The sequence below is a fragment of the Pseudomonas sp. XK-1 genome, assembly GCF_038069885.1.
Lineage (GTDB): Bacteria > Pseudomonadota > Gammaproteobacteria > Pseudomonadales > Pseudomonadaceae > Aquipseudomonas.
Genome location: NZ_JBBPES010000009.1, coordinates 114294 through 170685 on the forward strand (window position 1 = coordinate 114294; position 56392 = coordinate 170685).

Below are 56392 nucleotides of genomic sequence, written 5' to 3' on the forward strand. Positions count from 1 at the left end.
GGCGCGGTGGGCAGCATTGCCGGGCAGATCGCCAAGCTCAAGGGCTGTCGCGTGGTCGGCATCGCGGGCGGCGCGGACAAGTGCAAGTTTCTGATCGACGAGCTGGGCTTCGACGGGGCCATCGACTACAAGAACGAAGAGGTGATCGCCGGTCTCAAGCGCGAGTGCCCGAAAGGCGTGGACGTGTATTTCGACAACGTCGGCGGCGACATTCTCGATGCCGTGCTCACCCGCCTGGCCTTCAAGGCACGGGTGATCATCTGCGGCGCAATCAGCCAGTACAACAACAAGCAGGCGGTCAAGGGCCCGGCCAACTACCTCAACCTGCTGGTCAACAGTGCACGCATGGAAGGCATGGTGGTGATGACCTATGCCCCGCGCTTCGCCGAAGCGGCTGCGGAGATGGGCCGCTGGCTGGCCAGCGGCCAGCTGAAGTCCAAGGAAGATATCGTCGAAGGCCTGGAGACCTTCCCGGAAACCCTGCTCAAGCTGTTCAGCGGCGAGAACTTCGGCAAGTTGGTGCTTAAGGTCGAGTAGCGCCACAGCCTAACCGAATCGTAGGATGGGTTAGCCACCAAAAGAGTGACCCGGCAAGACTGCATAAACCGGAGTGGCGTAACCCATCATGGCAGCATGGGTATCGCTTCGCTCAACCCATCCTACGTCGACTTAAGGTCGAGTCCATGCCCGCAATAAGGTATCGCCGGTTAAAAACATCGCGGGCATGGCGGAGTGCCGCCCAGCCGCCTATAAGTGTCAGGCGGCCACAGCCTCAGGCGCTTCCTTCCTTATCGGCCGCCAGCGGCGCAGCAGCAGATACAGGGTCGGAATCACGAACAGGGTGAAGAAGGTGCCGACAAGCAGGCCACCGACGATTACCAGGCCGATCTGCTGACGGCTTTCCGCCCCCGCACCGCTGGCGATCGCCAGGGGCAAGGAGCCCAGTACCATGGCCCCGGTGGTCATCAGGATCGGTCGCAGACGCTGAACCGATGCGTCTATCACCGCATCGCGCAGTTCATGGCCCTGACGCAGCAGCACGTTGGCGAACTCGACGATCAGGATGCCATGCTTGGTGATCAGGCCAATCAGGGTTACCAGGCCGATCTGCGAGTAGATATTCAGGGTGCCACCGAACAGGGTCAGGGCCAGCAAGGCCCCGGCCATCGACAAGGGCACGCTGAACAGGATGATCAGCGGGTCGCTGAAGCTCTCGAACTGCGCCGCCAGCACCAGGAAGATAAAGGCCAGGGCCAGGGCGAAGATCAGCCCGATACCGGCGCTGGACTCCTTGAAGTCCCGCGAGGTGCCGGTGTAGTCGTACTGGGTCTCGGCCGGAAACACCCCGCGCGCGGTGCTTTCCAGGTGCGCCAGGGCTTCGCCCAGGGTGTAGCCGGAGCCGACGTTGGCGCTCACGGTCACCGCCCGCAGCTGGTTGAAGTGATTGAGTTCGCGCGGGGCCACGGTCTCGCGCACCTCGATCAGGTTGGACAGCTGCACCATGCCGCCGTCGCGGCCGCGCACATAGACGCGGTCGAGGTCCTGCGGGTTGCTGCGGTCGACGCCCTGCAACTGCACCATCACGTCGTACTGCTCGCCGTTCTGCTTGAAGCGCGTCACCTGGCGGCTGCCGAACAGGCTTTCGAGGCTGCGGCCGATGGTCGCCACGTCGCTGCCGACCGCCACCGCCTGTTCGCGGTTGATTGTCACCTTGAGCTGCGGCGCATTGAGCTTGAGGTCGCTGTCCAGGCTCTCCAGTCCGGGATAGTCGCGCAGCTGGCCTAGCAACTCATCGACATAGCCCTGCAGCTCGGCGTACTCCATGGACGAACGAATCACGAAATTGACCGGTTGGTTGCGCGCACTCTGCCCCAGCGGCGGACGGTTGACCGGGAAGGCGCGCACCCCGGCGATATCCTGCAGCTTGGGCAGCAGCTCGTTGCGGATCTCGAACTGGCTGCGGCTGCGCTCGCCCCAGTCCTCCAGTTTCATAAAGGAAATGCCCTGGGCCACCGTGGGGAAGCCGGCGATGACCATGTAGCGGTTGGTTTCCGGAATGCTGTCGTAGGCCGCCTCGATCTGCCGCGCATAGCGGCCGGTATAGTCGATGGTGGCCCCGTCCGGGCCATTGAATACGCCGATAATGGTGCCGGTGTCCTCGGTGGGAGCCAGCTCGGACTTGAGCCCGGAGAACAGCAGCGCACAGGCCAGCAGAGTCCCCAGCAGCACCGTGATCACCAGCCACCAGGCGCTCAGCACCCGGGCCAGCAAATGCTTGTAGCTGTAGGTCAGGCCGTTGAGAAAGTCTTCGATCAGGTTGTACAGGCGGTTGTGCCGCTCGCCGGCCTGGTGCGGTTTGAGCAGCAGCGCGCACATCATCGGGGTCAGGGTCAGGGCGACGAAACCCGAGACCAGCACCGCGCCGGCCAGGGTCCAGGCGAACTCGGTGAACAGCTTGCCGGTGGTGCCCTGCATAAAGCCGATGGGGGCGAATACCGCGGCCAGGGTCAGGGTCATGGCGATCACCGCGAAGGCGATCTCGCGGCTGCCCTTGAGCGCCGCCTGCACCGGGGCCATGCCGTCTTCGATATGCCGGTGGATGTTCTCCAGCATGACGATGGCGTCATCCACCACCAGGCCGATCGCCAGCACCATGGCCAGCAGGGTCAGGGTGTTGATGGTGAAGCCCATCAGGCTCATCAGGGCGAAGGCACCGATCAGCGACACCGGGATGGTCACCAGCGGAATCAGGGTGGCGCGCATCGAACGAAGGAAGATGAAGATGATCAGGATGACCAGCGCCACCGCCTCCCAGATGGTAATAAACACGTTGTCGATCGACTCGCGGATAAACAGCGAGCTGTCGTTGGCCACCTGCATATGCATGCCTTCCGGCAGCAGCGCCAGTACGTCGGGCATGGCCGCGGCCAGGCCGTCGGAGATATCCAGCGGGTTGGCAGTGGCCTGCTTGATCATGCCCATGGACACGGCCGGCTGCCCCTTGTAGCGGACGATGCTGCGCTCGTCGCGAGCGGCAATTTCCGCATAACCAACATCCGCCAGACGCAGCAGGTAACCCTGGGAGTCGTCAAGAATCAGCTGATTGAACTGCTCCGGGGTGTTCAGGTCGGTTTCCGACAGTACGGTGAATTCGCGCTGCTGCGACTCGATGCGCCCGGCGGGAATCTCCACATTCTGCCGGCGCAGGGCATCTTCCACGTCCTGCACGGTAAGGTTGTGCGCGGCGAGCTTTTCCGGGTCGAGCCAGATGCGCATGGCGAAGGTACGCCCGCCACGCACCTGCACCTCGGAGACCCCGGGGATGGTCTGCAGTCGGTCCTTGATCACCCGCTCCAGCACGTCGGTGATCGCCATGGCGCTGTAGCGCTCGCTGTAGAACGCCAGCCAGATCACCGGCTGGGCGTCGGCCTCGACTTTCTGCACGATGGGTTCGCTGATTTCATCCGGCAGCAGACCACGCACCCGGCCCAGGCGGTCGCGCACATCGTTGGCCGCTTCGTCACTGTTGGAGCCCAGCCTGAACTGGGCGGTGATCTGGGTGTTTTCCGAGCGACTGATGGAACTGACGAAGTCCAGCCCCTCGATGCCGGACAACACATCCTCGATCGGCTGGGCGACCTGGGACTCCATGATCTCCGGGCTGGCCCCGGGATAGCTGACGTTGACCGTGACGATGGGTACATCGATATTCGGGTATTCGCGCACGCTCAGGCGGTCGTAGGCCATCAGCCCGAGCAACACCACGATCAGCGACAGCACGGTGGCGAATACCGGTCGGCGGATACAGATATCCGACAGGGTCATGGTGCGGGCTCCACCACCTTGATCCTCACCGGCAGGCCCTCGCGTACCTTCTGCCAGCCGGCGCTGATCAATACTTCACCGCCGACCAGACCTTCGCGCACCTCGACCTTGCCGTCAAAGCGCTTGCCCAGCTTGACCTCGCGCAGCTCGACCTTGTCGTCCACCACCAGGTTGACCAGCAAGCGCTCGCCCATCGGCATCACCGCTTCTTCCGGGATCACCAGGGCCTCGGGGCGCTCGGCGAGAATCACCGTGACCTTGACGAACTGGCCGGGGCTCAGACGGCCCTCGGCATTATCGATATGGGCGCGAATCGCCTGGCTGCGCCCGGCTTCGTCCAGGCGGGGGTTGATGGCGAAGATCTCGCCGGCAAAACGCTCGCCGGGGTAGGCGTCCAGGCCGATTTCGATGGGCTGGCCGAGACGGATCTGGCTGACGGCCTTTTGCGGAATGCGGAACTCCACCTTGAGCGGATCGAGCACCTCCAGGTTGACGATATCCTGACCTTCGCTGAGGTAATCGCCGGGGCTGACATGGCGCAGGCCCAAGACCCCGGTATGGGGTGCAAGAATCCGCGTCTTGTCCAGGCGCGCCTGGGACAGCGCCAGGGTCGCGCGGGCTGCCTGCTGCTGGGCGCTGGCTTCATCCAGGGCCTGGGCGTTGCTGGCTCCGCGCTTGAACAGCATCTGCGCACGCTGGAAGTTGCTTTCCGCCAGGTTCAGGTTGGCCCTGGCCTGGGCCAGTTCGGCGCGGGCGATGGCATCGTCCAGGCTGACCAGCAGGGTACCAGCCTCGACGCTCTGCCCTTCGCGAAAATGCAGGGTGGCCAGGCGACCGGCGATTTCCGGGCGGATCATCACCGATTCGTCCGAACGCAGGGAGCCGAAGGTGATCAGCTCGTCACGCACCAGGGTTTTCTCTGCCTGTACCACTTCCACCAGGGGGCCCTGATTGGCCACGACCGGCGCAGCAGCCACGACGAGCAGCCACAAGGCCGAACAGAAAAACGCCTGCGGACGGGAAAACATATACAACCCCTATTGTTTTGTAGCGGCCGAGTCTAACGGCCAGGCCGCGGCACTCTGCCGTTAAAAAATGTTTCCCTTTGTTTTAGGTGTCGCATGCAGCCCTCCCCCGAAGAGGGTGCCTGCTGTTACTGACGCATCCCGCGGCCGCTGACCAGCAGGCGGATGCACACGCCATACAGCAGCGCAGTAGCGACCAGCATAAAACCGATGGCCACGCCGATACGGATATCGGACACCCCGAGAATGCCATAGCGGAAGGCATTGACCATATGCAGCACCGGGTTGGCCAGGGACACCGTCTGCCAGAACGGCGGCAGCAGGGTGATCGAGTAGAACACCCCGCCCAGGTAGGTCAGCGGCGTCAGCACGAAGGTCGGGATAATCGAAATATCGTCGAAGTTGCGCGCGAACACCGCGTTGATAAAGCCGCCCAGGGAGAAGATGGTCGCGGTCAGCAACACCACCAGCACCGTCACACCCAGGTGATGCACCTGCAGCTTGGTGAAGAACAGCGACAGCAAGGTGACGATAAAACCCACCGCCAGGCCGCGCAGCACACCGCCGATCACATAACCGGTAAGGATGATATGCGGCGACACCGGCGAGACCATCAGCTCCTCGATGGAGCGCTGGAACTTGCTGCCGAAGAAACTCGACACCACGTTGCCGTAGGAGTTGGTGATCACCGACATCATGATCAGCCCCGGCACGATGTACTCCATGTAGGTGAAGCCACCCATGTCGCCGATCTGGCTGCCGATCAGATTGCCGAAGATCACGAAGTACAGAACCATGGTGATCGCCGGCGGCAGCAGGGTCTGCGGCCAGATGCGGGTAAAGCGGCGGATTTCGCGGTAAACGATGGTACGCAGCGCCACCATGTTGGCGGTGAATTCGGAGTTCAGATAAGCCGTGCTCATACCGCCACCTTCGCCAGATTCTTCTCGACCAGGGAGACGAACAGTTCCTCCAGGCGGTTGGTTTTATTGCGCAAGCTAAGCACCTCGACATTCTGCAGAGCCAGCTGACGGAACAGCTCGGTAATGCCCTGAGCCTTGTCCACCTGCACTTCCAGGGTATGCCCGTCGAGCAACTGCGCCGGGTAGCCAATCAACTGCGGCGCAACCAGCAGCGATTCCTTGAGGTCGAGCAGAAAGGTTTCCACATGCAGGGTCTTCAACAGCGTCTTCATGCTGGTGTTTTCGACGATTCGGCCGTGGTCGATGATGCCGATATTGCGGCACAGCTGTTCGGCCTCTTCCAGATAGTGGGTGGTCAAGATAATGGTGATGCCCTGCTGATTCAGCTCGGTGAGAAAGCTCCACATCGAGCGACGCAGTTCGATATCGACCCCGGCGGTAGGCTCATCCAGGATCAACAGGCGCGGCTGATGCACCAGGGCACGGGCGATCATCAGGCGGCGTTTCATGCCGCCGGACAGCTCGCGCGACGGCACATTGTGCTTGCCCCACAGGCCGAGCTGATTGAGGTACTGCTCGGCGCGCGCCTTGGCGATTTTTGCCGGGATACCGTAATAACCGGCCTGGGTCACGACGATGTCGAAGGCCTTCTCGAACTGGTTGAAATTGAACTCCTGGGGCACCACGCCGAGGCAGCGCTTGAGCGCCGAGGGTTGTGTGTCCAGGTCATGGCCGAACACGTTGACGGTGCCGCTGGTCTTGGTCACCAGGGTGGAGAGAATGCCGATGGTGGTGGATTTGCCGGCACCGTTGGGGCCGAGCAAGGCGAAGAAATCGCCTTCGGCCACGTCCAGGTCGATGCCGTGCAGCGCCTGGAAGCCGTTGCCATAGGTCTTGGTCAACTGGCGAATGGACAGAGCGGTACTCATAAAAATGCGCGCACCTGATCAGGTAGAAAGAAATTCAAGAGGGCTGCGCCACACAGCGCGAAGTGGCCCAAGTCTAGCGCCTGGAACAGCTCCACAGCAGCCTGCTTGCGGAAAAACTGCTGCGCCCAAAGCCGGGCAGCAGCCTACCAGCGCCCGACGCAGAATAAACCCGGCAGTTTCCGATGGTGCTTATCAGCCCCGTCGATATATAGACCGGAACCGGCTGATGTATCGACCGACGCCGAGGGATTTCGGCGAACTCCATAAGCGCAGGGTGGTCACTATCGAGGAAGCGGCCGGGCATAAGGTGTTCACGTATCAGGCACCCCGCAGGACTGTGGCTAGAGTCCAGGGGGCTGATCGTGCCCATGTCACGACGATTCGGCCAAGCTCACCGCGCTTGTCGTCACCCTCGGCGGCTAAGCTTGTTAAGGTGTAATCGGCACCTTGCCATCACGGAGGATTCTCATGCTCGTTATCTGGTTACTCGTTCTGGTCCTTGGCGTGGCCTATCTGGCCCACCGCCGCACGCCGCCCTGGACCGCCCTCGGTGTAACAGCCGGCTACCTGCTGCTGATGGGCATTTTCAGTCATGCCCCCGTCTGGCTGATGGCCGTGTTCTGGCTGGTCCTGCTGGCCGTGGCACTGCCCCTGGCCCTGCCAGAGCAGCGCCGCAGCCTGTTCAGCGCCCCGCTGTTCGCCTGGTTCAAGCGCGTGCTGCCGCCGATGTCGGCCACCGAACGTGACGCCATCGAGGCTGGCACCGTGTGGTGGGATGGCGAGCTGTTCAGCGGCCGCCCAGACTGGGACACCCTGCTCGCCTACCCCAAGGCGCAACTGACCGAGGAAGAACAAGCCTTTATCGACGGCCCAACTGAAGCCCTCTGCGCCATGGTCAGTGACTGGCAAATCGGCCAACAGATGGACCTGCCCGCCGAGGCCTGGGCACATATCAAAGAACACGGTTTCTTCGCCCTGATCATCCCCAAGCAATACGGCGGCAAGGGCTTTTCCGCCTACGCCCACTCCCAGGTAGCGATGAAGCTGGCCACCCGCTCCGGCGACCTGGCCTCCACCGTGATGGTACCCAACTCCCTGGGCCCGGCCGAACTGCTGCTGCACTACGGCACAGACGCCCAGCGCGATCATTACCTGCCGCGCCTGGCCCGCGGTGAAGACATCCCCTGCTTCGCCCTCACCGGCCCTCTGGCCGGCTCCGACGCGGGTGCCATGCCGGATACCGGGATCATCTGCAAAGGCCAGTGGCAAGGCGAGGAAGTTATCGGCCTGCGTCTGAACTGGGAAAAGCGCTATATCACCCTCGGCCCGGTCGCCACCCTGCTCGGCCTGGCCTTCAAGGCCTACGACCCCGAGCACCTGCTGGGCGAAGAAGAAGACCTGGGCATCAGCCTGGCCCTGGTACCCACCGAAACGCCCGGGGTGGAGATCGGCCGTCGCCATCTGCCCCTCGGTGCGGCCTTTATGAACGGCCCCAACTCCGGCAAGGATGTGTTTATCCCGTTGGATTACCTGATCGGCGGTCAGGAGATGCTCGGCAAGGGCTGGATGATGTTGATGAACTGCCTGTCCGTGGGCCGCTCCATCTCCCTGCCGGCAGTCGGTACCGGTGCCGCCAAGTTCACCAGCCTGACCACCGGCCAGTACAGCCAGATCCGCGAGCAGTTCAACGTACCGCTGGCCGCCTTCGAGGGCATTCAGGAAGCCCTGGCGCGGATCGGCGGCAACGCCTGGCTGATGGACAGTGCACGCATCCTCACTGCCAACGCAGTGGACCTGGGCGAAAAACCCTCGGTGCTCTCGGCCATCCTCAAGTACCACCTGACCGAGCGTGGCCGCGAATGCATCAGCCACGCCATGGATGTGCACGGCGGCAAGGGCATCGTCATGGGCCCCAACAACTACCTGGCCCGCTCCTGGCAGGGTGCGCCGATCTTTATCACCGTGGAGGGGGCCAATATCCTTTCGCGCAACCTGATGATCTTTGGTCAGGGCGCAATTCGCTGCCATCCCTATGTGCTCAAGGAAATGGCCCTGGCCGGTCGCGAAGACCAGGACCAGGCGCTGCAGGAGTTCGACTCACTGCTGCTGCAGCATATCGGCTTCGCGGTCAGCAACGCCGCCAGCAGCCTGGTGCTCAGCCTCGGCCTGGGCGTCTTCAGCCAGGTACCGGGGGACCGCATCAGCCGCCCCTACTTCCGCGCCCTCAATCGCCTGGCCGCGGCCTTCGCCCTGCTCGCCGACACCAGCATGATGTTGCTGGGCGGCGAACTGAAACGCCGCGAGCGCCTGTCCGCACGCCTGGGCGATGTTCTCAGCCACCTGTATCTGGCCTCGGCGGCGCTCAAGCGCTACCACGACCTGGGCTACCCGGAACATTCCCAGCCCATGCTGCGCTGGGCCGTGGAAGAAAGCCTGGGCAAGGCCGAACAGGCGCTGGAAGAACTGCTCGGCAACTTCCCCAACAAACTGCTTGGCTGCGCCCTGCGCGTGTTGGTCCTGCCCTTCGGCCGTCGCCATAAAGGCCCCTGCGACGAACTGGACGCGCAGATGGCCGAAATCATCGGCCGCAACAGCGGCGACCCGGCCCTGGAAGAGCTGCTCGAAGGTTGCTACCGCCCGCAAGCCGAACAGGACCCGGTGGGTGCCCTGCAATACGCCATGAACCTGCTGCGCGAAGCACAACCGCTGCAGAAAAAGCTGCACAAGGCGGTCAAGGCGGACCAGGTGCAGGCACTGCCAGGGCAAAGCCTGATCGAGGCCGCGGTCAGCGCCGGGGTATTGAGCGACGAGGAAGGCCACGCGCTGCAGCAGGCCGAGGCCGCGCGCCGAGTGGTGATCGATGTCGACGACTTCGCCAAGGAGGAATTGACGTTGGGGGCAGGGAAAGTCCGCTAGGCAGGCAGACAGGACAGCGGGCGACGCGAGCCTTATACTTGCGCGCCCGTTTTACCTACAGGATTGCCCCATGGCCAACGCCCACATCGACCACCACCTCGCCCTGCTCAACCACTTGCGCACCATTCTGGTGGCCCTTGGCGAAGCCGAGCAGATTCTCGATGACAGCCATGCCATGTACCTGGAGCGCTACGACGAATTGCTCAGCGACCTGCCGAGCGATCCGGAAGCCAGCCTCTACCTGGGCCAGGACCTGATCAGCCAGATCTTCCAGCGTTACCCGCAAATCGCCCACCTGGTACCCCGCGACCTGCTGTGGTTCTTCGGCGGCGACTGCCTGCATTTTATGCCCGACGAAGAAATCGAGATGTACCAGACCCTCGAAGAACGCCGTTTCTACGCCCAGGAGAACGACGAACCCTTCGACTGGAATCAGGAAAAGCAGTTGCTGGCGATGCCCGCCCAGGGCAGCAAGCACTAAGAACCTGTTTACGATCTGCTGCGCGTCGGCCCTACTGCGTTAAAAACAGGCTCGGAATGCTCATTTACAGACGTAAACTCCGCTTCCTCGCCTGTTTTTGCCTTGTAGGACTCTAGCTCGCAAGATCGAAAACACGTCCTAGCACCCGAACCAAATAACAAAAAGCCCGCACGGCATCTACCGGCGGGCTTCTTTATGTGATGCAAAAACTGCAGATACAAAAACGCCGCTCAGTGAGCGGCGTTTTTGTTTATATGGAGCGGGAAACGAGACTCGAACTCGCGACCCCGACCTTGGCAAGGTCGTGCTCTACCAACTGAGCTATTCCCGCAATACAGCCTGTATCTACAACAAAAATGGCGTCCCCTAGGGGACTCGAACCCCTGTTACCGCCGTGAAAGGGCGGTGTCCTAGGCCACTAGACGAAGGGGACCTTGGAACTTGTCGGCCATCTGCCGAAGCAGATGCCCTTAATCTGGAGCGGGAAACGAGACTCGAACTCGCGACCCCGACCTTGGCAAGGTCGTGCTCTACCAACTGAGCTATTCCCGCTTTATAACAACCCACTTCTTTAAGAAGTGGCGTCCCCTAGGGGACTCGAACCCCTGTTACCGCCGTGAAAGGGCGGTGTCCTAGGCCACTAGACGAAGGGGACACTGCCCGGAATATATGCCACTTTATTCCGGCTTTCGCAGGTTAGGCCCTAAGGCATTGCGCTACGAAGTGGCGCGCATTCTATGGAGCCTTGCAGTAGCCGTCAACCTCTCTATAAAAAATTTTATAAATCAACGACTTCAACCCTGAATATGATGCCGCTCTATCAGCCTCAAGGCTAACGCACTACACTCGAACGAAAATCGGTGTTCGAGAGGCTGTACCCATGTCCCCACTCGTGATTACCATAATGATTGTCGCCGGCATCGCCTTATTGATGGCCATTGCTTACATCAATCATATGGTCGAGAACAACAAGCTGGAAAAGGCCCGCCTCAAGGCCGACCTCAGTGATCGCCTGCGGCGCAGCCAGGACCTGGCGGAAACCCTGCCCGGCCAGCTGATGACCCCCGCCCTGAAACTCCTGCTCAGCCGCCTGCAACTGCATTTCGGCGAACGCCTACTGCCGCTGGACAAGAACAACAGCGGACTCAAGGCGCGCATCGACGAGCTGCGCAAACTGATCGCCCTCGGCGAATCGATACCGGTCAACAACCCGCCGCAACAGATCCTTTCCGAGGCCAAGGCCAAGGAAATCCGCTACCAGCTGGAAAACCTCCACGGTCAGATGACCCGTTCGGCTCAGGAAGGCCTGCTACCGGCCAACGAAGCCAAGCACTGGCTGAAAGAGATCCGCCATATGTTGACCCAGGTGCATATCGAGTTCTTCGGCAACCTCGGCCAGCAGGCGCTGCAGCAAGGTCAGCCAGGCCAGGCACGCCTGGCCTTCGAGCGCGGCGCGCAATACCTGCGCAAACAGAATGATCCCGCCCGCTACCAGCACGAGTTGAAGACATTCGAGGAGCAACTGGCCCGCGCCAATGCCATGGTGCTGGACAAGACCCAGCCCTCCACCGATGAAGCCAGCGAGCTGAACCAGGGTCTTGAGTCCCTGGAAAGCGAAGCAGACTGGAAGAAAAAGAACATCTACGACTGAGGTCGCCCGCCGCTCAACTGAAGACGAGACCCGCCATGAGCCTGACGCTTTACGGTGCCCCGCTGTCGCCCTATGTGCGCAAGGTGCGGCTGCTGCTGGACGAAAAATCCCTGGACTATCAGCTGGAGATTATCCTGCCCTTCGCTCAACCGGACTGGTACCGCGAACTCAGCCCCCTGGGGCGGATCCCGGCGCTCAAGGATGGCGATTTCAGCCTCGCCGACTCCAGCGTGATCTGCCAGTACATCGAGGACAAGTACCCGCAGCTACCGCCACTGCTCGGGCAGACTGCCGAACAACGCGCCAGGGTGCGCTGGCTGGAGAAATACGCCGACTATGAGCTGGGGCCTCTGTGCACCTTCACCCTGTTTCGCAACCGCGCCCTGAAACCCAGCATGGGCCAGCCCTGCGACGAGCAGGCGGTACAAAAAGCCCTCAGCGAGAAACTGCCGGCGCACTTCGACTACCTTGAGCAAAGCCTGGGCAACGCCGAGTTCCTGGTCGGCGACAGCCTGACCCTGGCCGACCTGGCACTGGCCTGCCAGCTGATCAATATGGAACACGGCGACGTGCAACTGGACGCCCAGCGCTGGCCCAACCTGGCCGCCTTCCATGAGCGGATCAAGGCGCGGCCATCGCTGCAGAAGGTCCTCCCTGGCGAGCTGCGCACCCTGGCCAAGATGGCTGGCAAGGCCTGAGCCCCGGGTTCAACAGTCCGTCAATTGCAGAAAGATTTCGGCCAACCGCTCGATAGCGGCCTGATCCTGCAGCGAAAAGCGTGCCGGCCTGGGGCTGTCCAGGTCGAGTACACCGATCAGCCGACCGTCCTTGACCAGTGGCAGCACCAGCTCGCTGGCGGTGGCACTGTCACAGGCGATATGCCCGGCAAAGGCATGCACGTCCTCGACCCGCTGGCTCTGCCGGGTGGCCGCCGCCACGCCACACACCCCACGGCCGAAGGGAATCCGCACGCAGGCCACCCGCCCCTGAAAGGGTCCCAGCACCAGCTCTTCGCCCCGGGCCAGGTAGAAGCCGGCCCAGTTCAGATCAGCCAGCTCCTGAAACAGGAACGCGGAAAACTGCGCGGCATTGGCAATAAAGTCGCGCTCATCGGCCAGTAGCGCCTGCAGTTGGGCGAACAATAACGGGTAGCCATCGAGCCCCCGACCACTCTGCTGCAGATCAATCATCGTCTTGACTCAGCAGTTGCAGGCCGACCCAGTCCCGGGCGAACTGATAGGCGCAGCGGCCATTGCGATTTCCGCGCCCCAACGCCCAGCGTATCGCGGCCTTTTCCAGGGCCTCGCTCCACTCCCAGCGCAGCCCGGCCTGGGCCGCGTGCACCTCGACCCAGTGGCGCACCACGGCGAGAAAGTGATCCTGGGTAAAGGGATAGAAGGACAGCCACAGACCGAAGCGATCGGACAGGGCAATCTTGTCTTCCACCGCCTCATTGGGATGCAGCTCGCCATCGACACGCTGCCAGTTTTGGTTGTCGCTTTCCTTCTCCGGCAACAAATGACGACGGTTGGAGGTCGCGTACAGCAGGACATTGTCCGGCGCTCGCTCCAGGGAGCCATCGAGCACGGTTTTCAGCATGCGGTAGTCGCCCTCGCCGGACTCGAACGAGAGGTCATCGCAGAACAGCACGAAGCGCTGCGGCAATCCCGCCAGCTGCTCGACCACCCGCGGCAGGTCGGCCAGATGATCGCGCTCGATCTCGATCAGGCGCAGCCCCGCCGCCGCCTGTTCGGCCAGCAGCGCCCGCACCAGGGACGACTTGCCCGTACCACGCGCGCCCCAGAGCAGCGCGTGGTTGGCCGGCAGGCCACGGATAAATTGCCGGGTATTGCGCGCCAGTTGCTCGCACTGACGATCCACGCCGATCAGATCACTCAGGCGCAGGTCGAGACTGACCGCAAGCGGTTGCAGGTAACCGCCGCGCCCTTCACGCTGCCAGCGGGCCGCCAGGCTCTGCTGCCAGTCGATTGCACTGCGCTGCACCGGCAACCAGGGCTCGAGCCTGAGCATCAGCTGCTCGGCCCCCTGTAAAAAAGTGCTCAAACGGGAATCCACGACACACTCCAGAATATTCAGGGCCGCCCGGGGGCTGCCGTCAGGTAAAACAGATGGGCTATGCTTGGCAGGCGACTCACACGAGAACACCAGCCATATGGATATAGCGTTAACCCAACGCCTGTCATTCAAGCAGGCCGGCCTGACCGTGTTGGTGGCGTTTATCCTCGGCACAGTGCTCAGCGTGCTGCAGGTCGGCATCGATTATGCCAGCGAAGATGCCTCCATCGATCGCGAGATTAATGCGCTGCTGGAGATCAGCCACAACCCGGCCGCACGGATCGCCTACAACATCGACGCCGAACTGGCTCAGGAACTGGTGCTGGGTCTGCTGCGCTCGCCGGCGGTCATCAGTGCCGAGATCATCGACAACAACCAGCTGACCCTGGCCACGGTCAACCGCCCGGCCATGCAAAGCCGCTACCGGGTGCTCAGCGACTTCATGTTCGGCCCACGCCGGCACTTCGAGACCGCCCTGTTCGTCAGCCACTCGCCCAGCGAGGCCCTAGGCAGCCTGAGCCTGGAAGTGGACACCTATGCCTTCGGCAGCCACTTCCTGCGCCGCTCGCTGCTCACCCTGCTGACCGGCTTCGCCCGCAGCCTGCTGCTCTCGCTGATCCTGCTGGTGATGTTCTATTTCATGCTGACCAAACCGCTGACCGGTTTTATCAGCGCCCTCAGCGAGCGCGACCTGCGCAGCCCCAAGACCAGCAAATTGCCCTACCCGCCCAACCACGAACGCGACGAAATCGGCGTACTGGTCGACGTAACCAACCGCCAGCTGAGCAGCATCGCCAGCGAGATCGAACAGCGGCAACAGGCCGAAAGCCGCCTGACCCAGTACCTGGCGCAACTGGAAGACGTGGTGTCGGCGCGCACCGCCGAACTGGAAGCCACCAATACTCGCCTGCTCGACTCCAACCGCGAGCTCGAACAGGCCCGGCGCACCGCCCTGGACATGGCCCAGGCGCGCTCGGCCTTTCTGGCCAATATGAGCCATGAAATCCGCACCCCACTCAACGGCCTGCTGGGCATGCTCGCCCTGTCCCTGGATGGCCCGCTGAACAATGAGCAGCGCCAGCAACTGTCGATCGCCCATGACTCCGGCAAGGTGCTGGTGGAATTGCTCAACGACATCCTTGACCTGTCGAAATTCGAGGCCGGCCAGCTCGAACTGGAAAGCATTCCCTTCGACCTCGCCAGCCTGGTCGAGGACACCGCCAACCTGCTCTCGCAGAATGCTGCACCCGGGGTCGAACTGACCTGCCTGATCGATCCGCAACTGCCCACCCTGCTCCTGGGCGACCCGACCCGGGTGCGCCAGATCGTCAGCAACCTGCTGTCCAACGCCCTCAAGTTCACCCGTTTCGGTCGCGTCGATATTCGCGTCAGCGCGCACTCCGAGGGGGTGCGAATCGTCGTTCGGGACACCGGCATCGGTATCGCCGAGGAAGCTCAGACGCGGATTTTCCACCCCTTCGCCCAGGCCGGTGTCGGCATCACCCGGCAGTTCGGCGGCACCGGCCTGGGCCTGGCCCTCACCCGCCGGCTCTGCGAAGCCATGAACGGGCAATTGAGCCTGGAGACCAGGGAAGGCTTCGGCAGCCAGTTCTGCATGGACCTGCCACTGCCCACCCAGGCCAGCGCCCAGCAACTCCCCCATCTGACCGGCCGCGCTCTGGTGGTCAGCCCGGCCAGCTCGGGCCTCAGCGAACAACTGGCGAGCCTGCTGCCGGCCTGGGGGCTGAGTTATGTGCACCTGGATCCCGACGCCAAACTGGACGGCCACCCCGCCGACCTGCTGATCAGCGACTGTCCGCAGTGCCTGCAACAACTGCGCACGACGTATCACCAGCCCATCCTGCTGGTCAGCGCCTACGGCAACTTTCTCTCCGCAACCCAGGTCCAGGCCCTGGCCCCCATCGAACAGCTGGCCCGTCCCCTGGCCCGCCAGGCCTTGCTGCAGGCGTTACGACGCAGTCTGGGGCAACACGAGCCGAGGGCGATACAACCACAGGCCGAGCCGGAAAACAGCCGTCAGGCACGGGTGCTGCTGGTGGAAGACAATCCGGTCAACCAGCTGGTGGCCAAGGGCATGCTCGGCAAGCTGGGCTGCGAAGTATTGCTGGCCAATCACGGCGGCGAGGCCCTGGCGGTGCTGGAGAAGCAGCAGGTCGACCTGGTGCTGATGGACTGCAATATGCCGGTCATGGACGGCTATGAAACCACCCGCCATATCCGTCAGCACCCCGAGCACCAGCAGTTACCGATCATCGCCTTGACCGCCAACGCGCTCTCCGACGAACGCGAGCGCTGCCGCGCAGCCGGCATGAACGACTACCTGGCCAAGCCCTTCCGCAAGGAAGAACTGGCCGCCCTGCTCGATCAGTGGCTGACTGCCAGGGTCAATTGAGGCTTTGTTGCGCGCCGTCCTGTGGCGTCAACGCGCCACAAGCTGATCGAGCAGCACAGCCACCTGACCGCGCAGCGCCGCCAGGGCTTGGGCATCGACCCCGCGCTCACAGAGCAGCTGCTCCTTAAGCGGCATCACCCGTTCGCGCAAGGCGCAACCGGCTGCGGTCAGCCCCAGGTGCATCTCCCGCTCATCGCTGGCCGAACGCCGGCGCAGCAGCAACCCCTGGGCCTCCAGGCGCTTGAGCAGGGGCGTCAGGGTGCCGGAGTCGAGCAGCAGGCGCTCGCCCAGGGCCTTCACCGTGGGTTGCGCGGGCGGTTGTTGCTGCCATTCCCATAGCACCAGCATGGCCAGGTACTGCGGATAGGTCAGACCGAGCTGATCGAGCATCGGCTTGTAGGCACGGATCACCGCCCGCGAGGCGGCGTAAAGCTTGAAGCACAGCTGGTTGTCCAGCTGCAGCCCTTCATCCGCGTGCAAGCTGGCCTGGGTCATTTCAGCAGCGCTTCGATCTCGGCAGTCAGATCTTCAGGCTTGGTGGTCGGGGCGAAACGCTTGATCACCTCACCGTCGGCGCTGAGCAGAAACTTGGTGAAGTTCCACTTGATGCCCTGGCTGCCGAGCAGGCCCGGGGCGCTTTTCTTCAGATTGACGAACAGCGGGTGGGCATCGCTGCCATTCACATCAACCTTCTTGAACAGCGGGAAACTCACGCCGAAGTTCAGCTCGCAGAACTCGCTGATCGCACCCTCGTCACCCGGCTCCTGCTTGCCGAACTGGTTGCAGGGGAAACCCAGCACCACCAGACCCTGGTCCTTGTACTGCTGCCAGACGTTTTCCAGCCCCTTGTACTGCGGGGTGAAACCGCACTTGCTGGCGGTATTGACCACCAGCACGGCCTTGCCGCCGAAATCGGCCAGGGTCTTCTGCTCGCCCTTGATGGTGGTAACCGGAATATCGAAGAGTGCGTTGCTCATGCTGGTCATCCTGATAAGTGGGAGTACCCGTAAAATAGCGAGCAATTAAATTGCATGCAATTTAATTGCAGCAAGATAAGGCCTGCTGATGCAGGCCTATGCAATGGCCTTAAGCCTTAGGTATTAGCTTGAGCGATGCCGAGTTGATGCAATAACGCAGCCCCGTCGGTGCCGGCCCATCGGGGAATACATGGCCCAGATGCGCATCACACTTGGCGCATTTGACTTCGATGCGATGCATGCCGTGATTGAAGTCATCCACACTGGTGATGGCCTCGCTGCTGACCGGCTGGAAGTAGCTCGGCCAGCCGCTGCCGGAGTCGTACTTGGCATCCGAGTCGAACAGCTCGGCCTGGCAGCAGGCGCAGTGGTAAATACCCGGCACCTTGCTGTCGTGGTACTGACCGGTAAAGGCGCGCTCGGTGCCGCCCAGGCGACAGACATGAAACTGCTCCTCGGAAAGCTCTTCGCGCCAGGCTTCCAGGGGTTTTTCCAGCTTGTCCACAGACAGGTCTCCTCTACATGAAAAAATCGCCGGGAGCGTTTTTGCGCGCAAGCCCCGAAGGGGTAAAGCACATGGATGTGCTGAGCACAAAAAAGCCCGACCAGTACCTTTGCCAAGGTCGGACTGCCACGTATCATTCGACCCCAGTCTGTCACCGGCGTTACACCCTGCCAAGGCTTGCCAGTTCGAGTCTTTTGCAAGGTAATTCAGCGGCGTTTCACCATTCGGGATTCCTTACATGCAGTTCAGCAAATCGAACAAGCTGGCCAACGTCTGCTACGACATTCGCGGGCCGGTGCTCAAGCACGCCAAACGCCTGGAAGAGGAAGGTCATCGCATCCTCAAACTGAATATCGGCAACCCGGCACCGTTCGGTTTTGAAGCCCCCGAGGAAATCCTTCAGGACGTGATCCGCAACCTGCCCACCGCCCAGGGCTATAGCGACTCCAAAGGCCTGTTCAGCGCGCGTAAGGCAGTCATGCAGTACTACCAGCAAAAGCAGGTAGAAGGCGTTGGTATCGAGGATATCTATCTCGGCAATGGCGTCTCTGAGCTGATCGTGATGGCCATGCAGGCGCTGCTCAACAACGGCGACGAAGTATTGATCCCGGCACCGGACTACCCGCTGTGGACTGCTGCAGTCGCCCTGTCTGGCGGCAAGCCGGTGCATTACCTGTGCGACGAGCAGGCCGGCTGGTTCCCCGATATCGCCGATATGCGCGCCAAGATCACCCCGAACACCAAGGCCCTGGTGCTGATCAACCCGAACAACCCCACCGGCGCGGTGTATTCCAGAGAAGTGCTGATGGACATCGTCGAACTGGCACGCCAGCACAACCTGGTGCTGTTCTCCGACGAGATCTACGACAAGATCCTCTACGACGAAGCCCAGCATATCTCAACCGCCTCCCTGGCCCCGGACGTGCTCTGCCTGACCTTCAACGGCCTGTCCAAGTCCTACCGCGTGGCCGGCTTCCGCTCCGGCTGGGTGGCGATTTCCGGGCCCAAGCACCGTGCGCAGAGCTATATCGAAGGCATCGATATCCTCGCCAACATGCGCCTGTGCGCCAACGTGCCGAGTCAGCACGCGATCCAGACCGCACTGGGCGGCTACCAGAGCATCAATGACCTGGTGCTGCCCAACGGCCGCCTGCTCGAGCAGCGCAACCGCACCTGGGAGCTGCTCAACGACATTCCCGGGGTCAGCTGCGTCAAGCCCATGGGCGCGCTGTACGCCTTCCCGAAGATCGACCCCAAGGTCTGCCCGATCCATAACGACGAGAAATTCGTTCTCGATCTGCTGCTCTCGGAGAAACTGCTGATCGTCCAGGGCACCGCCTTCAACTGGCCATGGCCGGATCACTTCCGCGTGGTCACCCTGCCGCGGGTGGATGAGCTGGAAATGGCCATAGGCCGTATCGGCAGCTTCCTCAAGACCTACCAACAGTAAGCGGAGAACGCCATGAGCCAGGGCAAACGCTACCTGCTGACCGGAGCCAGTTCCGGCATCGGTGCCGCCCTGGCCCGCGAGCTGGCGGCCAGGGGTTACGACCTGGCCCTGGCCGCGCGCCGCGAAGACAGCCTGCACCTGCTGGCCGCCGAGCTGCAGGCGCGCTTTAAGCGCAAGGTGGTGGTCCTGCCGCTGGATGTGACCGACTACGCCGCCTGCCAGGACGCCGTGGGCCTGACCGCCAACCTGCTCGGCGGGCTTGACGGAATGATCGCCAACGCCGGCATCGCCCTGACCGGCAAAGCTGGGGGCGGCCACTTCAAGCGCGCCCAACTGACCCTGGAAACCAACCTGATCGGTGCGATTGCTTGCCTCGATGCCGCCTGCGCGCTGTTTCGCCAACAAGGTCACGGCCACCTGGTCGCCGTCGCCTCGGTGGCCGGCAAACGCGGCCTGCCCCATACAGCGGCCTATTCGGCGAGCAAGGCCGGCTTGATCAGCTATATGGAAGCCACCCGCGCCGAACTGCTGGGCAAGAACATCGACACCACCCTGCTGCTGCCGGGCTTTATCGATACGCCACTGAACAGCGATATGGCTAGCCGACCTTTCCTGATTGACGTGGAACGCGGCGCGGCGCTGATCGCCCGGCATATCGACAAACGCGCCGCCAGCGCCTATGTCCCGGGCTGGCCCTGGGCCCTGCTGGGCCGCCTGCTGCCCTATCTGCCCACCTCGATGATTGGCAAATTCTGATGGACCTGCAGATCGACGAATTCTACAAGGACGCGGCCGCCGGCCTGCTGAGCCTTTACCAGGTATTTCCACGCAAGGCGGCACTGTATGTCGAAGACCTGATCGGCCGCGAGGAGCCGGACGAGTTCGGCCTGCCCACACCCCGCCACCAAAGCTGCCTGGGTGCCCTGCTGTGGCTGGCCGAGGAAGGCTATATCCGCTTCGACTCGACCATCGGCTACGACGCCCTGGACCAGGCGGTGCTCAGCGAAAAGGGCTTTCTGCGCCTGACCCGCGCCGTACCCCATGCCCTGCGCGAAGGGGAAGCCTTGCCGCCCAGCGTGCGCCGCGTGCACGCCACCCTGGCCTTCCAGCTGCGCGAGGCACTGAGCCAGCGCCACGGCGAACGCATCTCGCGCCTCAGTCGACTGCTGTTCGAGAGCAGCCTGAACGGCGCAAGCGACATAGTTTGAAATAGTCGCCAGGTTGAAGTGCCGGGGGGTGCGCCCTTATATAGCCGGCATAACCAAGAGTGGTTGTTGAAAACCAGGCGACGCCGCCGAAACAGGGCTTTCAGCGACCAGACAGATCTTTCCCGTGAGGAGTCTCAATACACCATGATGCGCATTATGCTGTTCCTGGCCACCAACATGGCGGTGTTGATAATCGCCAGCATCACCCTGAAGTTGCTCGGGGTGGACCGCTTTACCGGTCAGAACTATGGCAGCCTGCTGGTTTTCTGTGCCGTGTTCGGTTTCGCCGGTTCGCTGATTTCGCTGCTGCTGTCCAAGTGGATGGCGAAGATGAGCACCAAAACCGAAATCATCACCCAGCCACGCACCCGTCACGAACAGTGGCTGCTGCAGACCGTGGAAGAACTGTCCCGCGAAGCCGGGATCAAGATGCCGGAAGTGGGTATCTTCCCGGCCTATGAGTCCAACGCCTTCGCCACCGGCTGGAACAAGAACGACGCCCTGGTAGCCGTCAGCCAGGGCCTGCTGGAGCGTTTCTCGCCCGACGAAGTGCGCGCCGTGCTGGCCCACGAAATCGGCCACGTGGCCAATGGCGACATGGTCACCCTGGCGCTGATTCAAGGCGTGGTGAACACCTTCGTGATGTTCTTCGCGCGGATCTTCGGCAATTTCGTCGACAAGGTGATCCTGAAAAACGAAGACGGCCCGGGCATCGGCTACTTCGTGGCGACCATCTTCGCCGAGCTTGTTCTGGGGATACTGGCCAGCATCATCGTCATGTGGTTCTCGCGTAAGCGCGAATTCAAGGCCGACGAGGCCGGTGCCCGCCTGGCTGGCACTGGCGCGATGATCGCCGCCTTGCAGCGCCTGCGCGCCGAGCAGGAAGTACCAGTGACCATGCCCAACAGCCTGACCGCCTTCGGCATCAACGGCGGCCTGAAAGGCGGCCTGGCAGGCTTGCTGATGACCCACCCGCCACTGGAAGTGCGCATCGAAGCCCTGCGTCAGCGCGGCTAAGTACAGCGGAAACGCAAAGGGCGACTTTTTAGTCGCCCTTTTTTATGGCTATGTACCAATTCCGTGTGGCATGTGCCGTTTGGGTAGGGTGCGCCTTGCGGGCAACAAAAGCCCCCTTAACTGAACCGAGCTTTTTCTATCCGCGAGTTACTGCTTGCGCAGGCGGTATACCCGCTCATCCAGGCGTTGCAGACCGCGCTGGAGAAAACGCCAGTTCTGCCCCAGCACATCACTGCACTCCAGCGTTTCAACCTGCCAGGTGTCAGCCAGGCGCTGCTGCACTTCATCATCGGACACGGCAAAGGGCGGCCCATCCATTTGCGCCTGCTCGTAGTCCAGGGTCACCAGCAGGCCCTGGCAATCCGGCGGCAGTAGGGCCGCGAGGTGCGCGACATAGCGTGCACGCATCTCCGGCGGCAGTGCAATCAGCGCCGCGCGGTCATACAGGCCCTGGCACTCGGCGACCTGCTCGGGTGTCAGCGCAAAGAAATCGCCGCAATAGATCTCCAGCGCATCACAGCGATAGACCCTGAAGCCGCCCTCCTCGGTGATCACCGGCTCTAGCTGGTGCTCGGCGAAAAAATCCTCCACCGCCTTCTGCGCCAGCTCGACCCCGCACACCCGATAACCCTGGCCGGCCAGCCAGAGCATATCCAGGCTCTTGCCGCACAAAGGCACCAGCACCCGCGAGCCTTGCGCCAGACCCAGGTCGGGCCAATAGCGCTGCAGGTAGGGATTGACCTCGGACAAATGAAAACCTATTTCGCTGCGCGCCCAGCGCGCCTGCCAGAATTCCGCGTGCATATCGACTCCGAGAAAGATTCAGCGGCCAATCCTGCCGGAAAGCGCCGAGCAAGACCAATCGACCATTGGCCATGAGAAGAAACAATCTACCTAACCGATTAATAAACCCGGATATTTGCGCTTTTATGGCCGTATTGACTGATAGATTATGAATGCACTCGATCAGGAGAACGCCATGTTACCCAGCCTGTTTATCTCCCACGGCTCCCCCATGCTGGCCCTGCAACCCGGTGCCAGCGGCCCCGCCCTCGCCCGCCTGGCCAGCCAACTGCCCAGACCCCGCGCCATTGTGGTGGTTTCTGCGCACTGGGAAAGCCGCGAGCTGCGGGTCGGCAGCGCCGCCAAACCAGATACCTGGCATGACTTCCGGGGCTTTCCGGCCGAACTCTACCGGGTGCAATACCCCGCCCCCGGCGAACCGCAACTGGCCGGCGAGATTGTGAACCTACTGACCCAAGCCGGCCTGCCGGCGCGGCTCGACGCCGAGCGGCCACTGGATCACGGTGCCTGGGTGCCCCTGACCCTGATGTACCCACAAGCCGATATTCCCGTGGTGCAGGTCTCGCTGCCCAGCCAGCAAGGCCCGGCGTTGCAACGCAAGGTCGGCCAGGCCCTGGCCGGCCTGCGCGCCCAGGGCGTGCTGTTGGTTGGCTCAGGCAGCATCACCCACAACCTCGGTGAGCTGGACTGGCAAGCAGCGCCGGAGCAGATCGAGCCCTGGGCCCAGGCATTCCGCGACTGGGTGGTGGACAAACTGACCGCGCAGGACAACGCCGCGCTGCAGGACTACCGCCGGCAAGCACCCCATGCGGTGCGCAACCACCCCAGCGATGAACACCTGCTGCCGCTGTTCTTCGCCGAGGCCGCAGGCGGCCAGTTCAAAGTCGAGCACAGCGGCTTTACCCTAGGCGCGCTGGGGATGGATATTTACAGTTTCAGCTGAGTCGCCTCAGCCCTTATCGCGGACAAGTCCGCGCCTACCTGGTTTGCCTACAGCCCTACAGGTAAGCCGGACGGGCAAGCGCTACGGCGCAAAACTCAACACATAAAAAAGCCCCGCACTAGGCGGGGCTCCTTTATTCAGCGAAGAATCAATCTTCGCGATAACGACGCAGCTTCAGCGGCTTGCCACCGACGCGGGTGTCTTTCAGCTTGGTCAGCAGACGCTCGAGGCCTTCTTCCGGCAGCTCGACCAGGCTGAAGCTCTCGCGCACCTGGATGCGGCCGATGGCTTCACGGACCAGGCCGCCTTCGTTGAGGATCGCGCCCAGCAGGTTCTTCGCGGCGATGCCGTCGCGAGCGCCCAGAGCGGTACGGCAGCGGGCACGGCCTTCGGCCAATGGCACCGGCGCACGACGCTCACGGCTGCCGTCGCGATCAGGACGCTCAGAGCGATCACTGCGCTCGCTACGTTCACGCGGGCCACTGCTGTTTGGTACCAGGGGCTGGTCACGCTCGACTTCAGCCAGGGTCAGAGCCTGGCCATTGGTGGCCTTGCGCAGCAAAGCTGCGGCCAGGGCACGTGGGCTGCAACCGATGTCGGCAGTCAGACGGTCTAGCAGCTCACCGTGGCTGGCTTCGGCATCAGCAACCAGCGGAGCCAGGCTGTTGGTGAGTTTCTTGATGCGCGCATCGAGAACCTGCTTGGCGTCTGGCAGCTTGACTTCGCCAACTTTCTGCCCAGTCACACGCTCGATCACTTGCAGCATGCGGCGCTCACGCGGCGTCACCAGCAGCAGGGCACGACCGGTACGACCGGCACGGCCAGTACGGCCGATGCGGTGTACGTAGGATTCCGGATCGTAGGGCATGTCCACGTTCATCACGTGGGTGATGCGCGGTACGTCGAGGCCGCGAGCGGCAACGTCGGTAGCGATCACGATGTCCAGACGGCCATCTTTCAGCGAGTCGATCACGCGCTCACGCTGGTTCTGCGCGATATCACCGTTCAGTGCAGCAGCCTTGTAGCCCTTGGCTTCCAGCGCGGCGGCCAGGTCCAGGGTGGCTTGCTTGGTGCGGACGAAACCGATCAGCGCGTCGAACTCTTCGACTTCCAGCAGACGCAGTACCGCAGCGTGCTTCTGGTCGGCGTGAACCATCAGATGCACCTGCTCGATGGCAGTTACGGTCTGGGTTTTGGTTTCGATCTTGACGTGCTTGGGGTCACGCAGGTGTTTTTCAGCAATGGTGCGGATCGAGTGCGGCAGCGTGGCGGAGAACAGCACGCTCTGACGGCTTTCCGGCATGGCTTTGAAGATGACTTCGAGGTCATCCATAAAACCCAGCTTGAGCATCTCGTCGGCTTCGTCGAGAACCAGGTGCTGAATGGTCGACAGCACTTTCTCGTCACGACGCAGGTGGTCAACCAGGCGACCTGGAGTGGCCACAACAATCTGTGCGCCATTGCGAATAGCCTTGAGCTGCGGGCCCATCGGCGCACCACCGTAAACGGCGATAACACTGACGCCCGGCATTTGCTTGGCGTAGGTTTCAAAAGCGGTGGCAACCTGCAGCGCCAGCTCACGAGTCGGAGCCAGGATCAGCGCTTGTGGCTGACGCTTGGCCGGGTCGATGCGGCTGAGGATTGGCAGGGCGAAGGCAGCGGTTTTACCGGTACCGGTCTGCGCCTGGCCGATCATGTCGTGGCCGGCGAGGATTACTGGAATCGCTTGAATCTGAATAGCCGAAGGCTCTTCATAGCCAGTGGCAATTACAGCAGCGAGAACATTGGGGTGTAGATCGAGAGCGGCGAAGCCGCCGATTTCCTGGGTCATGGGTCTGCCTCTAGTGCATCCGCAAAGACCCATGTTCCAAAGCTGCGCATGCCGTGTAAGACCCGAAAGTCACCCTGGCAGCCATGTCGGCGGGGATTTGCGAAAACGTGTGATAAATGAATCGTCAAGGATAGTCCGCAAAACGGACTAACTGCCAAAGTTAACCTTCGGGCGAGTTGTACTACCTGAACGTGGCCAAGAATTGACCGGCGCGCACTATACCGGAAAACCTGGCCGATGTGCCTGCTTTTCCGCACACAGACCTTAAATAAAGCAGAAATAACGCCTATAGCGTGCCATACGGTCATGCTCTGATAGCCTGCAGCTGCCATGCTGTAACGGCTTCAGCCCCAGTTTACTAACCTGCGCACAAGGACTCCCCGCCATGACCCAAAGCACCAGCGGCCGCGTCAGCCGTGAAAAACGCGGCCAGATCATGTTGATCGGCCTGGACCGAGCGAGCAAACGCAATGCCTTCGATATGCCCATGCTCGACGACATGTGCCTGGCCTACGGAGAGTTCGAGCGTGACAGCGAGGCGCGGGTGGCGCTGGTATTTGCCCATGGTGAGCACTTTACCGCCGGGCTGGACCTGGCCAATGTAGCGGCGCAGTTCGCCGCCGGCTGGAAGATACCGGACGGCGGCTGCGACCCCTGGGGCGTATTCGGCGGGCCACGAGTGAGCAAACCGGTGATCGTCGCCGCGCAAGGCTACTGCTACACCATCGGCATTGAGCTGATGCTGGCCTCGGATATCAACCTGTGCGCCAGCAATACCCGCTTCGCCCAGATGGAAGTGCAGCGCGGCATCTTCCCCTTCGGCGGTGCCACTTTGCGCATGCATCAGACCGCTGGCTGGGGCAATGCCATGCGCTGGCTGCTGACTGGCGATGAGTTCGATGCTCACGAAGCCTATCGCCTGGGCCTTATTCAGGAAGTTGTCGCCAGCGAAGAGTTGCTGCCCAAGGCGCTATGGCTCGCCGAACGCATTGCCGCCCAAGCACCACTGGGCGTCGAGGCCACCCTGGCTTCGGCGCGCCAGGCCGTGGTCGAAGGCCCGACAGCCGCAGCCGCGAACCTGCACCCCACCGTCACCCGGCTGATGGCTAGCGAGGATGCCCAGGAAGGCGTCAAAGCGATGCTGGAACGCCGCCCGGGCGACTTTAAGGGGCGCTGAAGAACGCGGAACAGCCCAACCCGTAGGGTGCGCCGTGCGCACCAGGATCTTCTGGCCTGCGCCGCTGCGCACGGCGCACCCTACCGGACCGGCACCTGCTTAGGTCGCCGGGCGCAGCGCCTGTATCAACGACCGCAATGAATACCCCAGCTGCGGGGCCAGCAGCTCGTCGCGGCGCAACAACTCGTCCTGGTCGAGCTGCTGGTCAAGATCCGCCGGCACCAGCAACACCACGTTGCCCTCCTTAACCGGGCACTCCCAATAATGCCGATGGTAGAGGCCGCGCAGCAGCGGTGCGCCAAGCGGTTTGCCGTCGTTGCCGGCCCACTGGTTGATAATCAACCAGCCGCCAGGGTTGAGCTGCTTCTGGCAGTTTTCCAGAAAGCGCCAGGCCAGGTGCCCGGTCGCCGGGCCGTGATCGGTATAAAGGTCGACAAACAGCAGATCGGTCTTTTCCGCGCTTTCCAGCAGTTCCAGGGCATCGCCGATGCGGATGGTCAGGCGCGGGTCATCGACCAGGCCCATATGCTCCATGGCCAAGCGCGGCACATCGGCGCGCAGCTCAATCACCTCGACATCTTCCAGCGGCAGAAACCGTAGGCAGGCCTGGGTCAGGTTGCCGGCACCGAGGCCGAGAAACAGCGAGCTTTCCGGGTGCTCATGGCACAAGGCACCGAGCAGCATGGCGCGGGTATAGTCATACTCCAGCCAGCTGGGGTCCGGCATATAGACGCAGCTCTGCTCGATCGCTTCGCCGAACTCGAGAAAGCGATAAGCACCCATTTCGACTACCTGGATCACCCCGAAGGCATCGTGCACTTCGGCGATCAACAGCGGGTCCGGCATCTGACCGACCGGGGGTAAACCTGGCATCCACCACTCTCCACCATGACATCCCCGACCATTTCGGCCAGGGGAAAGGCGCTAATTGTCATTGAGGCACCCTCCCCTGGTCACGCGATAATTTGCCGCAGTCGGGAGCGCCGAGTTCGTCGCTATGCGGCTACAACAATAAAAACAAATATCGAGGTTTGCCATGTACGCCATTATCGGTGCCGGCCCCATGGGGCTGTGTACAGCACGTCAACTGCACAAGCACGGCATCGACTTTGTCGGTTTCGAACTGCACGCGGATGTCGGCGGCCTGTGGGACATCGACAACCCGCACAGCACCATGTACGACTCGGCGCACCTGATTTCCTCCAAGGGCACCACCCAGTTCAGCGAATTCCCGATGCGCGCCGAGGTGGCTCCCTACCCGCATCACAGTGAAATGCGCCGCTACTTCCGCGACTACGCCGAGCACTTCGGCCTGTATGCGCATTACCAATTCAATACCCGTGTGGTGGCAATCCAGCGTCTGGACAAAGGCTGGAAGCTGGTCAGCGAGCAGGACGGCGTGCAGCGCGAATGGCTGGTCGACGGCGTGCTGATGGCCAACGGCACCCTGCACGCGCCCAATCGGCCGGCGCTGCCTGGAGAATTCACTGGCGAGCTGATGCACTCCAGCGACTACCGCTCGGCGGCGGTGTTCGACGGCAAGCGCGTACTGGTGATCGGCTGCGGCAACTCCGCCTGCGATATCGCCGTAGACGCCGTCCACCGCGCCGCCTCGGTGGATCTGTCGGTGCGCCGCGGCTATTACTTCCTGCCCAAATTCACCCTGGGCCGCCCCACTGACACCCTCGGCGGCGCGATCAAACTGCCGCGCCCGCTCAAGCAATTTCTCGACGGCCTGCTTGTGCGCGCGCTGGTCGGCAAACCGTCGCAGTACGGCCTGCCCGACCCGGATTACAAACTCTACGAATCACACCCGGTGATGAACTCACTGGTGCTGCATTACCTCGGCCATGGCGATATCAAGGCGCGCCGCGATGTGGCCAAGGTCGATGGCCTGCAAGTGACTTTCAGCGATGGCGAACAGGCCGAGTACGACCTGATTCTGCAAGGCACCGGCTACAAGCTCGACTACCCCTTTATCGACCGCGCGCACCTCAACTGGCCGAGTAGCGCCGGCGCGCCGCAGTTGTACCTCAACGTGTTCCACCCCGAGTACGACGACCTGTTTATGCTGGGCATGGTCGAAGCCTCCGGCCTCGGCTGGCAGGGCCGTGACGAGCAGGCCGAGCTGGTAGCGCTGTATATCAAGAGCCTGCAGGCTGGCAGCCAGGCGGCCAAGGACTTCCAGGCACTCAAGCGCGAACGGGCGAGCATGCGCCTGGACGGTGGCTACCAATACCTGCAACTGGAACGCATGGCCTACTACGTGCACAAGGACAGCTATCGTCAGAGCATCGCGCAGCACAGCAACAACCTGCGCGCCGGCCTAGCGGCACTGCCCACTGCCACCAGCCGCACAATTGAAGGAAGCCCGTGATGGAGCCGGTGAATATCCAGTTCGACCCCAGCAGCCTGGTGCTGATCAACATCATCCTCGCCGTGATGATGTTCGGTGTCTCGCTGGACCTGCGCCTGGATGACTTCAAACGCATCGTCCGCGAGCCCAAGGCACCGATGATTGGTCTGCTGGCACAGTTTATTCTGCTGCCGGCACTGACCTGCCTGGCCTGCTGGGCGCTGCGCATCGAGCCGATGCTGGCCCTGGGCATGATGCTGGTGGCGGCCTGCCCCGGCGGCAGCTTCTCCAACATCATGACCTGGATGGCCCGTGGCAACGTCGCGGTATCGGTGAGCATGACCGCCGTGTCCAGTCTCGCCGCCAGCGTGCTGACGCCACTGAACTTCGGCTTTTACGCCTGGCTCAACCCGCTGACCCGCCCGCTGCTGACTGAAATCGCCCTGGAACCGGTCAGCCTGCTGCTTCTGGTATTGCTGGTACTCGGCCTGCCGCTGATCGCCGGCATGTGGATCGGCCGGCGCTTTCCCAGCCTGTCCCTCAGGGTGGAAAAACCGCTGCGCATCTTTGCCCTGCTGGTGATGCTGGCCTTCGTGACCCTGGCCTTCAGCCGCAACCTCGACCAGTTCATCACCCATTTCCATCTGTTCTTCTGGCTGGTGGTGGCGCACAACGCCCTGGCCTTGGCGGTAGGCTACGGCTGCGCGCGGCTATCCGGGCTGCCGGCAGCGGATCGCCGGGCGATCACCCTGGAGGTGGGCATTCAGAACTCGGCCCTGGGCCTGGTGATCATCTTTACCTTCTTCCCCCAGGCCAGCGGCATGCTGCTGATCGCCGCGTTCTGGGGCTGCTGGCACCTGGTCAGCGGCCTGACCCTGGCGTTTATCTGGTCGCGTCGACCACCCGCAAGCCTGCCGCTAATACCTGCGGTTCTAGCCAGCGCGGGAGAAAAATAATGCACAGCATATTGATCACCGGGGCCGCCAGTGGCCTCGGCTGGCAGCTTGCGCGCGCCTATCACGGGCAAGGCTGCAACCTGCTGCTCACCGATATCAATGCTGACGGCCTGAGCGCGCGGGTAAATGAGCTGGGCGCAGAGCGGGTAATCGGCCTGGCCGGCGATATCACCGACCCGCATCTGCATCAGCAATTGCTGCAAACCTGCAGCGAGCGCTTCGGCGGCCTCGATGTGCTGATCAATAACGCCGGCATCACCCACCGCTCGCCCGCCATGCAGACAGACCCGGTGGTGCTGCGCAAAGTCATGGCCGTGGATTATCAGGCTCCCGTGGAACTGACCCTGAGCGCCCTGCCGCTGCTGCGCCAGAGCGGTGGGCAGATTATCGCCATCGGCTCCATGGCCGGCTGGATGCCGGTGCTGGGCCGCGCCGGTTATTGCGCCGCGAAAAGCGCCCTCGGCCAGTTCTTCGAGGTTTTTCGCGCCGAGGCCGCTCGCGATGGCATCGGCATGCTGCTGGTGTACCCGAGCTTTCTCGATACACCCATCGAGCAGAACGCCCTCGGCGGCGACGGCAAGCAGGCACAACACGGTCGCTCGACCGTTGGCCATATACGCGGTGCCGACTGGATGGCCGCGCAGATTCTCCAGGCGCAGAGGCAAGGCCGCGAACGGCTGTTTCCCGACCGCGGCAGCTGGTTGGCCAGCCTGCTCTGGCGCATCACTCCCGGGTTTTATTACCGCAAGATGAGCGCACGTTTCGCCGCGGAGATGGGCTGATGGACATTATTTGGTTAACGCTGGCCGGCTTTATCCTGCTGGCTTACACCCTGGAGGCGATCACCGGTTTCGGCAGCATCGTCATCGCCCTATCTCTGGGTGCCTTGCTGCTACCCATCGACCAGCTGCTGCCGGTTCTGGTGCCGCTGAATATCTGCATGACCGGCTACCTGGTCTGGCGGCATCGACAGATGATCGACCGCCCACTGCTGCTGAGCATGATCCTGCCAGGTATGGTCGTCGGCACCCTGATCGGCTACGCCCTGCTGCCCTGGCTGAACGCCGCCCTGGCCAAGCGCCTGTTTGGCGCACTGGTGCTGTGGTTCGCCGCCCGCGAGCTATGGCGTTTGCGTCACGCTGCAGTGCAACCCGTGCGGCCCCTGTGGCTTAGCCGCCTGCTTAGCCTGTGCGCGGGCATCAGCCATGGCCTGTTTGCCTCCGGCGGGCCGCTGCTGGTACTCGCCCTGGCCGGCACCCAGCTGGACAAGGCGCGCCTGCGCGCCACCCTGGTCACTGTGTGGTTCAGCCTCAACAGCCTGCTGACGGTGGCCTTTCTGCTCGACGGCCGTTTGCTGCCCGCCCTGCCACAAGTGCTCAGCTATGCGCCCTTGCTGCTGATCGGCGTATGGCTAGGCGAGCGTTTGCATCGGCGTTTTAACGAGCAGCATTTCCGCATCGCCATCTACCTGTTGCTGCTGGTCACCGGCGGCCTGCTACTGGTAGCAGGCCACTAAAAGTGTTGGCGAGGCCGCAGGTTTAAAACCCACCATCGCCTGAGCCGTGCGTCACCATGCAGCGGCTCTATCGCGCCTATCGGCTTGAAGCGCCGGGCTTATCGGTTACCATGCCCGCTCGCCCGAATTGTCAGAAGCCGAGAACCGCAATGTCGCAACCCTGGAGCCCCGAAAGCTGGAGAGCCAAGCCCATCCAGCAGCAACCGCAGTACCCGGATGCCGCCCACCTGGGCAGAGTCGAGCAGACCCTGGCCGGCTATCCGCCGCTGGTATTTGCCGGCGAGGCCCGCGAACTGCGCCGCCAGTTTGCCGAGGTGACCCAGGGCCGCGCCTTCTTGCTGCAGGGCGGCGATTGCGCCGAGAGCTTCGCCGAGTTTTCCGCCGCAAAAATCCGCGACACCTTCAAGGTGCTGCTGCAGATGGCCATCGTCATGACCTTCGCCGCTGGTTGCCCGGTGGTCAAGGTCGGGCGTATGGCCGGCCAGTTCGCCAAACCACGCTCGGCCAATGACGAAACCATCGACGGCGTGACCCTGCCCGCCTACCGCGGCGATATCGTCAATGGCATCGGCTTCGACTCTGCCAGCCGCGTGCCGGACCCGGAGCGCCTGCTGCAGGCCTACCACCAGTCCACCGCTTCGCTCAACCTGCTGCGTGCCTTCGCCCAGGGCGGTTTTGCCGACCTGCATCAGGTGCACCAGTGGAACCTGGACTTTATCGCCAACTCGGCCCTGGCCGAGAAGTACAGCCACCTGGCCAACCGCATCGACGAAACCCTGGCCTTTATGCGTGCCTGCGGCATGGACGGCTCCTCGCAAGTGCGCGAGACCAGCTTCTTCACCGCCCATGAAGCCCTGTTGCTCAACTACGAGCAGGCCTTCGTACGTCGCGACAGCCTGACCGGCGGCGACTACGCCTGCTCGGCCCATATGCTGTGGATCGGCGACCGCACCCGCCAGCTGGATGGGGCCCATGTCGAATTCCTGCGCGGTGTCGGCAACCCGATCGGGGTCAAGGTCGGCCCGAGCATGGACCCCGACGAGCTGATCCGCCTGATCGACATCCTCAACCCGGACAACGACCCGGGTCGCCTCAACCTGATCGTGCGCATGGGCGCGGACAAGGTCGAAGCCCATATGCCGCGCCTGGTGCGCAAGGTCCAGGGCGAAGGTCGTCAGGTGCTGTGGAGTTCCGACCCGATGCACGGCAACACCATCAAGGCCTCCACCGGTTACAAGACCCGCGACTTTGCGCAGATCCTCGCCGAAGTGAAGCGATTCTTCGCCGTACACCAGGCCGAAGGCAGTTACGCCGGCGGCATCCATATCGAGATGACCGGGCAGAACGTCACCGAATGCATCGGCGGCGCGCGGCCGGTGACCGAGGACAGCCTGTCGGACCGCTACCACACCCACTGCGATCCGCGAATGAACGCCGACCAGTCCCTGGAACTGGCCTTCCTGATCGCCGAAACCCTCAAGCAGGTGCGGCGCTAGCTGCTGTTCGCGGGCATGGCCCGCTCCTGCAACCGAGATACCGCGCAGGAGCGGGGTCATATGCCCGCGAGCAATCCTCGAACCGCTGAGGCGCTCACGCATGCACCACCGACCTGCTGCCGCTGCCGCGCTTAGCGCGACAACAACACCCGGCGGCCGCACCTTTTGACGCCAGGCAGTGAGGCAAGCGAGGCCCACCACCAAGCGCTTCTGACAAACCGCCCCAGGCGCGATATGGTGAAGCCTACATGGAGGAATGAATCATGCCTTGGTACATCTGGTTACTGCTGGTGCTCGTACTGGGTTCGATTGTAAGCGGCCTGCTCGTATTGTTGCGCACCGCCAAAGACGTTCCCCTGACCGCCGAACAGCGGGAAATCGTCCGCAAACGCAACCTCGAGATGGACGCCCAAGATGCCAAGGACGCTGAGCAGCGCTAGCCTGCTGTGCGTCCTGTTGCTTGGCTGTTCGCAGCTGCCAATGGCTACGGACGGCGATAGCTGTACGGCGCTGTTCGAGCAACTGCAGGGTGCCACCCGGGCACAGCGGGACGCACAGTATCAGCCTCTGGAGGGCTTTGCCGGCTTGCGCAGCGAGCGCACCCTGGCGGCCCTGGGTGCGAATGCGCAAAGCCGGGCGCAACGGCGGCTGTGGCTACAGCGCCTGGCCGCACGGGACGCCGAAGCCAGCATGATCGAGCTGGCGCAACTGGCGGACGAGCCGCGGCGGCTGTGGAGCAGCCCGCAGCGCCAGCAGGCGCTGAGTACCTGCCGCAGCCGTCAGGTCGAGCACCTGCTCGACAACCCACCCGCCTTTGCCCGCGCAGTCGCAGCGGCCCAGGTGGCCGACGACTACCGCACCTGGGCACGCGTGGCGGGCCTCTACCCTCTTTTCAAACCCATCTTCGCCAGAGGCGTGGCTGCCTGGCAACACAGCGCGGGCCGGGCCAAAGCTCCCACAGACGGCGCACAGTGGCTGGGCTACCAGCCGTTACCAAGCAGAACCCAGACGATTTCGATCAGGCTAGTCGAGGATGCCCTGAGGCTGCCCCAGGCCCAGCCGGCAGAACTCGAAGCCCTCTTCAACCGCCACACACCCTGGTTGAAGGTCGAGCAAGCCAGCCGCAGCGACAGGCTTGGCAGCCCCCAGTTTCGCGCCGATGGCACGCGGGGCTTCAATCAGCAGCATATTCGGCTATACCGGCACAGCGGCTGGAGCCCCTTGCAGGGGCGCTGGCACCTGCAGCTGAGCTACCAGCTCTGGTTCAGCCAGCGGCCCAAGCCCCACGCTCTGGATCTGTTCGGCGGCGAACTGGACGGCCTGATCTGGCGCGTCACTCTGGACCAGCAGGGGCATGCCTTGCTCTACGACAGCATCCACCCCTGCGGCTGCTGGCACAGCTTCTACCTGCCGGCTGGCTCGCCGCTGCAGTTACGGCAGCCTGTGGGTGAAGAGGCGCGTCAGGCGCACCGCCTGAACTTCGCGGGCGACCGGGCCGCCACCCTGTGGTTGAGCGCGGGCGAGCACAACCTGAGCTGGGTCGATGCCCGTCGCTCGCTCTACCCTGGGGTGAGTTACCAGACCCTGCCCCTCGACCACCTGCGCCAGCTGCCACACCCCCAGGGTCAACGTAGCCTGTACCGCGCAGACGGCCTGATTGCCGGCAGCCAACGTCTGGAACGCTGGCTATTATGGCCGTCCGGGGTCAAGTCGCCGGGTGCCATGCGCCAGTGGGGACGACACGCCACCGCCTTTATCGGCCGCGCACATTTCGACGATCCCTATCTACTTGAGCGCTACTTTCAGCAGCCATAGGCCCTGGCGGCCATAAGCGTCTGGGTACATAACAAACAACTAGCCCCCGCCACCGGCGCTAAGCGAGGTATCGGCCTTAGGCACGACCGTCACGTGATAGCGCCCGAATATCTCGGCCAAACGCTGATTGCGGCGAAGCGTTTCAAGCAGCGCGCTGAACTGATCGGCACTGATCGGCGCACCGGGACGCAGCAGCACATGGTGGCGATAACGCTGATCGACACGCTCGGAGATCAGCAGTTGCCCGGCGTATTCGCGGTAGCGCTCAAGAAAGTCGCCGATATAGGAGCGCGTCACCAGGGCGATATCCGCCCGCCCGTGCAATACCATTAGCAGGTTGCTGTCATGGGAATGGGTCAGGGTCGCGTTGAAGCGCTTGACCAGGTACTCGGGCTCGGCATTGAAGTCGGCAAAGGCATAGTGATAGCCGTGGTACAGGGCCAGACGCTTGCCCTCCAACCGCTCGAAATAATGCTGGTCGCGCCCCGGTTCGGCTCGGCTGACAAACACCTCCGAGTCCTCCAGGCCCATATCCACGGCGCTATGGGCAATGTCCTGCCAGTCCCAGGCCGGATTCTCGAAAATGGCCAGGTCGATCCGCCCCTGCTGAAAATCACCGAAGCGGCGTTTGATCGAGGTCGGCACCATGACAAAGCGGAACTCGGCCTGCTGCCGGTTCAGCTCATCCAGCAGATCCGCGAGCAGTCCCGTCTTGCGCAACTGTTCGTCGGACTTGAACACATAGGGCGGAAAATACACGCCAGCAACATGCACCACTTGCTCGGCGGCCAGGGGTGCAGACACCCACAACGCAAGCGCCAGACTGCAACCCCTGATCAACCTACCCATGGACACAGGCATATGGCCAACTTCCTCACTTACTTATGGCTGCCAGCCTACTCCAGCAAAAGCTGACCGAATAGTGCAAGTTCAGTCACGCAGCGACCCAGATGGGTTTTGCAGATGATAACGCCTCAACAGGCGGTCCAGCCGACCGTCACTATTGAGGGCCTGCAACAGCTCGGCAAAGCGCTCCGGCGTCACTGGGGCCTGCGGACGAAACAGCGCCTGGTGGCGATAGAACTGATCGACCCGTTGCGATACCAGAAAGGTCGCACGCAGCTCCGGGTGCCGATCCTGGTAGAGGCGCAGGTAGGAATGGGTAATCACCGCAATATCCGCCCGATCACGCATCAGCATGACCAGATTGCTGTCATGGGAATAGGTGAGCCGTGCATCAAAGTGCTCGGTCAGAAATTGCTGGTCCGAATTGAAATCGGCGAAACCATAGTGGTAGCCATTGTAGAGGGCCAGACGCTTGCCCTTGAGCTCATCGAAATAGCTCTGGTCGCGGCCCGGCCGCGCGCGGGCGACATACACCTCGGCATCCTCGATATGCAGGTTCAACGCGGCATGCGAGGTGTTCTGCCAGCCCCACTGGGGGGACTCGAACAGGATCAGGTCGAAGCGGCCACTGCCAAGGTCGCGGTAGCGGCGCATGGTTGAGGTCGCCACCAAAACGAAACGGTAGGTAGTCTGCAGTTGATTGAGCGCGGCCAGCAAATCAGGCACCAGCCCCTTCGGCTCGGCACTCTCCGGCTTAACCATATAGGGCGGAAAGTGATAGGCACCGACCCGTACCTCTTCAGCAGCCCACACCGGCAGAGCGAGGCACAGCAGGGAGCCGAGACACAGACTTCGCACCAGCATGGACAAGAGACACGCTCCACCGCGGACAAAAACGACCATTGATTTCCCTAGGAGTACACCTCATACCTTGATGGCCAAAATACTAGCCCAAAGCCATCCCGTCGAACTCAAACGTCCTTGATCACCAGCGACAGCGCTTCTTCGGCCAGCTGATCCAGCGTCATCGGCCCTTCGGGGCGGAACCAGGTGGTGGTCCAGCTTAGCGCGCCGGTCAGCAGGCGGCGCAGAATAAACGGATCGGCCTTGAAATAACCGGCCGCCTTGGCCTCGCCCAACACCTGCAACCAGAGCTGTTCATAGTTGTCGCGCAGCTCGAGGATAAAGGCCTGGCCCGTCTCCGACAGCGAGCGCCACTCATACACCAGCACCGCCATGGCCTCGCCGGTGCCGCCCATGATCGATTGCAGTTCGCAACGGATCAGCGCCAGCACGCGGCCGCGCAGGTCGCTCGCTTCGGCCAGAGAGGCTTGCATCAGCGCGGTGTTGTAGCGAATGGTCTCTTCCATCACCGAACGCAGGATCTCGTCCTTGCTCTTGAAGTGATGAAAGATGCTGCCGGACTGAATGCCCACGGCACTGGCCAGGTCGCGCACCGTGGTGCGCTCGTAGCCCTTGCTACGAAACAGGTGCGCGGCGGTTTGCAGCAGTTTGCCGCGTGCGCTGTCCGGATCGGTGATCTGCCCACTGGCCACCAGTTGCTGCATCACCGCCTGCGCTTGTTGATCATCCACGCTAAATACTCTCCAACTTTTATTGCCTTGAACCCAACACCCTGCGCCTTTGAGCCAAGTGCTTGTCGTTATTGGTGAAATTTATGCTGCGCACGCCACCCAAGCAAGCGCTTGGCCACACTTTAGGTTAGAAAGATTCGCCCAGGGGCTTTTCAACCAAGCGCTTGCTTGGTAGCCTTCAAGTCACCTTATTTATGTGTTGCGGACCTATTCCAATGACTAAAACCGTACGCATCGGCTGCGCTTCCGCCTTCTGGGGCGATACCAGCACCGCCGCCGCTCAGCTGGTACAGGGCACCGAGCTGGATTACCTGGTATTCGATTACCTGGCCGAAGTGACCATGTCGATCATGGCCGGCGCACGAATGAAGAAGCCGGATGCCGGCTACGCCACCGACTTCGTGGAAACCCTGGCACCGCTGCTGCAGGACATAGCCAAGAAGAATATCCGCGTGATCAGCAACGCTGGTGGGGTCAACCCCAGCGCCTGCGCCGCAGCCCTAGCTGCTGCCTGCGAGCAAGCCGGAGTTAGCTTGAAGATTGCCGTGCTGCACGGCGACAACCTGCAGCCCAAGCTTGGTGAACTGGCCAAGGCCGGCACAGTAGAGATGTTCAGCGGCGCGCCGTTGCCGCCCTTCTGCGTCTCGGTCAACGCCTACCTCGGTGCGCCGGGCATCGTCGAAGCCTTGAAGCTCGGTGCGGATATCGTCATCACCGGTCGCGTGGTCGACAGCGCCGTGGTCAGCGCCGCCCTGGTGCATGAATTTGCCTGGAGCTGGAGCGACTACGACCAGCTCGCCCAGGCCGCATTGGCTGGGCATATCATCGAATGCGGCGCGCAGTGCACCGGCGGCAACTTCACCGATTGGGAAAGCGTGCCGGATTTTGAGCATATCGGCTTCCCGGTGGTGGAAGTGGCGGCCGATGGCAGTTTTGTCGTGGCCAAGCCGGATGGTTCCGGCGGCTTGGTCACGCCTTTTACCGTAGGCGAGCAGATGCTCTATGAAATCGGCGATCCGCGGGCCTATTACCTGCCCGATGTGCTCTGCGATTTCACCCAGGTGCAACTGACCCAAGTCGGCGACAACCGGGTTGAGCTGAAAGGCGCGCGCGGCCTGCCGCCAACTGATCAATACAAGGTCAGCGCCACCCACCCGGACGGTTTTCGCTGCACCGCCAGCTGCCTGATGGCGGGTATCGATGCGGTTAAAAAAGCCCGGCGCGTCAGCCAGGCGATCATCAACAAGACCGAGGAAATGTTCGCCGAGCGCGGCTGGGGCCCATATAAGGAAGTCAGCATCGAACTGCTCGGTTCCGAAGCCACCTACGGCCCCCGTGGCCAGCGTACCGACACCCGAGAGATCGTGATCAAGATCGCCGTGCGCCATGCCAAGAAGGAAGCGCTGATCCTGTTCTCCCGCGAAATCGCCCAGGCCGCCACCGGCATGGCCCCGGGCCTGACCGGCATCGTCGGTGGTCGCCCGACCGTCTACCCGGTAATCCGTCTTTTCAGTTTCCTTGCCGACAAGTCCGCCTGCCAGTTACAGGTGGAAATCGACGGTGAACTTACCCCGATCGAACTGCCGCAGATCGCGGTACTGGATAGCACGCAAATCACAGCTGAGAGCCCCGCCCCGCTACCAAGCGGTCAGGCCGACGCCTGCGTACCGCTGATCAAGCTGGCCGTGGCACGCTCCGGCGACAAGGGCAACCACAGCAATATTGGTGTGATGGCCAGAAAGCCCGAGTACTTGGCCTGGATCGCCGCTGCGCTGAGTGAAGGTGCCGTGGCCGAATGGATGCAGCACGCGCTCGACCCGCAAACCGGCAAGGTCAGCCGCTGGTATCTGCCCGGCAGCCATAGCCTGAATTTTTTGCTGGAGAACGCCCTGGGTGGCGGCGGCGTCGCCTCCTTGCGCATCGACCCGCAAGGCAAGGCCTTCGCCCAGCAGCTGCTGGAGTTCCCGATACCGGTGCCCAAAGCGCTGGCCGCCAGCCTCGAACAAGGACAATAACAATGCGCTACGACTCGGTGTTTAAACCCGGCCTCTTTAGCGGCCAGACCATTATGGTCACAGGTGGCGGCAGCGGTATCGGCCGTTGCACCGCCCACGAACTGGCGCACCTGGGGGCCCATGTGGTGCTGGTCGGGCGCAAGCTGGAAAAACTCGAAGCCACCTGCGGTGAGATCGTTGAAGACGGCGGCAGCGCCAGCTTGCAGGTCTGCGATATCCGTGACGAGGAAGCGGTCAAGGCCATGGTCAAAGCCGTGGTGGCCGAGCGCGGGCAGATCCATCACCTGGTCAACAACGCCGGCGGCCAGTTTCCCGCACCGCTGATCGGCATCAACCAGAAAGGCTTCGAGACCGTGGTGCGCACCAACCTGGTGGGCGGCTTTCTGATCGCCAAGGAAGTCTTCCTGCAGAGCATGAGCAAACACGGCGGCAGCATCGTCAACATGCTCGCCGACATGTGGGGCGGCATGCCGGGCATGGGCCACTCGGGCGCGGCGCGTGCCGGTATGGAGAACTTCACCAAGACCGCCGCCTACGAATGGGGCCATGCCGGGGTACGGGTCAACGCCGTGGCACCGGGCTGGATCGCCTCCAGCGGCATGGACACCTACCCCGAATCGATGAAGAACATGATCCGCTCGCTCAAGGATCACGTGCCGCTGCAGCGCATCGGCAGCGAATCGGAGGTGGCCGCCGCCATCGTCTTCCTGCTCACGCCAGGTGCCAATTTCATCAGCGGCAACACCATCCGCATTGACGGCGCGGCAAGCCAGGGCACCCGCGCCTGGACCCTGGGCAAGGCGAAAAACAGCGAGACCTATAACGGCTTCCACCGGGCCTATGTGCCTGACGTACTCAAGGGCGAGGAGTAACGCCATGCCGGTTATCCATTCCGAGATCGACGTGCACGGCGAGGACTTCGCCAACAACCGCGAAGCCATGCTCGCCGCCGTCGACAGCTTTCGCCAGATCGAACGGAACTGCCTGAACAAGGCCTTTGAAGCCAAAGCCAAATTCGAAAAGCGCGGCCAACTGCTGCCGCGTGAACGTCTGAACTTGCTGCTCGACCCGGGCGCGCCGTTTCTCGAACTGGCCTCTTTGGCCGGCTACAAGCTGCACGACGACAAGGACGGCACCCAGGCTGGCGGCGGGATCATTTCCGGTATCGGCTATATCGCCGGGGTGCGCTGCCTGGTCACCGCCAGCAACAGCGCCATCAAAGGCGGCACCATCTCCCCCACCGGGCTGAAGAAGACCCTGCGTTTGCAGCAGATCGCCTTCGAGAACAAACTGCCGGTGGTGGCCCTGACCGAAAGCGGCGGTGCCAACCTCAACTACGCGGCAGACATCTTTGTCGAAGGCGCACGGGGCTTTGCCAACCAGGCGCGCATGTCCGCCATGGGTTTACCGCAGATCACCGTGGTGCACGGCTCCAGCACCGCCGGCGGAGCGTACCAGCCGGGGCTGTCGGATTACGTGGTGGTGGTACGCGGCAAGGCCAAGATGTTTCTTGCCGGCCCGCCGCTGCTGAAAGCTGCCACCGGCGAGATCGCCACCGATGAGCAACTGGGCGGTGCCGAGATGCACGCCCAGGTCGCCGGCACCGCCGAATACCTGGCGGAAAACGACGCCGATGGCGTGCGCATCGCCCGCGAAATCCTGGCCATGCTGCCGTGGAATGCCCAACTGCCCGCGCGCCCGGCCAAGGTCTACAGCGAGCCGCTGTACCCGGTCGAAGAACTGCTCGGCCTGGTGCCGTTTGATGCCAAGAAGCCCTACGACGTGCGCGAAATCATCGCCCGTATCGCCGACGGTTCGGCGTTTCTCGACTTCAAGAACGAGTTCGACAATCAGACCGTCTGCGGCCACTTGCAGATCGAAGGCCAGCCCTGCGGCTTTATCGGCAACAACGGCCCGATCACCCCACAAGGCGCGGCCAAGGCGGCGCAATTTATCCAGCTGTGTGAGCAGAGCAACACGCCGATCCTGTTCTTCCACAACACCACCGGCTTTATGGTCGGCACCGAGTCGGAACAGCTCGGCGTGATCAAGCACGGCTCGAAGATGATCCAGGCGGTGGCCAACGCCACGGTGCCAAAACTGACCATAGTCGTAGGCGGCTCCTACGGGGCCGGCAACTATGCCATGTGCGGTCGCGGCCTCGATCCGCGCTTTATCTTCGCCTGGCCCAACAGCAAAACCGCCGTGATGGGCGGTGCCCAGGCCGGCAAGGTGCTGCGCATCGTCACCGAGGAAAAACACCTGAAGGAAGGCAAGGAAGCCGACCCGAAAATGCTCGACATGCTGGAAACCGTCACCGCGCAGAAGCTCGACAGCCAATCCACCGCGCTGTACGGCACCGCCAGCCTGTGGGACGACGGACTGATCGACCCGCGCGATACGCGCAAGCTGCTCGGCTACCTGCTGGATATCTGTGCCGAAGCCGCTGTTCGCCCGCTTAAAACCACCACTTTCGGCGTAGCCCGCCTGTAACCCTTCGGAGAATAAAAATGATCTTTACCCAAGAACACGAAGAGCTGCGCCGCACGGTCCGTAACTTTGTCGACAAGGAAATCAACCCGCACGTCGAGCAGTGGGAAAAGGACGGCCGCTTCCCGATCCACGAAATCTTCAAGAAGGCCGGTGATCTGGGCCTGCTGGGCATTTCCAAGCCGGAGAAGTTCGGCGGCATGGGTCTGGACTACAGCTACTCGATAGTCGCAGCGGAAGAGTTCGGCACCATCATCTGCGGCGGCATCCCGATGTCCATCGGCGTGCAGACCGATATGTGCACCCCGGCCCTGGCGCGCTTTGGCTCCGATGAACTACGCGAAGAGTTCCTGAAGCCTGCGATTGCCGGTGAGATGGTCGGCTGCATCGGCGTGTCCGAAGTCGGTGCTGGCTCCGATGTCGCGGGACTGAAAACCACCGCCAAGAAAGACGGCAGCGACTATGTGATCAACGGCAGCAAGATGTGGATCACCAACTCGCCATCCGCCGACTTTATCTGCCTGCTGGCCAACACCTCGGACGACAAGCCCCACGTCAACAAGTCGCTGATCATGGTGCCGATGAACACCCCAGGCATCAGCGTCAGCCCGCATCTGGACAAACTCGGCATGCGCAGCTCGGAGACCGCCCAGGTGTTCTTCGACAACGTACGCGTACCGCAGCGCTACCGCATCGGCCACGAAGGTGCCGGTTTTATGATGCAGATGCTGCAGTTCCAGGAAGAACGTCTGTTCGGCGCGGCCAACATGATCAAAGGCCTGGAGCACTGCATCAACGCCACCATCGACTACTGCAAGGAGCGCAAGACCTTCGGCAATGCGCTGATCGACAACCAAGTCATCCACTTCCGCATGGCCGAACTGCAGACCGAAGTCGAATGCCTGCGCGCCTTGGTCTACCAGGCCACCGAGCAATACGTGCGCGGCCGCGACGTCACCAACCTGGCCTCGATGGCCAAGCTCAAGGCCGGCCGCCTCGGCCGTGAAGTCACCGACAGCTGCCTGCAGTACTGGGGCGGCATGGGCTACATGTGGGAAAACCCGGTGGCCCGCGCCTACCGCGACGTGCGCCTGGTGAGCATCGGCGGCGGTGCCGACGAAATCATGCTCGGCATTATCTGCAAGCTGATGGGCATTCTGCCAGGCAAGAAAAAATAGCCGGACGCTATTTTTAACGTCGCGTAGCGACGGCCCGAAGGATGGCAGGCCATAAAGAAAGGCTAGAGCCATGACCTGTAGGAGCCAGCTTGCTGGCGATCCGCGCGCCTGAGATCGCCAGCAAGCTGGCTCCTACACAAAGCGCGTAGCGGCAAACACCGAGGAAGACCTAATGCCCCAATTACCCGCTTGCCAAACCCTGCTGCTGAGCCTCGACGCCAGCGTGCTGCACATCACCCTTAACCGCCCGGACAGCCGCAATGCCATGAGCCTGGCCATGGTCAGCGAATTGCGCGCGGTGCTGGAAAGCCTGCGCAATGATCTGAACGTGCGCGCCATTGTGCTGCGTGGTGCCGGCGGGCATTTCTGCGCCGGTGGCGATATCAAGGATATGGCCGGTGCCAGAGCGGCGGGTGGCGATGCCTACCGCAGCCTTAACCGCGCCTTCGGCAGCCTGCTGGAAGAAGCGCAGAGCGCGCCACAGGTGCTGATCGCTGTGCTCGAAGGCGCGGTACTGGGCGGCGGCTTTGGCCTGGCCTGCGTATCGGATATCGCCATCTGCCAGCAGGACGCCAAATTCGGCCTGCCGGAAACCACCTTGGGGATTCTGCCGGCACAGATTGCGCCCTTTGTGGTGCGGCGCATCGGCCTGACCCAGACCCGCCGCCTGGCCCTGACCGCCGCTCGCTTTAACGGCAGCGAAGCCGAACGTCTGGGCCTGGTGCATTTCAGCGAATCTGATAGCGAAGCCATCGACGTTCGTTTGCACCAGGTACTTAGCCAGGTACGCCAATGTGCGCCCCAGGCCAATGCCCAGACCAAAGCCCTGCTGCTGGCCGCAGAAACCGAAGCACTCGGCCCGCTACTGGACCGCGCCGCCGAGCAGTTTGCCGCTGCGGTAACCGACGGCGAAGGCGTCGAGGGCACCATGGCCTTTATGCAGAAGCGCGCGCCGAAGTGGGCGCAGTAGCTATACACCGACTGTAGGAGCGAGCTTGCTCGCGATCAGCGTACACAGGGAGCGCCAGCAAGCTGGCTCCTACAACAAGACCGTAGGATGGGTCGAGCCGCGCAGGTTGAGCGCAGCGATACCCATCACCAGCAGGAGCACCCAGATGCCCGCCTTTAACAAAATCCTGATCGCCAACCGCGGGGAAATCGCCTGCCGGGTGATGCGCACCGCCCAGGACCTCGGTTACCGCACCGTGGCCGTCTATTCAGAGGCCGACAGCGATGCTCGCCATGTGCAGCAAGCCGATGAGGCCGTGTGCATCGGTCCGGCCCAGGTCAACCAGTCGTACTTGGTGATCGCCAATATCATCGCCGCAGCGCAGAAAACCGGAGCCGACGCGATCCACCCCGGCTATGGCTTCCTCTCGGAAAATGCCGATTTCGCCCGCGCCTGTGAGGCCGCCGGCATCGTGTTTATCGGCCCGACCGTGGAAGCCATCCACCTGATGGGCAGCAAGCGCCTGTCGAAGATCGCCATGCTGGAGGCCGGAGTGCCCTGTATCCCCGGCTACGAGGGCGCAGCGCAGGACGACGACACCCTGAGCCGCGAGGCCCAGCGTATCGGCTACCCACTGATGATCAAGGCCAGCGCCGGTGGTGGTGGTCGCGGCATGCGCCTGGTCCACGAATCCAGCGAGCTGCTGGCGCAGATCCGCACCGCCCGCTCGGAAGCGCAGAACGCCTTCGGCTCCGGAGAGTTGATTCTCGAACGCGCGGTGATCCAACCGCGCCATGTGGAAATCCAGGTATTCGGCGACCAGCACGGCAGCATCGTTTATCTCGGCGAGCGCGACTGTTCGGTGCAGCGCCGCCACCAGAAAGTGGTCGAGGAAGCACCCTGCCCGGTGATGACGCCCGAGCTGCGCCGCGCCATGGGTGAAGCAGCCGTCAAGGCCGCCGCCTCGGTGAATTACGTCGGCGCAGGCACCGTGGAGTTTCTGCTGGATCAGAGCGGCGAATTCTTCTTTCTGGAAATGAACACCCGCCTACAGGTCGAACACCCGGTCACCGAACTGATCACCGGGCAGGATCTGGTTGCCTGGCAGATTCGTGTCGCCGAGGGCCAGCCGCTACCGCTCAAGCAGGACGAGATTCGCCTCACCGGTCACGCCATGGAGGTGCGCCTGTACGCCGAAGATGCCACGCAGAATTTCCTGCCGCAAACCGGCACCGCCCTGCGTTGGGAGCCGGCACTGCGCGATGGCATTCGCATCGACCACGGCCTGGTCGAAGGCCAGGCCATTACCCCGTTCTACGATCCGATGCTGGCCAAGGTCATCGCCTATGGCACCACCCGACAGGAAGCGCGGCGCAAGCTGGTGCGTGCGGTTGAAGATTGCGTGCTGCTGGGGGTCAACGGCAACCAGCGCTTTCTCGCCAACCTGCTCAGCCACCCCGAGTTTGCCGCCGGCAATGCCACCACCGCGTTTATCGCCGAGCATTTCGCCAGCGACCCGAGCCTTAGTCCGCAGCCGCCAAAAGCCAGCGAACTGGCCGCCGCTGCCGCCCTGCTGTTCCAGCAATCGGCCAATGCCCGCGCGCACCAACCGGGCCTCTCCGGCTGGCGCAACGCTGGCAGCGCACCCTGGCGTTTTCTGCTCAAGCAGGGCGAACAGACCTTCACCGTGGAGCTGGACGTGCTGGCCGACGGCCCACAACCCAGCCTGCTGGCCAGAATTGGCGAGCAGCAAATAAGCCTCAAACTGCTGGCCAGCGACGGCCGCTGGGCCACCCTGGAGCTGGACGGCATTCGCCTGCGCCTGGCCTATCACCTGGCCGGTGACAACCTCTGGCTGTATGGCCATAACGGCAATCTGCAGCTGAGCGATATCACCCATCTGCCAGTCAACAGCGCCGCCGGTACAGGCTCGGGTAGCGTCAAGGCACCGATGGACGGCGCGATTGTCGAGGTGCTGGTCGCGGAAGGTAGCCAGGTCAGCAAGGGCCAACTGCTGGTGGTGCTGGAAGCGATGAAGATGGAACACCCGCTCAAGGCCAGCATCGACGGCGTAGTACGCCGGATTGGCGTAAACCGCGGCGATCAGGTGAAGAACCGCCAGTTATTGGTGGAGATCGAAGCAGTAGACGCCTGACCGTAGGGTGGATCGGGGCGCATAGCTGACGCCTTATCCATCCACCATCACGCCACCACGGTGGATGAGAAGAGCGTCATCCACCCTACATAAAAACAAAATTGGAGAACACCTATGTCACTGCAAGGCAAAACCCTGTTTATCACCGGTGCCAGCCGCGGTATCGGCCGTGAAATCGCCCTGCGCGCCGCGCGTGAGGGAGCCAATATCGTGATTGCGGCGAAAAGCGCCGAGCCCCACGCCAAGCTGCCCGGCACCATCTATTCGGTGGCCGCCGAGGTCGAGGAGGTTGGCGGCAAGGCCCTGGCCCTGCAGGTCGATGTGCGTGACGAAAACGCGGTAAAAGCCGCCATGGCCCAAGCGGCCGAACACTTCGGCGGCATCGATGTGCTGATCAACAACGCCGGCGCGATCAAGCTGGTGGGCGTGGAAAAACTCGAACCCAAACGCTTCGACCTGATGTTCCAGATCAACACCCGCGCGGTGATGGTCTGCAGCCAGGCCGCCCTGCCCTATTTGAAAGAAAGCGGCTCCGCCGCGGGTAAGCAGAGCGCGGGCGGGCATATCCTCAACCTGTCGCCGCCGCTGAATATGGACAGCAAATGGTTTGCCCAGCACGGCCCCTACACCGTGACCAAGTACGGCATGAGCATGCTCACATTGGGCATGAGCGAGGAATTCAAGAAATACGGCATCAGCGTCAACTCGCTGTGGCCAAAAACCATGATCGCCACCGCCGCCATCGAGTTCGAACTGGGCAGCCGCGACGCCTTCAAGCGTGCCCGTATCCCCGCCATCATGGCCGACGCCGCCCACGCCATTGTGTCGAGCCAAGGCCGCAGCATCACCGGGCGCTTGCTGATCGACGAGGAAATCCTGCGCGAGCAGGGTGTCAGTGACTTCGAGCATTACCGCTTCGACCCACAAGGCGGCCCCCTGATCCCGGATCTGTTTGTCGATTGACTTCCTACTGGGCGCGGCACCGGATTTAATCCGGACGATGGGTTGGGCGTCGCGCCCTAGGGTGCGCCGCGCGCACCTAGATGGCCTGCGGATTTGTGCCCGGCTTGGTGCGCATGGCGCACTCTACGCAGGCAGCGGGTATTTGCCGATCTGCCTGCCGCTTGGCGCACTAGGGCCATGGCAGGAGGGCATTCGCGCGACTTAAAGTTGGGGTTCGCCCCCGCATAACAACCATAAGCGCGAGAGCCATGAGCCAAGCCGATCTGATTTCCCCGCTGCGTTTCCTTGCCCGCTTGCCCCAGCACTTGCCACGCGTACCGCGCATGTTGCGCGGCCTGTATTACGCCGGTATCCGCAATCGCGAGAAGAACCTGTCACTGGCCTGGGCGCTGGAGCGCACGGCGCAGCAGCATCCCGAGCGCCCGGCGCTGCTGGATGAGGCGCGCAGCCTCAGCTATGCCCAGTTCAATGCCTGGGCCAATCGCCTGGCCTGGGCACTCAAAGCCGAAGGCGTGTGCCACGGCAGCGTGGTGGCGGTGATGCTGGAAAACCGCCTGGAGCTGCTGGCCATTCTCGCCGCCCTAAGCAAACTCGGCGCGGTCGGCGCGCTGGTCAACACCACCCAGCGTGGCAAGGTGCTGGCCCATAGCCTGAATCTGGTCAAACCTGGGTTTATGGTGATCGGTGATGAGTTGCGCGAAGCTTTCGAGGAAGTCGCCGGGCAATTGGATAACCCCAGCGCAACGCGCTACTGGATCGCCGACCAGGATTGCCTGGAAGACACCAGCCAGGCACCCGAAGGCTGGACCAATCTGATGCAACTGGCGCGCAGCCAGGCCAGCGGCAACCTGCCGGACAGCGCCAAGGTGAAAATGAAGGACCCCTGCTTTCTGATCTATACCTCCGGCACCACCGGCCTGCCCAAGGCTTCGATCATGAGCCACGGCAAGTGGATCAAGGCTTACGGCGGCTTCGGCCATTCCGGCCTGACCCTGAGCAATCAGGACGTGCTCTACCTGACCCTACCCTGCTACCACAACAACGCCGTCACCGTATGCTGGAGCGCTGCTCTGGCCGGTGGCGCGGCCATCGCCCTGCGTCGCAAGTTCTCCGCCAGCGCCTTCTGGCCGGATGTGCAGCGCTACCAGGCCACCTGCTTCGGCTATATCGGCGAGCTGTGCCGCTACCTGCTCAACCAGCCCGAGACTGCGGCAGAGAAGAACAACAGCCTGCGCTGCATGATCGGCAACGGCCTGCGGCCCTCGATCTGGGCCGAGTTCAAGGCGCGTTTCGGCGTTGAGCAGATCACCGAGTTCTACGCCTCCAGCGAAGGCAATATCGGCTTTACCAACGTGTTCAACTTCGACAACACCGTAGGCTTCTCCCCCGCCACCTACGCCATCGTGCGCTATGACCTGGAGAACGACTGCGCCATCCGCACCGCCAAGGGTTTTCTGCAGAAGGCCGACAAGGGCGAGCCTGGCCTATTGATCAGCGAGATCAGCGCCAAGTGGCCGTTCGACGGCTACACCGACCCGGCCAAGAGCGAAGCGGTAATTCTGCGCAACGTGTTCAAGAAGGGCGATGCCTGGTTCAATACCGGCGACCTGATGCGCGATATCGGCTGCAAGCACGCGCAGTTTGTCGACCGCCTGGGCGACACCTTCCGCTGGAAAGGCGAGAACGTCTCCACCACCGAGGTGGAAAACGTCCTGGGGGCTTTCCCCGGGGTCGAGGATGCAGTGGTATATGGCGTGGAAATCCCCGGCACCAATGGCCGCTGTGGCATGGCCGCGCTGCGTCTGAGTGAAGGCCAGCAACTGGATAGCGCCGCTCTAGCCGCCCACCTGGATGCGGAACTGCCGGTGTACGCCGCGCCGCTGTTTATCCGCCTGCTGGGCGAGGTGGAAACCACCGGCACCTTCAAATACAAGAAAACCGACCTCAAGCAGGCCGCCTACAACCCGGCAGCGGTGCAGGAACCCTTGTGGGTACGCCTGCCGGGCGAGCAGCGCTTTACCCCGCTGGACCACAGCCTGTTCGCTGCGATCGGTCAGGAGACCTATCGCTTCTGATTGCCGACAGCCGTCTGCTAGCGCTTGAACTCGAACTGCAATTGCGCGCCCTCGAGCGACTGCCAGTAGTCCTCACCGCGCTCATTGGTAATCAGCTTGCCATTGAGTTGAAAGGGGCCTTCGATCTCATCCTTGTCGCCAAACATAGGCGGCAGTATCGGGATCGACAGGTCGCTGAGCGGTGCCACCGGCTGCAGGGGATCAAACACATTGATATGCAGGCCCAAATCCAACGGTGCCTGCGGCTCGGCAGGTTCGGGCGTGGGGGCAACAACCGCTGGCGGCGGCTTGGGTTGAGCCGCCGCGGCAACGGGTGCAGGTTCTGAAATTTTGGGCGCAGGCTTGCTCACCACAGGGGCAGCAGGTTCGGCTTCAGCCGCTGTGCGCTGGACCGCCGGTTGCACCTTGGCGGATTCAGCCTTGGGCTTGGCAGGAGGATTGGTGCTTTGCTCGCAGGCCACCAGTGACAGCATTGTCAGCAGCAGCGCGAGGCTTCGAATAGGCAACATGGGCAGGTACAAAGGCAGTGACACAAGTCACTATGCTGGCCCCTCCCCCCTCCCCTGGCAAGCTCGCAATACGTACGGCAGGTAACAGCGCAACCTTCTATTCTCAGGATGATCAGCCGACGGCCACCGATGTCGATGGCCCCCAGCGACTTACCTACCCAGCCTTATTCAGGCGATTGCAGTTGCTGCAACTGCGCGTCGATATCCAGCCCGGGATGCTCGCGCATCAGTTGCAACAGCAAGGCATCGGCTTCATCCGCCCAGCCATCACGGCGTAATTTGAGCAAGCGTTGCAACTCGCTGCGCAGCTGCTGTTCAGCCTGACTGCCTGCGGCTTCTGCCGCTTTCTCTGGGGCTGAAACCGCGGGAGCAGTGTCATGCAGCGCATCGGCCGCTGACTCTTCACGCAACAGTTGATTGGACGCGCCGGCCGAAAGCTTCTTCTCGGCCTTGGCGGAATCGGCGCTGTAGCCCTGGATCAGCGGCGCAGGCTGCGCCGCCTGTGAGCGTTCTGCCTCATCGGCAACCTCAGCAGATTTCGCCTGTGGCGCGGACATCGGCGCAGATTGGGGTGCCATCCTCGCCGCAGCCGGTGCCATGGGTGCGGCGCTGGGCAAGGCATCGAAGGCATCCGGAGCCTGCTCGAAGGTGCGCCAGGTCAGGCTCACGCCAATCCCCAGGCACGCGACCCCAGCCAACGCCACCGACCAGCGTTGCCGGCCGCCCGCGCCGAACAGCCAGCTATGCAAGCGGGCACTCAGGCCAGGTTTGGCTGAGGTTGTGGCCGCGCTGCGCGCTGCGGCACTGGCCGCCGCGAGAATCTGCGCATCCAGCTGCGTACTGGGCTCGCCGCCGCTGTGCTGGCGGAAATGCTCAAGCATCTGCCGTTCCTGCTCATCGGGCCTATGTTGATCGTGGTTCATACGGACAACTCCTCGGCGGCTGGGTCAGCCAGCAGCCGACGTAACTTCTGCAGGGCATAGCGCAGACGGCTCTTTACCGTCTCGGCAGGTATCTGGGTCAACTCGGCGATCTCGGCCAGCTCCATGTCGCCATGGGCGCGCAGCAGAAACACTTCTCGTTGCTCCGCCGGTAAATCCGCCAGGGCGGCCTTTAAACGCTGCTGATCGCGGCTCAGGCTGAGCTGTTGCTCGGGACCAGGCTGCGGGTCGTGCGGGGCATGCTGCTGTTCATCGTACTCAGCATGCCCCGCCTGGTGCCGACCATGCTTGCGCCAGGTGTCGATCAACCGGTTGCGGCCGATCTGGTACAGCCAGGTCTTGAACAGCACGCTATCGCGCTGTTCGCTCTGGCTGCGGATCAGGCTCATCCAGGTGTCCTGAAACACCTCTTCGGCCAGGGCGTGGTCGCCACACAGGCCGAGCAGAAAGCGGAATAGGCCGAGCCGGTGGCGCTGATACAACTCGGCGAAAGCCGCCGCATCACCGCGGCGGTAACGCCGCAACAAGGCGGCGTCGTCATCCGTGAGGGGTCGATTCACTGCTTTACTCGTGCGGTAGCTGAACGGTTCGTCGCAGTTTGCAGGCTCTGCGCCAGTTCCACCAGCTGGACGAACTCGCCGCGCAGCCCGAAGCGGTCGTCGCCCTTGGCATTACGCGCCAGCTCGGCGCTGTCGGCCAGGCTGAAACGCCCGGTGTAGGTTGCGCCCTTGAGCTGCTGAGCAAAGGCCGCCACCGCAGCGGCAAAGCGCAGATCCTCGCTGGCCTGGTTCAAGGCCACGGCCGTATCCGCCTGAAACGCTTGCTCCAGCAGCTTGCTGGCATCCTGCCCAGGTGTTTTGTAGCGAATGCGCAGCCAGGCCAGCTCGCCTGCGCGGTTGCCCGCCTTGGCCGCTTGCTGATAGCGCAGCGGCTCCAGCCAGCCCTTGCCGCCCACCGGCACCACTTCATAGAGCGCGGTTACTGTGTGGCCTGCGCCGATTTCACCGGCATCGACCTTGTCGTTGCTGAAATCCTCACGTTTCAGCGCACGGTTCTCATAACCCAGCAGGCGGTACTCGCTGACCTCGGCCGGGTTGAACTCAACCTGAATCTTCACGTCACTGGCGACAGTCACCAGGGTCGAGTTGAGCTGATCGACCAACACCTTGCGCGCCTCGCGCAGGTTGTCGATATAGGCGTAGTTGCCGTCGCCTGCATCAGCCAGTTGCTCCATCAGCTGTTCGTTGTAGTTGTCGGTGCCAAAGCCGAGGGTGGTCAGCGATACGCCGGTTTTTCGCTTGTCGGCGGCAAGTTGTTTGAGGGTTTCAAAATCGCTGATGCCGACGTTGAAGTCACCATCGGTGGCCAGCAGGATGCGGTTGATACCGCCCTCGATAAAGCCCTGCTGCGCCTGCTGATAAGCCAGCTGAATGCCCGACTCACCGGCCGTCGAGCCGCCCGCAGTAAGCTGGTCGATAGCGGCGCGAATCTTGGCCTTCTCACTGCCAGATGTGGGCTGCAGCACCACGCTGGATGAGCCGGCATACACCACCAGCGATACCTTGTCCTGGGCGCGCAGCTGCTCGACCAGCAGCTTCAATGTACTTTGCACCATGGGCAGGCCTTCACGGCGATCCATCGAGCCGGATACATCCACCAGAAACACCAGATTGGCCGCTGGTAATGCCTCTACGCGTAGATCCGAGGCCTTGATGGCGATGCGTAGCAGGCGGCTTTCCGGGTTCCACGGCGTGGCCGCCAGCTCGGTGTGCACGCCAAACGGCACATCGCCCCTAGGCAGCGGATAGGCATAGGGGAAGTAATTGACCAGTTCCTCCAGGCGCACCGCCTCCTGTGGCGGCAACTGCCCACCATTGAGAAAACGCCGCACATTGGCGTAGCTGCCGGTATCCACATCGATGCTGAAGGTCGACACCGGGGTCTCGGCCGCCGCATGCACCGGGTTGTCGGCCAGTTTCTGATACTGCTCGCGGTTCTGGTCACGGTAGCCCGGCGGCAAGGCATCGGCCTGCACAGACATCGGCATCGGTGCATAGGCCACGCTGGGCATTACCGCCCTGCCCGCCACCTGGCTTTTGCGTTGCAATTCAGCGGGGGCCGCGGTCAGCTGTTCCTGCAGCTCGGCACGTTCAGGGTTATGGGCCTGATCGCTGAGCTGCGGGCTGCCAGCCTCTGTGGCCGGTGCTTCGGGGTTGGCGGCGCTGCACGCGCCGAGGCTGAGCAGGACGCCTGCGGAAAAACCGGCAAGCAGAGGACGGGTGAGCAGTAGGGGGGAAGCAGACATGGGCGCATCTCCTGAGCGATCGAACAATGCATTCGCTCAGGTAGACGCAACCCTCATTCAAATCGGGTTAAGGTGCTGTTAAAAACTCGTAGTCCCTTCCTGACACAGCTGCCCGGCCAGCATGCCCAGGGTCATCAGGGCGCGCTCGGCTTCGCGGTTCCACGGGATGCCGCAGTTCAGGCGGATGCAGTGGTTGAACTGCTCGGTGTTGCTGAAGATCAGCCCCGGGGCGATGCTGATGCCCTGCTGCAAGGCGCGTACGTGCAGGTCCTTGGTATTGACCCGCGCCGGCAGGCTGACCCAGAGGATAAAACCACCCTTGGGCCGCGTCATCTGGGTGCCTTCGGGGAAGTACTGCTGCACCGCCAGCTGGAAGGCGCTGAGGTTCTTGCGGTACTCCTGACGGATAAAGCGCAGGTGGCGGTCGTAACCGCCATTCTCCAGATACGCCGCCACCGCCATCTGCGTCACGCTGCAGGCCGAGTGGGTGCTGAAGGTCTGCAGGCGCTGGATCTCGTCCTGATACTTGCCAGCGATGATCCAGCCGATTCGCACCCCGGGAGAGAGGGTTTTCGAGAAACTCGAACAATAGATCACCCGCCCCTCACGATCATGAGACTTGAGCGCCTTGGTCGGGCCCTGCTCGAACATCAGCTCGCCGTAGATATCGTCTTCGATGATCTGAATATCGTAATCACCGGCCAGGCGCAGCAACTGGCGCTGACGCTCCTCGGGAATGGTGCCGCCCAGGGGGTTACTTAGCCGCGCGGTCAGCACCAGGGCCTTGATCGGCCACTGGTTAGCCGCCAGTTGCAGGGCTTCGAGGCTGATGCCGGTAGCTGGGTCGCTGGGGATTTCGATGACTTTCAGGCCGAGCAGGTCGGCCAGCTGCAGCAGGCCATAGTAGGTCGGCGACTCGGCGGCGATCAGATCGCCCGGCTTGGTCAGCACCCGCAGGCTCATCTGCAGGGCATCGACGCAGCCGTGGGTGATCACCACCTCGGACGGATCGACCACCACGCCGGCATCGCGCATGCGGATCGCCACCTGGCGGCGCAGCGGCTCGAAGCCCGGGCTGAACATATAGCTGAAGGCCCGGGCACTGTGAAAACGGGTGACCTTGGCCAGCTGCTGGTGCAAGGCACGCACCGGCAGGTAATCGACATGGGGCACCGCTGCGCCGAGGGGAAACACACCCTCGCGACGCGACTCGGTCAGCACCTGATTGATAATGCTGCTGCGCGTCACCAGGCCAGGTCGCTCTACCCGGGCGATATCCGGGGTTGGCGCAGTCAGGGCCGGGGTCTGGTGGACATAGAAGCCGGACTGCGGGCGAGCACGGATCAGCCCTTGGTCTTCCAGATTGGCGTAAGCCTGCAGCACGGTGGCGTGGCTAACGCTGAGCTGTGCACTCATCTTGCGCACCGAAGGCACGCGCTCACCGGGCTGGTAAACGCCGCGGCGGATATCTTCCGCCAGTTGCTGGGCAATACGCTGATAGAGCAACAGATTGGTCATGACCGCGTTCCTGCGTGACTGAACCGTAACAGTAAACCGGACTTATAAAATTGCACCGGTACAGCTTACTGAATTGTGGGCGATACAGTGCCCATCCGCCAGGACTGTAACGGTTCACTTAACAGGTGCGCAGATGGTGCGGTGATGCCTGGCGACGAGCTGCAGGGTGAGGCCATGGCGAATGGGCCAGAAAAAGCCCCGGAAACCGGGGCTCTGTATATAGCGCGGCGCTTAGCGCGACGAGCCTAAACGGCCCTGCTCATCGGAGAACACGATCTCCACCCGACGATTCTGCGCCCGGCCCTTGGCCGAGGCGTTTTCGGTCACAGAGAAGCTCGCACCATGGCCTTGCACCTCGATGCGCTGGGCATCGATACCCAGGTCGACCAGCACATCGGCCACCGCCTGGGCCCGGGCCCGGGACAGTTCAAGGTTTTCCTGGGCGTCGCCACGGCTATCGGTATAACCCTCGATCCGCACGATGCGCCGCGGGTTGAGCTGGAGAAACTGCACCAGCCTGAGCACCGTACGATTGGCCGAGGCCTTGAGGTCGGCATGCCCGGCGTCGAACAGCACATCGCCCAGGGTCATCACCAGGCCACGTTCGCCCTCGCTGGTCGTCAGGCTGACCATCTGCTCGTCGAGCCAACTGCTCTGCTCCTGCACGCTGAGCAACTTGGCCTCGCGCAAGGCCAGTTGCAGCCGCTGACGCTCCAGTTCCAGTTTGACGGCGCGCTCCTGATTCAGATTGAGTGCGCTCTTCTGCCCGGCAATCGCACTGTATTGCTGGCTCAGGTAGGCATAGTGCGTCACATCGTCGGCGCTGCCCCAGTAGCTCGACAGGCGATCGGCGCGCGCCAGGGACTCACCGGCACGAATCAGATCCTTGGCCGCGCTACGCAGCACATCGGGATCTTCCTTGACCGTCTGAAAGCCCGCATGCGCGGCTTGCAGCGCCTGTTCGCTGGCGGAATGCGAGGATGCGCAACCGCTGAGCACAGTTGCCGCCAGAAGCACGCTAGCCAGTGCTGGCAAAGTCTTCATCACAGGTCCCCCAGCTGTCTGCGCAAACGGCTGATGCGGTTGTTCAGCTCGACCAACTGCTGCGCGCTTTTCTCGGTCAGGTACTGGGCCTCGGCCAGGCGGGCATCCAGTTCGGCCTGTTCGGCATGGATTCGCGCCTGTTTGTAGTCTTCGTCCTGCATGGCGGCCTGGGCCAAGGCGAATTTCTCCTCGGCCTGCCGCAACGCCGCGGACTGCTCCGCCGAAAGGCCCAGGGCCTGGGCCTGGGCAAGTGCCTGCTCGGTCAGACGCAGCTGCTCGACGGGGGCGGGATCGGTGGCACAGGCACTGAGCAGCAGCGGCACAAGCGCTACGCAAAAACGTCGATAGATCACAAGACTTTTCCTACTGAATAACGTCGCTGGCGGGGATGAGCTGTTGCTCTTTCCAGAGTTGCAGATTGCGCTGCAGCAAGACCTCGGGCAACCCTGCGGCCACCGCCTCGAGCATCTTCTTCGCCAGCCCGCCCCTTAGCCAGGGTTCGTTGCAGGCGGAGTTGTGCGACAGCGCGAGATACAGACCCTCGCTGGAAACCGCTGGTTCCAGGGCCAGCAGGTCATCCTGCATTTCCAGGGTATCGGCCAGTGCCTGACCGGGATAACGCTCATGGAGCACATAGTCGGTGCGCCCCAGCAGCAATTTCTGCAAGGCCTGGGTCAGGCTGGACACCCGCTCCAGGGTCAGCTCGCTCTTGGCATAGGCATCGAACTGCGGGCCAAAACTGTTGCTGGCCAGGGTCTCACCCGTACGCTCACGCAAGTCTTCCCAACCGGCATAGGGGAACGCCGCGTCACGCCGCACCCAGACCACGCTAGGGGTGACATAGGGGACGGGATGCACATAGTCCATCGCATCGAGCTGCGATGCATTGAGAACGGCACCGGCCAGCAGGTCGATGCGCCCGCTGCGCACTTCTTCCAGGGGCTGCGGCCAGGCTCCGCTGTCGAGCACATCGATCACCAGGCCCAGTTCCTTGGCCAGGTGCTTGAGCAGGTCGGCATTGGCCCCGATCAGTTGCTGCGGGTTCTGCGGGTCGCGCCATAGATAAGGCGGATACTCCGGGTTACCTGTCGCCACCAGGCGCTCGCACTTGCCGGCGGCAGCGGCGGCCAGCCCCGGCAGCACCAGCAGGCCAAGCGACAACACAAAGGACTTCACTAAACCACGCTCAAGCATTGGCAAACTTCTCGACTGAACCTTGGGTGGGGCGTCTACGGGCGCGCGCCGGGAGACAGGGGCTTCGTGCTAGCTTAATACGCGTCCCAATCGATCGCGATAAAGAGCTGTCATGAAAAAACTGACTATTGGCCTGTTCTCATTGCTTCTGGCCACAGCCGCCCTGTTCTACCTGTCACCTGCCGTCCTGTTGACCGGCATGCAGCTGATTGAACGGCAACGTGCGGGCCTGAGCCTCGAACAGATCGCAGTGGGCGATCTTAACATCCATTACTACGAGGGCGGCCCAGACGATGCACAAACCCTGTTGATGGTGCACGGCTTT

51 protein-coding genes and 4 tRNA genes (2 of these 55 only partly in view) are annotated in these 56392 nt (G+C 62.6%); 28 read left to right on the plus strand and 27 right to left on the minus strand.

The features are described from left to right. Positions 1-537, plus strand: the 3' portion of a protein-coding gene (locus WMW70_RS20815) for an NADP-dependent oxidoreductase (protein ID WP_341439379.1). 471 nt of this gene lie to the left of the window's left edge; only the last 537 of its 1008 coding nucleotides appear in the window; the start codon falls outside the window, past its left edge; the stop codon is at positions 535-537. Between the two features lie 219 nt (positions 538-756). Here the strand turns inward: WMW70_RS20815 and WMW70_RS20820 are convergent, their stop codons facing one another. From WMW70_RS20820 to WMW70_RS20835, 4 genes are all read right to left on the minus strand, one after another. Further along, positions 757-3825: an efflux RND transporter permease subunit gene (locus WMW70_RS20820; protein WP_341439380.1), complete on the minus strand. Its 3069-nt coding sequence runs from the start codon at positions 3823-3825 to the stop codon at positions 757-759. After that, positions 3822-4853 (minus strand): efflux RND transporter periplasmic adaptor subunit, encoded by a 1032-nt coding sequence (locus tag WMW70_RS20825; protein ID WP_341439381.1) that lies wholly within the window; start codon positions 4851-4853, stop codon positions 3822-3824. Before WMW70_RS20825 ends, WMW70_RS20820 begins: the two co-directional genes overlap by 4 nt. A gap of 125 nt (positions 4854-4978) precedes the next feature. Continuing rightward, the gene (locus WMW70_RS20830) at positions 4979-5758 is read right to left on the minus strand and encodes an ABC transporter permease (protein ID WP_341439435.1); all 780 of its coding nucleotides are present in this window, start codon (positions 5756-5758) and stop codon (positions 4979-4981) included. Positions 5759-5769: 11 nt separating this feature from the next. Continuing rightward, complete coding sequence (locus tag WMW70_RS20835) at positions 5770-6702, minus strand: ABC transporter ATP-binding protein (protein WP_341439382.1); 933 nt, start codon at positions 6700-6702, stop codon at positions 5770-5772. Between the two features lie 468 nt (positions 6703-7170). Between WMW70_RS20835 and WMW70_RS20840 the strand changes: the two genes are divergently transcribed. Next, positions 7171-9618: an acyl-CoA dehydrogenase gene (locus WMW70_RS20840; protein ID WP_341439383.1), complete on the plus strand. Its 2448-nt coding sequence runs from the start codon at positions 7171-7173 to the stop codon at positions 9616-9618. A gap of 70 nt (positions 9619-9688) precedes the next feature. Then, entirely contained in the window at positions 9689-10099 is a 411-nt protein-coding gene (locus WMW70_RS20845) for a PA2817 family protein (protein WP_325509650.1), read from the plus strand. A gap of 255 nt (positions 10100-10354) precedes the next feature. On the opposite strand, the gene WMW70_RS20850 is transcribed toward WMW70_RS20845, so the two are convergent. The 4 genes from WMW70_RS20850 to WMW70_RS20865 all read right to left on the minus strand — a co-directional run bounded on the left by WMW70_RS20850 (position 10355) and on the right by WMW70_RS20865 (position 10754). Then, positions 10355-10430: transfer RNA gene (locus WMW70_RS20850), tRNA-Gly, on the minus strand. 26 nt (positions 10431-10456) lie between these two features. Next, positions 10457-10532 (minus strand) — tRNA-Glu (locus WMW70_RS20855). Positions 10533-10575: 43 nt separating this feature from the next. Next, positions 10576-10651: transfer RNA gene (locus tag WMW70_RS20860), tRNA-Gly, on the minus strand. Positions 10652-10678: 27 nt separating this feature from the next. Further along, positions 10679-10754: transfer RNA gene (locus tag WMW70_RS20865), tRNA-Glu, on the minus strand. Positions 10755-10979: 225 nt separating this feature from the next. On the opposite strand from WMW70_RS20865, the gene WMW70_RS20870 reads away from it, so the two are divergent. Next, positions 10980-11750: a hypothetical protein gene (locus tag WMW70_RS20870; RefSeq protein ID WP_341439384.1), complete on the plus strand. Its 771-nt coding sequence runs from the start codon at positions 10980-10982 to the stop codon at positions 11748-11750. A gap of 35 nt (positions 11751-11785) precedes the next feature. After that, positions 11786-12448, plus strand: a complete 663-nt coding sequence (locus tag WMW70_RS20875) for a glutathione S-transferase family protein (RefSeq protein ID WP_341439385.1) — start codon at positions 11786-11788, stop codon at positions 12446-12448. A gap of 9 nt (positions 12449-12457) precedes the next feature. Here the strand turns inward: WMW70_RS20875 and WMW70_RS20880 are convergent, their stop codons facing one another. Both WMW70_RS20880 and WMW70_RS20885 read right to left on the minus strand, forming a co-directional pair. Beyond that, the gene (locus WMW70_RS20880) at positions 12458-12940 is read right to left on the minus strand and encodes a GAF domain-containing protein (RefSeq protein WP_341439386.1); all 483 of its coding nucleotides are present in this window, start codon (positions 12938-12940) and stop codon (positions 12458-12460) included. Beyond that, on the minus strand, positions 12933-13826 hold the full coding sequence (locus WMW70_RS20885; protein ID WP_341439387.1) for an ATP-binding protein: 894 nt from the start codon (positions 13824-13826) through the stop codon (positions 12933-12935). The genes WMW70_RS20880 and WMW70_RS20885 overlap by 8 nt, the downstream gene beginning before the upstream one ends. A 97-nt stretch (positions 13827-13923) precedes the next feature. Here WMW70_RS20885 and WMW70_RS20890 point away from each other — a divergent pair, with 97 nt between their 5' ends. Further along, positions 13924-16239, plus strand: a complete 2316-nt coding sequence (locus WMW70_RS20890; RefSeq protein WP_341439388.1) for a hybrid sensor histidine kinase/response regulator — start codon at positions 13924-13926, stop codon at positions 16237-16239. A 27-nt stretch (positions 16240-16266) separates the two neighbouring features. On the opposite strand, the gene WMW70_RS20895 is transcribed toward WMW70_RS20890, so the two are convergent. The 3 genes from WMW70_RS20895 to msrB form a co-directional block, all read right to left on the minus strand. Then, on the minus strand, positions 16267-16734 hold the full coding sequence (locus tag WMW70_RS20895; RefSeq protein ID WP_341439389.1) for a MarR family winged helix-turn-helix transcriptional regulator: 468 nt from the start codon (positions 16732-16734) through the stop codon (positions 16267-16269). Next, on the minus strand, positions 16731-17216 hold the full coding sequence (locus tag WMW70_RS20900) for a glutathione peroxidase (protein WP_341439390.1): 486 nt from the start codon (positions 17214-17216) through the stop codon (positions 16731-16733). Before WMW70_RS20900 ends, WMW70_RS20895 begins: the two co-directional genes overlap by 4 nt. A 109-nt stretch (positions 17217-17325) precedes the next feature. Next, positions 17326-17721, minus strand: coding sequence for a peptide-methionine (R)-S-oxide reductase MsrB (msrB, locus tag WMW70_RS20905; protein WP_341439391.1), 396 nt, complete (start codon positions 17719-17721; stop codon positions 17326-17328). Between the two features lie 238 nt (positions 17722-17959). Between msrB and WMW70_RS20910 the strand changes: the two genes are divergently transcribed. The 4 genes from WMW70_RS20910 to htpX all read left to right on the plus strand — a co-directional run bounded on the left by WMW70_RS20910 (position 17960) and on the right by htpX (position 21396). After that, positions 17960-19171 carry a pyridoxal phosphate-dependent aminotransferase gene (locus WMW70_RS20910; RefSeq protein ID WP_341439392.1) on the plus strand — a complete coding sequence of 404 codons (1212 nt, stop codon included), beginning with the start codon at positions 17960-17962 and terminating at the stop codon, positions 19169-19171. Between the two features lie 12 nt (positions 19172-19183). Next, positions 19184-19927 carry an SDR family NAD(P)-dependent oxidoreductase gene (locus WMW70_RS20915; RefSeq protein ID WP_341439393.1) on the plus strand — a complete coding sequence of 248 codons (744 nt, stop codon included), beginning with the start codon at positions 19184-19186 and terminating at the stop codon, positions 19925-19927. Beyond that, positions 19927-20379, plus strand: coding sequence for a hypothetical protein (locus tag WMW70_RS20920; RefSeq protein ID WP_341439394.1), 453 nt, complete (start codon positions 19927-19929; stop codon positions 20377-20379). Before WMW70_RS20915 ends, WMW70_RS20920 begins: the two co-directional genes overlap by 1 nt. A gap of 144 nt (positions 20380-20523) precedes the next feature. Beyond that, positions 20524-21396: a protease HtpX gene (htpX, locus tag WMW70_RS20925; protein ID WP_341439395.1), complete on the plus strand. Its 873-nt coding sequence runs from the start codon at positions 20524-20526 to the stop codon at positions 21394-21396. Positions 21397-21543: 147 nt separating this feature from the next. On the opposite strand, the gene WMW70_RS20930 is transcribed toward htpX, so the two are convergent. Then, a complete protein-coding gene (locus tag WMW70_RS20930) occupies positions 21544-22200 on the minus strand; it encodes a thiopurine S-methyltransferase (protein WP_341439396.1) in 657 nt (218 codons plus the stop codon). 175 nt (positions 22201-22375) lie between these two features. Between WMW70_RS20930 and WMW70_RS20935 the strand changes: the two genes are divergently transcribed. After that, positions 22376-23143: a DODA-type extradiol aromatic ring-opening family dioxygenase gene (locus WMW70_RS20935; protein ID WP_341439436.1), complete on the plus strand. Its 768-nt coding sequence runs from the start codon at positions 22376-22378 to the stop codon at positions 23141-23143. 148 nt (positions 23144-23291) lie between these two features. Here WMW70_RS20935 and WMW70_RS20940 read toward each other — a convergent pair whose 3' ends face one another. Further along, the gene (locus WMW70_RS20940) at positions 23292-25007 is read right to left on the minus strand and encodes a DEAD/DEAH box helicase (protein WP_341439397.1); all 1716 of its coding nucleotides are present in this window, start codon (positions 25005-25007) and stop codon (positions 23292-23294) included. A gap of 352 nt (positions 25008-25359) precedes the next feature. Here WMW70_RS20940 and WMW70_RS20945 point away from each other — a divergent pair, with 352 nt between their 5' ends. Further along, the gene (locus WMW70_RS20945; RefSeq protein WP_341439398.1) at positions 25360-26151 is read left to right on the plus strand and encodes a crotonase/enoyl-CoA hydratase family protein; all 792 of its coding nucleotides are present in this window, start codon (positions 25360-25362) and stop codon (positions 26149-26151) included. A gap of 99 nt (positions 26152-26250) precedes the next feature. Here the strand turns inward: WMW70_RS20945 and WMW70_RS20950 are convergent, their stop codons facing one another. After that, positions 26251-27024 carry a spermidine synthase gene (locus tag WMW70_RS20950; protein ID WP_341439399.1) on the minus strand — a complete coding sequence of 258 codons (774 nt, stop codon included), beginning with the start codon at positions 27022-27024 and terminating at the stop codon, positions 26251-26253. A 163-nt stretch (positions 27025-27187) separates the two neighbouring features. Between WMW70_RS20950 and WMW70_RS20955 the strand changes: the two genes are divergently transcribed. The 7 genes from WMW70_RS20955 to WMW70_RS20985 all read left to right on the plus strand — a co-directional run bounded on the left by WMW70_RS20955 (position 27188) and on the right by WMW70_RS20985 (position 34290). Continuing rightward, complete coding sequence (locus tag WMW70_RS20955) at positions 27188-28528, plus strand: flavin-containing monooxygenase (protein WP_341439400.1); 1341 nt, start codon at positions 27188-27190, stop codon at positions 28526-28528. Continuing rightward, positions 28528-29463 (plus strand): bile acid:sodium symporter family protein, encoded by a 936-nt coding sequence (locus tag WMW70_RS20960; protein WP_341439401.1) that lies wholly within the window; start codon positions 28528-28530, stop codon positions 29461-29463. Before WMW70_RS20955 ends, WMW70_RS20960 begins: the two co-directional genes overlap by 1 nt. Next, positions 29463-30245, plus strand: a complete 783-nt coding sequence (locus WMW70_RS20965) for an SDR family NAD(P)-dependent oxidoreductase (protein ID WP_341439402.1) — start codon at positions 29463-29465, stop codon at positions 30243-30245. The genes WMW70_RS20960 and WMW70_RS20965 overlap by 1 nt, the downstream gene beginning before the upstream one ends. Beyond that, the gene (locus tag WMW70_RS20970) at positions 30245-30979 is read left to right on the plus strand and encodes a sulfite exporter TauE/SafE family protein (RefSeq protein ID WP_341439403.1); all 735 of its coding nucleotides are present in this window, start codon (positions 30245-30247) and stop codon (positions 30977-30979) included. Before WMW70_RS20965 ends, WMW70_RS20970 begins: the two co-directional genes overlap by 1 nt. A gap of 149 nt (positions 30980-31128) precedes the next feature. Continuing rightward, positions 31129-32475 (plus strand): class II 3-deoxy-7-phosphoheptulonate synthase, encoded by a 1347-nt coding sequence (locus WMW70_RS20975; protein WP_341439404.1) that lies wholly within the window; start codon positions 31129-31131, stop codon positions 32473-32475. A 263-nt stretch (positions 32476-32738) separates the two neighbouring features. Next, positions 32739-32915: a DUF2897 family protein gene (locus WMW70_RS20980; RefSeq protein ID WP_341439405.1), complete on the plus strand. Its 177-nt coding sequence runs from the start codon at positions 32739-32741 to the stop codon at positions 32913-32915. 40 nt (positions 32916-32955) lie between these two features. Further along, the gene (locus WMW70_RS20985; protein WP_341439406.1) at positions 32956-34290 is read left to right on the plus strand and encodes a hypothetical protein; all 1335 of its coding nucleotides are present in this window, start codon (positions 32956-32958) and stop codon (positions 34288-34290) included. Positions 34291-34329: 39 nt separating this feature from the next. Here the strand turns inward: WMW70_RS20985 and WMW70_RS20990 are convergent, their stop codons facing one another. From WMW70_RS20990 to WMW70_RS21000, 3 genes are all read right to left on the minus strand, one after another. After that, positions 34330-35151 carry a substrate-binding periplasmic protein gene (locus WMW70_RS20990; protein WP_445942178.1) on the minus strand — a complete coding sequence of 274 codons (822 nt, stop codon included), beginning with the start codon at positions 35149-35151 and terminating at the stop codon, positions 34330-34332. Between the two features lie 69 nt (positions 35152-35220). Beyond that, positions 35221-36000: a substrate-binding periplasmic protein gene (locus WMW70_RS20995; protein ID WP_341439407.1), complete on the minus strand. Its 780-nt coding sequence runs from the start codon at positions 35998-36000 to the stop codon at positions 35221-35223. A gap of 107 nt (positions 36001-36107) precedes the next feature. Then, positions 36108-36731, minus strand: a complete 624-nt coding sequence (locus WMW70_RS21000) for a TetR/AcrR family transcriptional regulator (protein ID WP_341439408.1) — start codon at positions 36729-36731, stop codon at positions 36108-36110. Between the two features lie 215 nt (positions 36732-36946). Here WMW70_RS21000 and WMW70_RS21005 point away from each other — a divergent pair, with 215 nt between their 5' ends. From WMW70_RS21005 to WMW70_RS21040, 8 genes are all read left to right on the plus strand, one after another. Continuing rightward, positions 36947-38746, plus strand: coding sequence for an acyclic terpene utilization AtuA family protein (locus WMW70_RS21005; protein WP_341439409.1), 1800 nt, complete (start codon positions 36947-36949; stop codon positions 38744-38746). Between the two features lie 2 nt (positions 38747-38748). Next, the gene (locus WMW70_RS21010; protein WP_341439410.1) at positions 38749-39618 is read left to right on the plus strand and encodes an SDR family oxidoreductase; all 870 of its coding nucleotides are present in this window, start codon (positions 38749-38751) and stop codon (positions 39616-39618) included. A gap of 4 nt (positions 39619-39622) precedes the next feature. Then, a complete protein-coding gene (gene atuC, locus WMW70_RS21015; RefSeq protein WP_341439411.1) occupies positions 39623-41239 on the plus strand; it encodes a geranyl-CoA carboxylase subunit beta in 1617 nt (538 codons plus the stop codon). 17 nt (positions 41240-41256) lie between these two features. After that, positions 41257-42414: a citronellyl-CoA dehydrogenase gene (gene atuD / locus WMW70_RS21020; RefSeq protein WP_305591683.1), complete on the plus strand. Its 1158-nt coding sequence runs from the start codon at positions 41257-41259 to the stop codon at positions 42412-42414. Positions 42415-42586: 172 nt separating this feature from the next. Next, positions 42587-43384, plus strand: coding sequence for an enoyl-CoA hydratase/isomerase family protein (locus WMW70_RS21025; RefSeq protein WP_341439412.1), 798 nt, complete (start codon positions 42587-42589; stop codon positions 43382-43384). A gap of 145 nt (positions 43385-43529) precedes the next feature. Beyond that, positions 43530-45518 carry an acetyl/propionyl/methylcrotonyl-CoA carboxylase subunit alpha gene (locus WMW70_RS21030; RefSeq protein WP_341439413.1) on the plus strand — a complete coding sequence of 663 codons (1989 nt, stop codon included), beginning with the start codon at positions 43530-43532 and terminating at the stop codon, positions 45516-45518. Between the two features lie 114 nt (positions 45519-45632). Continuing rightward, complete coding sequence (locus WMW70_RS21035) at positions 45633-46481, plus strand: SDR family oxidoreductase (protein WP_341439414.1); 849 nt, start codon at positions 45633-45635, stop codon at positions 46479-46481. A gap of 248 nt (positions 46482-46729) precedes the next feature. After that, entirely contained in the window at positions 46730-48556 is a 1827-nt protein-coding gene (locus tag WMW70_RS21040; RefSeq protein WP_341439415.1) for a long-chain-acyl-CoA synthetase, read from the plus strand. A gap of 17 nt (positions 48557-48573) precedes the next feature. Here WMW70_RS21040 and WMW70_RS21045 read toward each other — a convergent pair whose 3' ends face one another. The 8 genes from WMW70_RS21045 to WMW70_RS21080 all read right to left on the minus strand — a co-directional run bounded on the left by WMW70_RS21045 (position 48574) and on the right by WMW70_RS21080 (position 56067). Next, positions 48574-49077 (minus strand): hypothetical protein, encoded by a 504-nt coding sequence (locus tag WMW70_RS21045; protein ID WP_341439416.1) that lies wholly within the window; start codon positions 49075-49077, stop codon positions 48574-48576. Positions 49078-49229: 152 nt separating this feature from the next. After that, positions 49230-49988, minus strand: a complete 759-nt coding sequence (locus WMW70_RS21050; RefSeq protein WP_341439417.1) for a hypothetical protein — start codon at positions 49986-49988, stop codon at positions 49230-49232. Then, positions 49985-50566, minus strand: coding sequence for an RNA polymerase sigma factor (locus WMW70_RS21055; RefSeq protein WP_341439418.1), 582 nt, complete (start codon positions 50564-50566; stop codon positions 49985-49987). Before WMW70_RS21055 ends, WMW70_RS21050 begins: the two co-directional genes overlap by 4 nt. Beyond that, positions 50563-52311, minus strand: coding sequence for a vWA domain-containing protein (locus WMW70_RS21060; protein ID WP_341439419.1), 1749 nt, complete (start codon positions 52309-52311; stop codon positions 50563-50565). The genes WMW70_RS21055 and WMW70_RS21060 overlap by 4 nt, the downstream gene beginning before the upstream one ends. Before the next feature lie 78 nt (positions 52312-52389). After that, positions 52390-53829 (minus strand): aminotransferase-like domain-containing protein, encoded by a 1440-nt coding sequence (locus WMW70_RS21065; protein WP_341439420.1) that lies wholly within the window; start codon positions 53827-53829, stop codon positions 52390-52392. A 231-nt stretch (positions 53830-54060) separates the two neighbouring features. Beyond that, the gene (locus WMW70_RS21070; protein WP_341439421.1) at positions 54061-54873 is read right to left on the minus strand and encodes an OmpA family protein; all 813 of its coding nucleotides are present in this window, start codon (positions 54871-54873) and stop codon (positions 54061-54063) included. Next, positions 54873-55226 carry a DUF4398 domain-containing protein gene (locus WMW70_RS21075; RefSeq protein WP_341439422.1) on the minus strand — a complete coding sequence of 118 codons (354 nt, stop codon included), beginning with the start codon at positions 55224-55226 and terminating at the stop codon, positions 54873-54875. Before WMW70_RS21075 ends, WMW70_RS21070 begins: the two co-directional genes overlap by 1 nt. 10 nt (positions 55227-55236) lie before the next feature. After that, a complete protein-coding gene (locus WMW70_RS21080; protein ID WP_341439423.1) occupies positions 55237-56067 on the minus strand; it encodes a substrate-binding periplasmic protein in 831 nt (276 codons plus the stop codon). A 112-nt stretch (positions 56068-56179) separates the two neighbouring features. Between WMW70_RS21080 and WMW70_RS21085 the strand changes: the two genes are divergently transcribed. Further along, positions 56180-56392, plus strand: the start of a protein-coding gene (locus WMW70_RS21085) for an alpha/beta fold hydrolase (protein ID WP_341439424.1). Its footprint extends 717 nt past the window's final position; 213 of the gene's 930 nt are visible here — the first part of the coding sequence; it begins with the start codon at positions 56180-56182; its stop codon lies off the right edge, out of view.

What these genes read in the sequence shown, in the direction of transcription:
- WMW70_RS20820 (WP_341439380.1), bottom strand. Translation starts at nt 3,825, where the DNA reads ATGACCCTGTCGGATATCTGTATCCGCCGACCGGTATTCGCCACCGTG.
- WMW70_RS20825 (WP_341439381.1), bottom strand. Translation starts at nt 4,853, where the DNA reads ATGTTTTCCCGTCCGCAGGCGTTTTTCTGTTCGGCCTTGTGGCTGCTC.
- WMW70_RS20835 (WP_341439382.1), bottom strand. Translation starts at nt 6,702, where the DNA reads ATGAGTACCGCTCTGTCCATTCGCCAGTTGACCAAGACCTATGGCAAC.
- WMW70_RS20840 (WP_341439383.1), top strand. Translation starts at nt 7,171, where the DNA reads ATGCTCGTTATCTGGTTACTCGTTCTGGTCCTTGGCGTGGCCTATCTG.
- WMW70_RS20845 (WP_325509650.1), top strand. Translation starts at nt 9,689, where the DNA reads ATGGCCAACGCCCACATCGACCACCACCTCGCCCTGCTCAACCACTTG.
- WMW70_RS20870 (WP_341439384.1), top strand. Translation starts at nt 10,980, where the DNA reads ATGTCCCCACTCGTGATTACCATAATGATTGTCGCCGGCATCGCCTTA.
- WMW70_RS20875 (WP_341439385.1), top strand. Translation starts at nt 11,786, where the DNA reads ATGAGCCTGACGCTTTACGGTGCCCCGCTGTCGCCCTATGTGCGCAAG.
- WMW70_RS20880 (WP_341439386.1), bottom strand. Translation starts at nt 12,940, where the DNA reads ATGATTGATCTGCAGCAGAGTGGTCGGGGGCTCGATGGCTACCCGTTA.
- WMW70_RS20890 (WP_341439388.1), top strand. Translation starts at nt 13,924, where the DNA reads ATGGATATAGCGTTAACCCAACGCCTGTCATTCAAGCAGGCCGGCCTG.
- WMW70_RS20895 (WP_341439389.1), bottom strand. Translation starts at nt 16,734, where the DNA reads ATGACCCAGGCCAGCTTGCACGCGGATGAAGGGCTGCAGCTGGACAAC.
- WMW70_RS20900 (WP_341439390.1), bottom strand. Translation starts at nt 17,216, where the DNA reads ATGAGCAACGCACTCTTCGATATTCCGGTTACCACCATCAAGGGCGAG.
- WMW70_RS20910 (WP_341439392.1), top strand. Translation starts at nt 17,960, where the DNA reads ATGCAGTTCAGCAAATCGAACAAGCTGGCCAACGTCTGCTACGACATT.
- WMW70_RS20915 (WP_341439393.1), top strand. Translation starts at nt 19,184, where the DNA reads ATGAGCCAGGGCAAACGCTACCTGCTGACCGGAGCCAGTTCCGGCATC.
- WMW70_RS20920 (WP_341439394.1), top strand. Translation starts at nt 19,927, where the DNA reads ATGGACCTGCAGATCGACGAATTCTACAAGGACGCGGCCGCCGGCCTG.
- htpX (WP_341439395.1), top strand. Translation starts at nt 20,524, where the DNA reads ATGATGCGCATTATGCTGTTCCTGGCCACCAACATGGCGGTGTTGATA.
- WMW70_RS20930 (WP_341439396.1), bottom strand. Translation starts at nt 22,200, where the DNA reads ATGCACGCGGAATTCTGGCAGGCGCGCTGGGCGCGCAGCGAAATAGGT.
- WMW70_RS20935 (WP_341439436.1), top strand. Translation starts at nt 22,376, where the DNA reads ATGTTACCCAGCCTGTTTATCTCCCACGGCTCCCCCATGCTGGCCCTG.
- WMW70_RS20940 (WP_341439397.1), bottom strand. Translation starts at nt 25,007, where the DNA reads ATGGGTCTTTGCGGATGCACTAGAGGCAGACCCATGACCCAGGAAATC.
- WMW70_RS20945 (WP_341439398.1), top strand. Translation starts at nt 25,360, where the DNA reads ATGACCCAAAGCACCAGCGGCCGCGTCAGCCGTGAAAAACGCGGCCAG.
- WMW70_RS20950 (WP_341439399.1), bottom strand. Translation starts at nt 27,024, where the DNA reads ATGCCAGGTTTACCCCCGGTCGGTCAGATGCCGGACCCGCTGTTGATC.
- WMW70_RS20955 (WP_341439400.1), top strand. Translation starts at nt 27,188, where the DNA reads ATGTACGCCATTATCGGTGCCGGCCCCATGGGGCTGTGTACAGCACGT.
- WMW70_RS20960 (WP_341439401.1), top strand. Translation starts at nt 28,528, where the DNA reads ATGGAGCCGGTGAATATCCAGTTCGACCCCAGCAGCCTGGTGCTGATC.
- WMW70_RS20965 (WP_341439402.1), top strand. Translation starts at nt 29,463, where the DNA reads ATGCACAGCATATTGATCACCGGGGCCGCCAGTGGCCTCGGCTGGCAG.
- WMW70_RS20970 (WP_341439403.1), top strand. Translation starts at nt 30,245, where the DNA reads ATGGACATTATTTGGTTAACGCTGGCCGGCTTTATCCTGCTGGCTTAC.
- WMW70_RS20975 (WP_341439404.1), top strand. Translation starts at nt 31,129, where the DNA reads ATGTCGCAACCCTGGAGCCCCGAAAGCTGGAGAGCCAAGCCCATCCAG.
- WMW70_RS20980 (WP_341439405.1), top strand. Translation starts at nt 32,739, where the DNA reads ATGCCTTGGTACATCTGGTTACTGCTGGTGCTCGTACTGGGTTCGATT.
- WMW70_RS20985 (WP_341439406.1), top strand. Translation starts at nt 32,956, where the DNA reads ATGGCTACGGACGGCGATAGCTGTACGGCGCTGTTCGAGCAACTGCAG.
- WMW70_RS20990 (WP_445942178.1), bottom strand. Translation starts at nt 35,151, where the DNA reads ATGCCTGTGTCCATGGGTAGGTTGATCAGGGGTTGCAGTCTGGCGCTT.
- WMW70_RS20995 (WP_341439407.1), bottom strand. Translation starts at nt 36,000, where the DNA reads ATGCTGGTGCGAAGTCTGTGTCTCGGCTCCCTGCTGTGCCTCGCTCTG.
- WMW70_RS21005 (WP_341439409.1), top strand. Translation starts at nt 36,947, where the DNA reads ATGACTAAAACCGTACGCATCGGCTGCGCTTCCGCCTTCTGGGGCGAT.
- WMW70_RS21010 (WP_341439410.1), top strand. Translation starts at nt 38,749, where the DNA reads ATGCGCTACGACTCGGTGTTTAAACCCGGCCTCTTTAGCGGCCAGACC.
- atuC (WP_341439411.1), top strand. Translation starts at nt 39,623, where the DNA reads ATGCCGGTTATCCATTCCGAGATCGACGTGCACGGCGAGGACTTCGCC.
- atuD (WP_305591683.1), top strand. Translation starts at nt 41,257, where the DNA reads ATGATCTTTACCCAAGAACACGAAGAGCTGCGCCGCACGGTCCGTAAC.
- WMW70_RS21025 (WP_341439412.1), top strand. Translation starts at nt 42,587, where the DNA reads ATGCCCCAATTACCCGCTTGCCAAACCCTGCTGCTGAGCCTCGACGCC.
- WMW70_RS21030 (WP_341439413.1), top strand. Translation starts at nt 43,530, where the DNA reads ATGCCCGCCTTTAACAAAATCCTGATCGCCAACCGCGGGGAAATCGCC.
- WMW70_RS21035 (WP_341439414.1), top strand. Translation starts at nt 45,633, where the DNA reads ATGTCACTGCAAGGCAAAACCCTGTTTATCACCGGTGCCAGCCGCGGT.
- WMW70_RS21040 (WP_341439415.1), top strand. Translation starts at nt 46,730, where the DNA reads ATGAGCCAAGCCGATCTGATTTCCCCGCTGCGTTTCCTTGCCCGCTTG.
- WMW70_RS21050 (WP_341439417.1), bottom strand. Translation starts at nt 49,988, where the DNA reads ATGAACCACGATCAACATAGGCCCGATGAGCAGGAACGGCAGATGCTT.
- WMW70_RS21060 (WP_341439419.1), bottom strand. Translation starts at nt 52,311, where the DNA reads ATGTCTGCTTCCCCCCTACTGCTCACCCGTCCTCTGCTTGCCGGTTTT.
- WMW70_RS21065 (WP_341439420.1), bottom strand. Translation starts at nt 53,829, where the DNA reads ATGACCAATCTGTTGCTCTATCAGCGTATTGCCCAGCAACTGGCGGAA.
- WMW70_RS21070 (WP_341439421.1), bottom strand. Translation starts at nt 54,873, where the DNA reads ATGAAGACTTTGCCAGCACTGGCTAGCGTGCTTCTGGCGGCAACTGTG.
- WMW70_RS21080 (WP_341439423.1), bottom strand. Translation starts at nt 56,067, where the DNA reads ATGCTTGAGCGTGGTTTAGTGAAGTCCTTTGTGTTGTCGCTTGGCCTG.